At 38.0% G+C, this 57,671-nt stretch carries 46 protein-coding genes and 3 pseudogenes (2 of these 49 only partly in view); 12 read left to right on the top strand and 37 right to left on the bottom strand.

The genetic code is table 11. The annotated features are described in order from the left end of the window. Together ACZ5XR_RS02425 and ACZ5XR_RS02420 are read right to left on the bottom strand one after the other, a co-directional pair. Window positions 1–884: the 5' portion of an amino acid permease gene (locus tag ACZ5XR_RS02425; RefSeq protein ID WP_464502197.1), read on the bottom strand. Its footprint begins 532 nt before the window's first position; 884 of the gene's 1,416 nt are visible here — the first part of the coding sequence; it begins with the start codon at window positions 882–884; the stop codon falls past the left edge of the window. 278 nt (window positions 885–1,162) lie between these two features. After that, complete coding sequence (locus ACZ5XR_RS02420) at window positions 1,163–2,431, bottom strand: ATP-binding protein (protein WP_464500122.1); 1,269 nt, start codon at window positions 2,429–2,431, stop codon at window positions 1,163–1,165. Window positions 2,432–2,608: 177 nt separating this feature from the next. Here ACZ5XR_RS02420 and ACZ5XR_RS02415 point away from each other — a divergent pair, with 177 nt between their 5' ends. After that, window positions 2,609–4,006, top strand: coding sequence for an amino acid permease (locus tag ACZ5XR_RS02415; protein ID WP_464500121.1), 1,398 nt, complete (start codon window positions 2,609–2,611; stop codon window positions 4,004–4,006). A 15-nt stretch (window positions 4,007–4,021) separates the two neighbouring features. On the opposite strand, the gene ACZ5XR_RS02410 is transcribed toward ACZ5XR_RS02415, so the two are convergent. The 4 genes from ACZ5XR_RS02410 to ACZ5XR_RS02395 all read right to left on the bottom strand — a co-directional run bounded on the left by ACZ5XR_RS02410 (window position 4,022) and on the right by ACZ5XR_RS02395 (window position 7,108). Next, complete coding sequence (locus tag ACZ5XR_RS02410) at window positions 4,022–4,843, bottom strand: DODA-type extradiol aromatic ring-opening family dioxygenase (RefSeq protein ID WP_464500120.1); 822 nt, start codon at window positions 4,841–4,843, stop codon at window positions 4,022–4,024. 665 nt (window positions 4,844–5,508) lie between these two features. Beyond that, complete coding sequence (locus tag ACZ5XR_RS02405) at window positions 5,509–5,955, bottom strand: threonine/serine exporter family protein (RefSeq protein WP_464500119.1); 447 nt, start codon at window positions 5,953–5,955, stop codon at window positions 5,509–5,511. An 18-nt stretch (window positions 5,956–5,973) separates the two neighbouring features. After that, window positions 5,974–6,738: a threonine/serine exporter family protein gene (locus tag ACZ5XR_RS02400; RefSeq protein ID WP_464500118.1), complete on the bottom strand. Its 765-nt coding sequence runs from the start codon at window positions 6,736–6,738 to the stop codon at window positions 5,974–5,976. A gap of 139 nt (window positions 6,739–6,877) precedes the next feature. Next, the gene (locus ACZ5XR_RS02395) at window positions 6,878–7,108 is read right to left on the bottom strand and encodes a hypothetical protein (RefSeq protein ID WP_464500117.1); all 231 of its coding nucleotides are present in this window, start codon (window positions 7,106–7,108) and stop codon (window positions 6,878–6,880) included. A 610-nt stretch (window positions 7,109–7,718) separates the two neighbouring features. Between ACZ5XR_RS02395 and ACZ5XR_RS02390 the strand changes: the two are divergent. Further along, a pseudogene (locus ACZ5XR_RS02390) lies at window positions 7,719–8,143 on the top strand (MFS transporter); the annotation flags it as partial. Between the two features lie 153 nt (window positions 8,144–8,296). Here ACZ5XR_RS02390 and ACZ5XR_RS02385 read toward each other — a convergent pair. From ACZ5XR_RS02385 to ACZ5XR_RS02325, 13 genes are all read right to left on the bottom strand, one after another. Then, on the bottom strand, window positions 8,297–8,833 hold the full coding sequence (locus ACZ5XR_RS02385; RefSeq protein WP_464500116.1) for a DUF2179 domain-containing protein: 537 nt from the start codon (window positions 8,831–8,833) through the stop codon (window positions 8,297–8,299). A 325-nt stretch (window positions 8,834–9,158) separates the two neighbouring features. Beyond that, entirely contained in the window at window positions 9,159–9,725 is a 567-nt protein-coding gene (locus ACZ5XR_RS02380; RefSeq protein WP_464500115.1) for a YesL family protein, read from the bottom strand. A gap of 15 nt (window positions 9,726–9,740) precedes the next feature. Beyond that, entirely contained in the window at window positions 9,741–11,198 is a 1,458-nt protein-coding gene (locus tag ACZ5XR_RS02375) for a glycoside hydrolase family 32 protein (protein WP_464500114.1), read from the bottom strand. Then, on the bottom strand, window positions 11,195–12,160 hold the full coding sequence (locus tag ACZ5XR_RS02370) for a carbohydrate kinase family protein (protein WP_464500113.1): 966 nt from the start codon (window positions 12,158–12,160) through the stop codon (window positions 11,195–11,197). Before ACZ5XR_RS02370 ends, ACZ5XR_RS02375 begins: the two co-directional genes overlap by 4 nt. Before the next feature lie 75 nt (window positions 12,161–12,235). Next, window positions 12,236–13,831: an ABC transporter substrate-binding protein gene (locus ACZ5XR_RS02365; RefSeq protein ID WP_464500112.1), complete on the bottom strand. Its 1,596-nt coding sequence runs from the start codon at window positions 13,829–13,831 to the stop codon at window positions 12,236–12,238. A gap of 87 nt (window positions 13,832–13,918) precedes the next feature. After that, entirely contained in the window at window positions 13,919–14,818 is a 900-nt protein-coding gene (locus ACZ5XR_RS02360) for a carbohydrate ABC transporter permease (protein ID WP_464500111.1), read from the bottom strand. Between the two features lie 12 nt (window positions 14,819–14,830). Continuing rightward, on the bottom strand, window positions 14,831–15,802 hold the full coding sequence (locus ACZ5XR_RS02355) for an ABC transporter permease (RefSeq protein ID WP_464500110.1): 972 nt from the start codon (window positions 15,800–15,802) through the stop codon (window positions 14,831–14,833). Between the two features lie 147 nt (window positions 15,803–15,949). Beyond that, window positions 15,950–16,918: a LacI family DNA-binding transcriptional regulator gene (locus ACZ5XR_RS02350; RefSeq protein WP_464500109.1), complete on the bottom strand. Its 969-nt coding sequence runs from the start codon at window positions 16,916–16,918 to the stop codon at window positions 15,950–15,952. Window positions 16,919–17,262: 344 nt separating this feature from the next. Further along, complete coding sequence (locus ACZ5XR_RS02345; protein WP_464500108.1) at window positions 17,263–19,458, bottom strand: alpha-galactosidase; 2,196 nt, start codon at window positions 19,456–19,458, stop codon at window positions 17,263–17,265. A gap of 32 nt (window positions 19,459–19,490) precedes the next feature. Further along, window positions 19,491–20,309 (bottom strand): carbohydrate ABC transporter permease, encoded by an 819-nt coding sequence (locus tag ACZ5XR_RS02340; RefSeq protein WP_464500107.1) that lies wholly within the window; start codon window positions 20,307–20,309, stop codon window positions 19,491–19,493. Further along, complete coding sequence (locus ACZ5XR_RS02335) at window positions 20,309–21,175, bottom strand: carbohydrate ABC transporter permease (RefSeq protein WP_464502196.1); 867 nt, start codon at window positions 21,173–21,175, stop codon at window positions 20,309–20,311. The genes ACZ5XR_RS02340 and ACZ5XR_RS02335 overlap by 1 nt, the downstream gene beginning before the upstream one ends. A 135-nt stretch (window positions 21,176–21,310) precedes the next feature. Next, a complete protein-coding gene (locus ACZ5XR_RS02330; protein ID WP_464500106.1) occupies window positions 21,311–22,555 on the bottom strand; it encodes an ABC transporter substrate-binding protein in 1,245 nt (414 codons plus the stop codon). A 117-nt stretch (window positions 22,556–22,672) separates the two neighbouring features. Then, on the bottom strand, window positions 22,673–23,698 hold the full coding sequence (locus ACZ5XR_RS02325) for a LacI family DNA-binding transcriptional regulator (protein WP_464500105.1): 1,026 nt from the start codon (window positions 23,696–23,698) through the stop codon (window positions 22,673–22,675). Between the two features lie 777 nt (window positions 23,699–24,475). Here ACZ5XR_RS02325 and treP point away from each other — a divergent pair. The 3 genes from treP to treR all read left to right on the top strand — a co-directional run bounded on the left by treP (window position 24,476) and on the right by treR (window position 28,991). After that, the gene (gene treP / locus ACZ5XR_RS02320; protein WP_464500104.1) at window positions 24,476–26,419 is read left to right on the top strand and encodes a PTS system trehalose-specific EIIBC component; all 1,944 of its coding nucleotides are present in this window, start codon (window positions 24,476–24,478) and stop codon (window positions 26,417–26,419) included. A gap of 166 nt (window positions 26,420–26,585) precedes the next feature. Beyond that, entirely contained in the window at window positions 26,586–28,244 is a 1,659-nt protein-coding gene (treC, locus tag ACZ5XR_RS02315; RefSeq protein WP_464500103.1) for an alpha,alpha-phosphotrehalase, read from the top strand. Window positions 28,245–28,271: 27 nt separating this feature from the next. After that, complete coding sequence (gene treR / locus ACZ5XR_RS02310) at window positions 28,272–28,991, top strand: trehalose operon repressor (RefSeq protein WP_464500102.1); 720 nt, start codon at window positions 28,272–28,274, stop codon at window positions 28,989–28,991. Window positions 28,992–29,182: 191 nt separating this feature from the next. On the opposite strand, the gene ACZ5XR_RS02305 is transcribed toward treR, so the two are convergent. Continuing rightward, on the bottom strand, window positions 29,183–29,362 hold the full coding sequence (locus ACZ5XR_RS02305) for a hypothetical protein (RefSeq protein ID WP_464500101.1): 180 nt from the start codon (window positions 29,360–29,362) through the stop codon (window positions 29,183–29,185). A 324-nt stretch (window positions 29,363–29,686) separates the two neighbouring features. On the opposite strand from ACZ5XR_RS02305, the gene ACZ5XR_RS02300 reads away from it, so the two are divergent. The 3 genes from ACZ5XR_RS02300 (at window position 29,687) to ACZ5XR_RS02290 (ending at window position 32,030) form a co-directional block, all read left to right on the top strand. Beyond that, entirely contained in the window at window positions 29,687–30,607 is a 921-nt protein-coding gene (locus tag ACZ5XR_RS02300; RefSeq protein ID WP_464500100.1) for an HD-GYP domain-containing protein, read from the top strand. Window positions 30,608–30,620: 13 nt separating this feature from the next. Next, on the top strand, window positions 30,621–30,899 hold the full coding sequence (locus ACZ5XR_RS02295) for a hypothetical protein (RefSeq protein ID WP_464500099.1): 279 nt from the start codon (window positions 30,621–30,623) through the stop codon (window positions 30,897–30,899). A gap of 144 nt (window positions 30,900–31,043) precedes the next feature. After that, the gene (locus ACZ5XR_RS02290) at window positions 31,044–32,030 is read left to right on the top strand and encodes a GGDEF domain-containing protein (protein ID WP_464500098.1); all 987 of its coding nucleotides are present in this window, start codon (window positions 31,044–31,046) and stop codon (window positions 32,028–32,030) included. 835 nt (window positions 32,031–32,865) lie between these two features. Here the strand turns inward: ACZ5XR_RS02290 and ACZ5XR_RS02285 are convergent. Next, entirely contained in the window at window positions 32,866–33,966 is a 1,101-nt protein-coding gene (locus tag ACZ5XR_RS02285) for an MFS transporter (RefSeq protein WP_464502195.1), read from the bottom strand. Between ACZ5XR_RS02285 and ACZ5XR_RS02280 the strand changes: the two genes are divergently transcribed. Then, window positions 33,917–34,060, top strand: a complete 144-nt coding sequence (locus tag ACZ5XR_RS02280) for a hypothetical protein (RefSeq protein ID WP_464502463.1) — start codon at window positions 33,917–33,919, stop codon at window positions 34,058–34,060. The genes ACZ5XR_RS02285 and ACZ5XR_RS02280 overlap by 50 nt on opposite strands. Window positions 34,061–34,162: 102 nt before the next feature. Here the strand turns inward: ACZ5XR_RS02280 and ACZ5XR_RS02275 are convergent, their stop codons facing one another. From ACZ5XR_RS02275 to ACZ5XR_RS02250, 6 genes and pseudogenes are all read right to left on the bottom strand, one after another. Then, window positions 34,163–35,155, bottom strand: coding sequence for an ROK family transcriptional regulator (locus ACZ5XR_RS02275; RefSeq protein WP_464502194.1), 993 nt, complete (start codon window positions 35,153–35,155; stop codon window positions 34,163–34,165). Between the two features lie 354 nt (window positions 35,156–35,509). Then, window positions 35,510–35,879 (bottom strand): annotated as a pseudogene (locus ACZ5XR_RS02270) (radical SAM/CxCxxxxC motif protein YfkAB); the annotation flags it as partial. 81 nt (window positions 35,880–35,960) lie between these two features. Next, window positions 35,961–39,605, bottom strand: coding sequence for an efflux RND transporter permease subunit (locus tag ACZ5XR_RS02265; protein ID WP_464500097.1), 3,645 nt, complete (start codon window positions 39,603–39,605; stop codon window positions 35,961–35,963). A 173-nt stretch (window positions 39,606–39,778) separates the two neighbouring features. After that, window positions 39,779–41,119, bottom strand: a complete 1,341-nt coding sequence (locus tag ACZ5XR_RS02260; RefSeq protein WP_464500096.1) for a sensor histidine kinase — start codon at window positions 41,117–41,119, stop codon at window positions 39,779–39,781. After that, a complete protein-coding gene (locus ACZ5XR_RS02255; RefSeq protein WP_464500095.1) occupies window positions 41,116–41,793 on the bottom strand; it encodes a response regulator transcription factor in 678 nt (225 codons plus the stop codon). Before ACZ5XR_RS02255 ends, ACZ5XR_RS02260 begins: the two co-directional genes overlap by 4 nt. A 267-nt stretch (window positions 41,794–42,060) precedes the next feature. Next, window positions 42,061–42,267, bottom strand: a pseudogene (locus ACZ5XR_RS02250) (radical SAM/CxCxxxxC motif protein YfkAB); the annotation flags it as partial. Window positions 42,268–42,392: 125 nt separating this feature from the next. Here ACZ5XR_RS02250 and ACZ5XR_RS02245 point away from each other — a divergent pair. Next, window positions 42,393–42,899, top strand: a complete 507-nt coding sequence (locus ACZ5XR_RS02245; RefSeq protein WP_464500094.1) for a DinB family protein — start codon at window positions 42,393–42,395, stop codon at window positions 42,897–42,899. A 134-nt stretch (window positions 42,900–43,033) separates the two neighbouring features. Here the strand turns inward: ACZ5XR_RS02245 and ACZ5XR_RS02240 are convergent, their stop codons facing one another. The 5 genes from ACZ5XR_RS02240 to ACZ5XR_RS02220 form a co-directional block, all read right to left on the bottom strand. Then, window positions 43,034–43,228, bottom strand: coding sequence for a DUF6980 family protein (locus ACZ5XR_RS02240; RefSeq protein WP_464500093.1), 195 nt, complete (start codon window positions 43,226–43,228; stop codon window positions 43,034–43,036). Between the two features lie 222 nt (window positions 43,229–43,450). Continuing rightward, window positions 43,451–43,735 carry an ankyrin repeat domain-containing protein gene (locus ACZ5XR_RS02235; RefSeq protein ID WP_464500092.1) on the bottom strand — a complete coding sequence of 95 codons (285 nt, stop codon included), beginning with the start codon at window positions 43,733–43,735 and terminating at the stop codon, window positions 43,451–43,453. Window positions 43,736–44,084: 349 nt separating this feature from the next. Beyond that, window positions 44,085–47,186: an MMPL family transporter gene (locus ACZ5XR_RS02230; protein ID WP_464500091.1), complete on the bottom strand. Its 3,102-nt coding sequence runs from the start codon at window positions 47,184–47,186 to the stop codon at window positions 44,085–44,087. Window positions 47,187–47,357: 171 nt separating this feature from the next. Next, window positions 47,358–48,692, bottom strand: coding sequence for a HAMP domain-containing sensor histidine kinase (locus tag ACZ5XR_RS02225; RefSeq protein ID WP_464500090.1), 1,335 nt, complete (start codon window positions 48,690–48,692; stop codon window positions 47,358–47,360). Next, window positions 48,689–49,399 (bottom strand): response regulator transcription factor, encoded by a 711-nt coding sequence (locus tag ACZ5XR_RS02220; protein WP_464500089.1) that lies wholly within the window; start codon window positions 49,397–49,399, stop codon window positions 48,689–48,691. Before ACZ5XR_RS02220 ends, ACZ5XR_RS02225 begins: the two co-directional genes overlap by 4 nt. A gap of 890 nt (window positions 49,400–50,289) precedes the next feature. On the opposite strand from ACZ5XR_RS02220, the gene ACZ5XR_RS02215 reads away from it, so the two are divergent. Next, the gene (locus ACZ5XR_RS02215) at window positions 50,290–51,474 is read left to right on the top strand and encodes an MFS transporter (protein WP_464500088.1); all 1,185 of its coding nucleotides are present in this window, start codon (window positions 50,290–50,292) and stop codon (window positions 51,472–51,474) included. Beyond that, a complete protein-coding gene (locus ACZ5XR_RS02210; RefSeq protein ID WP_464500087.1) occupies window positions 51,471–52,019 on the top strand; it encodes a TetR/AcrR family transcriptional regulator in 549 nt (182 codons plus the stop codon). Before ACZ5XR_RS02215 ends, ACZ5XR_RS02210 begins: the two co-directional genes overlap by 4 nt. Before the next feature lie 561 nt (window positions 52,020–52,580). On the opposite strand, the gene ACZ5XR_RS02205 is transcribed toward ACZ5XR_RS02210, so the two are convergent. From ACZ5XR_RS02205 to ACZ5XR_RS02185, 5 genes are all read right to left on the bottom strand, one after another. Next, on the bottom strand, window positions 52,581–52,970 hold the full coding sequence (locus ACZ5XR_RS02205; RefSeq protein WP_464500086.1) for a YidH family protein: 390 nt from the start codon (window positions 52,968–52,970) through the stop codon (window positions 52,581–52,583). Window positions 52,971–53,069: 99 nt separating this feature from the next. Then, entirely contained in the window at window positions 53,070–54,254 is a 1,185-nt protein-coding gene (locus ACZ5XR_RS02200; RefSeq protein ID WP_464500085.1) for a serine hydrolase domain-containing protein, read from the bottom strand. A 26-nt stretch (window positions 54,255–54,280) separates the two neighbouring features. Then, window positions 54,281–55,510: an MFS transporter gene (locus ACZ5XR_RS02195; protein ID WP_464500084.1), complete on the bottom strand. Its 1,230-nt coding sequence runs from the start codon at window positions 55,508–55,510 to the stop codon at window positions 54,281–54,283. A 173-nt stretch (window positions 55,511–55,683) separates the two neighbouring features. After that, entirely contained in the window at window positions 55,684–57,261 is a 1,578-nt protein-coding gene (locus tag ACZ5XR_RS02190; RefSeq protein ID WP_464500083.1) for a class I adenylate-forming enzyme family protein, read from the bottom strand. 185 nt (window positions 57,262–57,446) lie between these two features. After that, a protein-coding gene (locus tag ACZ5XR_RS02185; protein WP_464500082.1) for an acyl-CoA dehydrogenase family protein crosses the window boundary here: on the bottom strand, window positions 57,447–57,671 show its end. Its footprint extends 954 nt past the window's final position; only the last 225 of its 1,179 coding nucleotides appear in the window; its start codon lies off the right edge, out of view; the stop codon is at window positions 57,447–57,449.

Here is a 57,671-nt window from a genome sequence, read left to right as displayed (position 1 = left end):
TTAAGAGCGAAAGCTACTGGGTTTTTCACGTCTAATTGTTGATATGGAACGATTCCAGTTAAGATTGAAGAAACGATGATATATAATACCGTACAAACAAGCAGTGAAGCGATAATTCCAATTGGCATATTGCGTTGTGGATTCCGCACTTCTTCCGCTGCCGTAGAGACGGCATCAAATCCAATATAGGCAAAGAATACAGTTGCCGCGCCTGTTGTGACACCGCTAAAACCAAATGGCATAAACGGAGTCCAGTTTGCAGGTTTTACATACCAAACGCCAACGCCGATAAACAATAATACTACTGCCAATTTGATAATAACCATAATCGTATTAAAACGAGCTGACTTTTTCACACCTTGAGTTAAAAGTAAGGTAATGATTAATACAATTGCAATGGCAGGTACATCGATATAAGTACCGTGAGCCGGATCATAGGCACTCGTTAAAGCCTGCGGTAAATGGATACCAAAACCTGATAGCAGCCCTTGGAAATATCCAGACCATCCGCTTGCAACAGCCGATGAAGCAAGTCCGTATTCAAGAATTAAATCCCAGCCTAATATCCAGGCGATTATCTCTCCGAAGGTTGCATAGCTATACGTATAGGCGCTTCCTGAAACCGGGACAGTTGAAGCAAACTCCGCATAACAAAGGGCTGCAAACACACAGGCTAAACCAGATAAAATAAATGATAGAATAATAGCCGGACCTGCATGCTCAGCAGCGACAACCCCTGTAAGAACAAAAATACCTGTTCCAATGATTGCTCCTATGCCAAGCATCGATAAATCAAATGCGCCCAAGTCTTTCTTTAAGGTAACATCTTTTTGACCAAGCTCTGTTATTAGTGCCTGGATTGATTTCTTTCTAAATAAATTCATCATTAATGCCTCCTTGCGATAAATATCAAAATGTTCTGACAAAATATCGCGGAATAAATGTATACTGAAATAATATACTCTATTTTTTAAAAAAGCAATATTTTTTGAAAAATAAAATTATTTCAAAATTATCCCAGTAACTAAGCAATTTCTTGACTACCGTTCATCAAAGCATGAGTCTTAAAGATATACCAATATAGCAAATTAATTTTCCAAAATAAAACAGCCAATTTCTTGGCTGCTTCTTAATATGTAAAATAGTGTTTTGATTAACCAGCTTACATATGAACCAATTCTTTTTTTCCACCTGGCAATATCATGGTTACTTCAGTACCAATTCCCGGCTGGCTTTTATACGCTACTTTGCCGTTCATGGTTTCAATAATTTTTAGGGAAACAGAGGTGCCGAGACCAGTTCCCTTATCTTTTGTGGTATAAAACAATGTACCAATTCGCGATAATTGCTCATGGGTCATGCCCTTGCCTGTATCGCTTATTAAAATGGTTGCCTGGCTAGCGTCATGCTGGTATTGAATCGTTACCCTGCCGCCTTCAGACGTTGCTTCAATTGCATTTTTGATTAAATTGACAAGTGCCTGCTTAAGCTGATTGCGGTCAGTGATCAAGGCGAAATCACTTTGGTTCAATTCGCTGTTAAGCTGAACTCCCTGTTTCGCTGCAAGCGGTTCAAGGAGCATAACCACTTCGGATAAAACATCAGCTAATTGAAAGGTCTCTAATTTCTCAAACTGAGGTTTTGCAAAGTTTAAATAATCATTAATAATGGATTCGGCACGCCCTAGTTCGCTTAAGACAAGGGAGAGGTATTGAAAATTCTTTCCCGCCTCCTCTTTTTGCATGAGCTGGAGAAATCCCTTCACAACGGTGAGCGGATTCCGAACCTCATGTGCGATTGAGGCTGCGAGTTCCCCGAGTGTATTGAGCTTTTCGGCACGCTGGATTTCTTTCCTCAATTTATTTCGTTCAAGTAGACCTTCATTTAGCTTAGAGGCAAGAAAAAGAGCAATCGTGTGTATTATACCTATCAAGAAAAGGTCAGGAACATGGAAATCTAATTGCAAAGGACTTCCATGAAAATATCGGAATATCGTAAGGGATATGAAACAAGGGATCAGTGCCCATATGCCAATTAAATTTGTTACCAGGACTCTTTTATTTGGATTAATGCTCCAAAACCTTTTCATAAAAAGAATTGGGAAAATGGCATTTAAAAAAATATTAAACAAACCAAAATATAGAGTGTTACCGCCCATTATAAATCGGCCACTTATAAGCGTAACTAAAACCATCCCCCCTGCGATTGGTCCACCGTAAAGAAAGGATAAAATTAACGGGACATAACGAAGGTCCCAATGAAAACCGTAATTTACATGAGAAAAAATCATACAGGCCACCGCTGCTGTACTATGTAATAATCCACAAATATAGGGAGAATGATACTTATGCTTATTATCGGATAGTACGCTATAGAGCAGGACGGGTGAGATCGTAATTAATAAATTCAAAAGAAGTTTTTCAGCCAGCATCGCTTTTCCCCCACTAAACCATATAGGATTAAAATACGACAAAAAACGATATTTTCCTGCAAATTTTCTAGATTTTTTTCCACAAAAATTATTTCACTATAAGAGGTTAAGCCTAAGTGTGACGATGACTTTTGGGGAACGATATCATGAATGAATACTTTGGAGGGAGGTTTGTAAATGGATAATGACCAGGTGGTTAAACAGACAATTGTCCATAAAAAAACAGATTATAATGAAAAGGGCAAAACTTCGGTACTTGCATGGTGGCAGCTGTCGCTTATCGGGATCGGCTCCGTGATTGGTGCTGGATTTTTTCTTGGTACAAGCCTGTCGGTTAAAACTGCAGGTCCCGCCATTTTATTTAATTACATCATAGCCGGTATTACAGCATTTTTCGTCTTTAGCGCCCTAGCCGAGATGACGGTAAGGGATCCCCAGCCCGGCTCCTTTCGAACTTATGCTAAAAACGCCTTCGGCAATTCAATGGGATTCATTTCAGGTTGGATGTATTGGCTGTCAGGTGTTTTTATCATGTCCAGTGAAGCGGTCGCCTTGGCAACCTTTACCCAATTTTGGTTTCCTCATATCGCTCTTTGGATTTTAACCATTCTATATGTGGTTGCAGCTTTCGGAATCAATCTTTTAGGGGTTAGTAACTTTGGTAAAATTGAATCCTTGTTTGCGATGGTCAAATTATCGACACTTGTCATTTTTATCTTTTTTGGTTTATTCCTATTATTTCATTTCATCTCCCCATCAGCTGCACCTTTAAGCAGATTTAGCAGCTTCCACACGATACTTCCCAATGGAATAATGGGAATGTGGTCAGCATTGATTTTTGTCTTTTTCTCCTTTGGCGGGATTGAGGTCATGGGAATCGCTTCATCGGAGTTAAAAAATCGTGCCGAAGTCCCAAAGGCAGGCATCAGCATGCTTATTTCCCTTGTGACCGTATACGTTTTAGCTATTTTCTTTGTTTTATATATGGTTCATTGGACAAAAATCGATGAATCAAAAAGTCCCTTTGTTACGGCACTTACGGTTTTCCATATACCGTATATTGATTCCATTTTAAATATCATTATCATTAGTGCCGCTTTTTCGACTATGGTTGGGGCACTCTTTTCTGTTACCAATATTCTTATTTCATTAGCGGAAGACGGAGCTGCTCCAAAAAAGCTGGCGATCAAAAACAGCCGGGGAACGGCGATGAAATCTCTATTTTTAACCGGCTTCGCCTTAGCAGCTTCCCTGGTGCTTTCGTTTGTTTTGCCGGGTAAAATATACGAATACATCACCACGGCAGCTGGGGTGATGTTGATTTTAAACTGGACGATTATCCTCTCTTCGCAAATCAAACTGCGAAAAGGCGATACTTCAAAAACCTTTAAGATGTTCGGATCCCCCTATACCTCCTACCTGGGAATTTCCTTAATCCTGGTGGCTGTCTCGGGAGGATTGCTGCATGCCACGCAGAGAATGGGTGTCTTGATTAGCCTTGGGCTGATTGCGGTTATTGTGTTATGTTATTGGATGATTTACAAGACAAGGATTCATTCTCATAAAAAAAGCTGAATCGTGATAAGCGACTCAGCTTTTGCTGTTATTGAAAATAGCGGTACAGATTAACCCAAAATAGGTTGGAGTTTCATAGGATAAAAATTCGACAAGGCGTTCTTCCGGTGGAATTGCTCCGGCAAGAATCAGTGTCTGCCAAATGCCATCCGGCTTTGCTGCCTCAATAAAACCTTCATCAAAATCAGCCATTTTTTCCAATTGATTAGCTAAGATGAGGTCTACAGCTTGTTCATCAAATTGTTTTGCGGCAGGATCGTAACCGTATGGACCCTTCTCATCATGGGCATGTGCCCAATCGCAGCTGGCAATTAAGCCAACACGCTTATTGGAATTTTGGACAGCTTTACGGATTGATTTGCCGAATTCAATATGTTGCTGAAAGCTAATGTCTCGTGACGGAGTAATTGCAACCACCGGTACTTCCGGCATAAATCTTAGCGGCACGATGGCACCCCAATCAAGCTGCAGACAGGAGAATGGACCTGCTGTGGTGCCGTAATTGATCGTCACCGCTGGGATTCTATCTTTTTTCGCTTCTTCGTTAATGATTTTTGCTAATTCCCGTTGAACAGGTCTTTCCATTGAAAAAATGGCCCCGTTTTCGTCCACCGCTCCAGCCAATCGCTCCGAATCGGCAATCGTAAATTGTCCATTTACCCTTGTCCCGTGTGGCGTGAGGACAATTAGGCATTCCGGTTTCGCCTTAGCCATGATCTGTCCCAGCTTTTCCATGTTTTTTCGGGTTTTCGCCATTCGCTCTGGAACAGCTCCTTTTAATTCTGGGATGATTTCTCCGCCATGCGGTGTAATACAGGAAAATACAAATGGATTCATGCTTTTTTCCACCTTTTTTGTTATTACTTACTTAAATTAGAGGCTCATGAGTGGTAATCCTGCTTTTTAGATGAAGTAATGTAGTGTGATTAAATTTATCTACAAAATTTAAACGGTTATCTACAAAATTTATATTTTATCTACAAATTTGATAACTATATCTACAAAATTTTAAATATATCTACAAAAATCAGCCATTTAACTACAAATCAAATTTTCAGTTGACAATTATCTGGAATTAGTCTAATATTAATTATTGTGCTTTAAATTTAAGTAACTTGGAATCAATGAGATAACGCAATGTAAGGATTTTTTCTGGCTTTCTACTTATGTTTAAAAGAAAAAAACTTATTCACACTGGATCGGCTTCGGAGCCGTAAGGATGTAAGAGAGGTAGGGCTTGCATCGTTTAGGTACTAAACCATCAGGTGGAAAAATAACCGCGGCAATTTTGTTTTCAATAACAATCATTTTATATAAATTTTTACCTTGCGATGGACGATGAATTTATGCTGCCATTCACAAGTTACGATAATAATCCAAAAGGATTAAAAGCAATAGAAGGCAGAGGATAACATTATCCTCTGCCTTCGCCAATTTTAGAGTCTTTTTTTCCCGCATATAAATTAAGAGGATGTTCCTGAAGCTTAAGGAACATCCTCTTTTTATATTGTCGGTTTCTTAAATCCAATTTTCCGAACAACTTGGTTGATTACTTCTGAAAAGACAAGACCGAAGGCAATGGAACCGGACAGCATCAATACTTTTGCAGCCGTTCCAATCGCCGAATTGTAATCATTTTCCACAAAATTCCTCATAGCATCATAAGCCATCCCGCCAGGTACTAACGGTATGATACCTGCAACACTAAAAATAATAACCGGAGTTTTGTAATACTTTGCCAGGATATGACTGATAATCCCAACGAAAAGTGTGGCCCCTAATGTTGCAGGGACAGGGTCATTGGCATAGGCTTCGGTGATGTAGTAGATCAGCCAGCCGCCCATTCCGATGAGGCCGCATTTGATTAAGGTATTTTTCGGCGCATTAAAAATAATCCCAAAAGCACTTGTTGCAATGAAGCTTGTGATCAATTGCACTAAAATAGTCACTCATTTCAAACCTTTCCTTTATAAAAATGATAAAACCACGGCAATCCCAGAGCCAATGGCAAAAGCGGTGAGAAAGGCCTCCGCTCCTTTTGATAACCCTGATACCAGGTGCCCAGCCATCAGGTCCCTTACAGCATTCGTGATTAAAAGTCCTGGAACTAAACTAATTACAGAGCCAATAACGACCTTATCCAACTGATGGCCAATTCCTACTTTTACAAAAAAGAGAGATAATAAACCGCAGACGAACGATGCCAAGAATTCCGAGAAAAACTTAATTGGAATAAAGCGGTGAAAGTAAATAAAACTAAGATAGCCAAGACCGCCTGAAATCATCGCCGGGAGAAAATCATTCCAGCCGCCATCTAACATAATCATGAAACATCCGCTTGCTAATGATGCAGCAGCCACCTGAATCATGAAGGGAAACGTCAAAACTAAGGAATCAATTTCAGTTAAAAGCAATTGCGATTCCTTAAGATTGAGCTCTCCATTGCTAATTTTTCTTGAAATACTATTGACCATAGCCACCTTTTTTAAATCGGTTGACCTTACTGAAATTCGCAGCAGCTTTGTCCTGGTTGGTCCGGTGCCCTCTGCTGAAAAAATAATTCCCGTTGGAGTTACATAGCAATTGGTATTTTCAATCCCAAAGGATGCGGCAATACGAACCATGGTATCTTCGACCCGATATGTCTCCCCGCCAGCTTGAAGCATGATTTTACCTGCCAGTAAACAGACTTCCATTATTTCAGATGTTGATGATGTTACTTGATTTTCCATTTAGGTCTCTCCACATTAAGTCTATGTTTTCACCTTAGTTTAAATCATAATCAAGACTCGAAGCAATTCTCCCATTTATTTCTTCAATATTAAAATTTAAATTTTTTTTCAAAAAAATCGACGGATTGGGTCCGCCGATTCATTCGCCAATATTATTTTCGTACCATTCTTGCAGCTCTCTTAAAGTTGTGAAACTGTAGATCTCTTCTCCGTTTTGACCATTGTCATCACCGGTGTTCCCCCTTAATGTGATTTCCCCCTCATTCCTGGAAATTAAGATAGCATAAGGATGATTTACATTTATGTACCTTGCATCCAGATCATTGTCTGTCCAGTTTTTGCTTCGCAAAAAAGCTTCATAATGCTCCATTTGCATGCCTCCTGTCTTTATTATTGTTCCTAATTATGCAAAAAAGAGACACCAAAAATTCAACCCTCAATTTGGTATACAATTTGTCTTACAAAAAATGCTACACAACACATTGTAATTGGATATATATGTTAAGCGAAGTCTTATCCTTAATTGAGTTACCGGTGATATATAAAATAAGCGGAGATTTTCCAGTTAAATTTAGAATGGAGCTCGTTTCGGGATAAATAAAGGGAGGTTTTCCGGTTATGCAAAGAAAAATCCCCCATTTCCATGTTTTTCTAGTCAATAGGCGGAATCTCTCCGTCTATTTAAGCCATTTTCAGTGCTATTTTCTAATTAAGAGAAATTTCTCCGCTTATTTATCAAACCATGCTGATTCCATCAATTGGGTCCCTGAGGGCCCGCACTTTTATGGTTGGTGGGGAGCAGAATATTGAAGAAGCCTAATTCCACTAACGAGTAGCGATTCTTAAAGAATTAGGAATCGGTTGTTTTAGCTTGCTATAACCGTAACATTCTGAAACCTTTAATCATTGGAGGTTTTTTTATTTCTATATTATAATATTTAGCAAACCGAAATATTTTTTCAGAAAGAAGTGTTTGATAGATGGATCAGGAGAAGATGAGACGGCACAATTTACGAATCATGTGGTTTGCTAATTTCTTTGTTGGCGGAAGCATGACCAGTGTGCTGCCCTTTATTTCATTGTACATTGAATCCTTTGGGAATTTTTCGGAACGGTATGTTCAACATTGGGCAGGACTAACCTTTGGGATCACCTTTGTTTCCGCCTTGCCTTCTCACCAATTTGGGGAAAAATCGGCGATCGTTATGGAAGGAAAAAGATACTCATTTATTCTGGACTAGGGATGGGGACCTCTATTTTACTGATGGGTTTTGTTCATTCCGTTTTGCAGTTATTTATCCTTAGATTTTTCATGGGCTTTTTCTCCGGTTTTATTTCAATGTCACAAGCCTATATCTCGACGCAGACACCCAAAAAAATTGCCGGCCGTGTACTGACTAGTATTATTTGCAGCCGTTCATCATCAGCCTAAAACTGTCAAGCATACAGTATAACCAACAAAACATTTGAAAAAAATTTGTATAAAAAAAGGATTGTGTTCTAGTTTTCAACCATACACACAATCCTTTTTGTTATTTTCATAAAAGTTACATTTGTTTCACAGTGTTGCCTTTTTCCAATGCTTTTTCATCGCTTTAAGTAGGTAACCGCCTTTAAATTTCCGCGGTTCATAAGAGATGATAAATGCTTTAGGGTCGTATTCTTCAATTAAATCCATTACTTCATTCTCGCGGTTTCGCTTAGTTAGTATTTCTAATTGAAATCTTTTACTATCACGTCCCATCCCTTCAAAGACGGTAACCCCAAATCCTTTATTTCTTAATAAAGCAATAAGTTCTTCATTAATTTCCATTAAATTCACAACTAAACAAGTGTAACCAATGGCTAGTTTATTTTCTATCCTTGATCCAATATATAATCCTACTCCAAAACCTACAGCATAAACGACCATTTCAGCAATGCTTTGGTGACCTGAAAAAACTAAGGAAAGACCGAAAACATAAATTAGTGCCTCCAGTATCCCAAATGTTGAAGCTGCAACACTCATATTCTTCACTAAAAAAATGGTCCGAAGTGTCAAGATAGGGACATACACCAATTGTAGTGCAAAAATTAAAATAATATTTAATAGCATAAGTAACTCCTCTCTGCTGAATATCTTTTTTGTAAATTATGTTTTAATGTCGGCCCATCCATTTTATCATGCAAAAATGTAAGAGACATTAACTAATAAAAAAATCCCACTTTTTAACCTTATAATGTTCTAAAATCCTATTGAGTAGAAAAAGAACAAGTTCCAAACTTCAATATTTTGCCTTTAAGGCTCTTCAAAATTGCAAAATATCCCTATGCCGTTCTTAATTGAATTGAAATTCCATAAGAAAAGCCCTGCTCCACATGAGCAGGGTTATTCTTATGGAAAATCTTATACACAATCAGACCTCATTTTTTTAAACTCCTTAAAATAACTGATGGCATATCCGATACGATATATAGGCGACTATGCTCCCCAGTATAAAGATAACTGCCGGAAACAAGTAGACTAGATACACAGATAAAAGAAAAATTGCTAGCAATAAAATAGTAGACAAAGGATAAGTAATCGCCAAAGTCAAGGCGTTTCGGATAATATTTTTCCAGTTTGTTTCAAAATGAACCAAAACCGGGAATAAAAAAACGGTAATGGAAAGGAAGATTAATGTTAAAATGCCGAGAATTAAGAATAATAACAACTTAGCCTTAATCAAATGAAAGTCCCAGTAGATGAAAATTCCCAGCGTAAACCAGAACACTGATAATGCAATGCTGTTCCAAAAGCATTCACGAAAAATAGAAAAATACATTCGGATGACACCTTCTTCATTTCTTCCCATGATCCATTTCCGAGCTACCCCATACATCGCAGTGGTTGAAGGGAAGATAGTAATAATGGGGAGGCACATAATGAGCCATATTAAGTTTAGTAAAAAGAAATCGAATGCTTTTTCAGTTATTCTTAGGAATTGATTATCTACTAAGAATTTCATTGATGACTACTCCTTTTATGTCCAACTAGATTCTAATTCATAAATCAAAAGTGAGTTTAGTTTAACATCCCCACCTTTAGCAACCAACATTAATTCCTGACTTGCATGATTAGAAAAAGTCAAATCAGTCATAGCCACTTCTCCGTTGTTAGCAAACACTTCAACGGAAGACCAGTCAACAAATAAGTGCAAGCTTATCCGATTTTCTCTCGGTTCCATTTCAACCCCGTGTTTACATGCAAAAAGTGGATAGAAGGATGCATCTCCAGAAAATCGTCGATCGAAAAATAGTTTTTGTTCTTTCACATCGTAACCAATCATAGTTTCTTCATTTTCTGATTTTAAAACGGAGATTCCAAATTCAGTTGCGCTTCCTAGCTCAAACTCCGCTATTATTTCGCATGTTTTCCCTATTATGTTGTGAGGTAACTTCATTCCAGATTGGTCAATAATTTGTTCAGTCCAACCTCTTTTTTCCTTGCGAAGGCTTTCAATCTCCGTTGCTGGAAGCTGAATTAATCGGATACCCTCCTTTGTAGAAGCAAGTCTCAACTCGCGAGGCAAGGTCATAGCACTTCGCCATTCCTTCGTTGGTGTCATATTCGCGTATTTCCAATTGCTCATCCAGCCCATATAGACTTTACGACCATCAGGACTGTCCGAGAATGTTACGCCTGCATAATTGTCTCTACCGTGATCAACCCACAATACAGTTTCATCTGGGTTATCATTTTTGAAAACCTTGCCATCAAATTCCCCGATAAAATATTGAGTTCGTGAACCTTCAATATGAGCATCGTCACTTCCAATGCTGACAATCATTACCCATTTTTGAAGTCCTGTTTCACCGACAGGCAATTCGAATAAATCCGGGCACTCCCATACTCCGTCATGTGAACCAGAATGATGACCAAATTCACTAGCAAACTCCCAATCAATCAGATTGCGAGATATGTATAGCCTTACGTGATTTCCTGCTGCCAAAATCATGACCCATTTTTCCATTTCCTCGTTCCAAAATACTTTGGGGTCACGGAAATCTGCATAGTTTTCATCGACTAAAACAGGATTGCCTTCATATTTAGTCCAAGTTCTTCCACAGTCATGACTATATGCAATACTTTGGCGTTGTTTGGGTCCATCAGCATGGGTAAAAATCGCAACTAGTCCTTTTTCACCGTTAAAGAATCCGGTGGAATTATTATGATCTACTACACAACTACCAGAAAAAATAGCACCCAGTTCATCTGGATATAATGCAATCGGAAGATGCTCCCAATGGATCATGTCCTTGCTAACTGCATGTCCCCAGTGCATAGGTCCCCAAACGGTACTGAACGGATGATATTGATAGAATAGATGATATTCCCCTTCAAAATAAACCATCCCGTTCGGGTCATTCATCCAGTTCTTTTCCGGAGAAAAATGAAATTGCGGTCGATAGGTTTCTTTATATGTCAATGTTGTTGTCATTCTTTTTCCCCTTTTAATAATTGATTGATCTCATCAATCGTCGGCATGCTTAAAATTGCCCCTTTTTGAGTCGTTACCAGTGCACCGACGGCGTTTCCAAAAGTAGCGATTTCCCGTAAATCCTTATCCGTTAGTTGTTCAAAAAGTAATTTCTTCTCTAGAATCTTGTTTAACGCTCCACCTAAAAAGCCATCTCCAGCTCCGGTTGTGTCAATTGTTTTTACACGGAAACCAGGAACGATTCCAGTCACGTTCCCTAGTCTATAAAAACTTCCTTTTTCACCTAGCGTAATGAATATCAAAGAGAGAGAGAATTGATCACATAATTCCCTGCTTCCCTCGAATAGATCACTTTTTCCAGTCAGAAAGAAAAGCTCCTCCTCTGAAATTTTAACTATGTCTGCTAGATTCAAACCTTTACATATCATTTGTTTAGCATGAGTTAAATTGTCCCATAATGGTTCTCTTAAGTTAGGATCAAAGGATACGAGGATACCATTTTCTTTTGCGAAAGTAGCGGCTGCAAAAGTTGCATTGGAAGCTGGCTCCTTGGATAAACTAACCGAACCAAAATGGAAAATTTTTGAGTTTTTGATGGCATCGAAATTCACATCTTCCACTTTTAGCATTGCATCTGCCCCAGGATTCCGATAAAAGCTAAAGCTTCGGTCGCCAGTGAAGTCTAAATGAACAAATGCTAACGTTGTATTTGCATCATTAGTCTTCACAAGTCCAGTGGCATCAATATTGACTCGTTCTAATGTATTTCTTAGGAATACTCCGAATTGATCATCCCCCACTTTCCCAATAAAAGAGGTTTTTTTGCCTAACTTCGAACAGGCTGCTAATACATTCGCAGGCGCACCGCCAGGATTTTGCTCTAATAAAGTATTCCCATTATCCGATTGACCTGAAGGGGTAAAATCTATGAGTATTTCCCCTAATGCTGTCACATCGTACATGCTTTCACCTTCTTTAGAAAAGATTAGGCAGAACCAAGAAATCCTTACGTCCTGCCTCCTATGAATTGAATTGGTTTATTTTTTGTTAAAATTATCTAAACCTTTTTGATAAAGCTTCATAAGTTCAGGAAGACCCATCTGGTCAAGCTGTTTAACATAGCTATCCCACTCTTTATCGATTCCACCATCTTGTAACCAATGCGCTTGCTTTTGGTTCACAAACTGAGTGATATCGGTTTGAAGTTGGTTAATACGCTGTGTATCTTCCGCGCTGAAGAATACTTGCGGATAGTTCTCTTTCTCTTCATATGGACGGTAGTACTGGTCTAAGATTTGAAGACGTGCTTTTGCACGCGGCTCCATGTCTACGACTTTGCCGAAATCTTGTTTCAATACAATGAATGGTCCGCCTGGTGCTACTTTCTGACGGTAATCACCCATGGCTACGCCTGCTGGTAATGGTTTGTTAACGAGCATTCCGCTCTTATCTACATTATAAACTTCTCCAATTGGACCCCAGTCTACCTGAGCCGATTCTTGTGGTGCATATAATTGGTCTACCAAACGAGCTGTAATTTCAGGATATTGATCAGCTTTTGTGATGACAAACGCATCGCGACCATATTCGGAATAGTTGGAACGACCTACAACAATTTTTCCATCCGGACCTTTTAATGGAGGAAGAATGGCGTAATCTTTTTCATGGTCTGTACCGACTAGTTCGGTTGCTTCCCACCATATGAATGAACCTAATGTTTCATCTTTAGTTTTACCTTTTGCGAATAATGCCGCTTGGTCTTGAGTAGTTGCTTCTGGGTCAATCAAGCCTTCTTTCACCCAATTATGGAAATACGATATCGCCTGTTTGTATTGTGGTGTGGTGGCAGTAAAAATAACTTTTCCGTTGCGTACAATACGGTGATCTGTATTATCCGGTACGCCGAAGGTACCAATCATGTCACCGAAGTTACCGCACCATCCATTAAACAAATATGACATCCCAATTTCATCTGCTTTTCCGTTTCCGTTCGGGTCTTTAGTTTTAAATGCTAAAAGTACATTGTGCAACTCATCCAAGGACGTTGGCATTTTTAGTCCTAATTTATCGAGCCAGGTTTTGTTTATGTACATGGTGTCTGGCAAGTCAACCAAGTTCATTTGTTCTGCACGCGGCAATGAATAGATATGACCATCTGGAGCAGTAATTACCTTTTTCAGATCTGGATTTTCTTCAAGACGTTTCTTTAAGTTCGGCATATATTTATCAATTAAATTATCAAGCGGAATTATAGTACCGTCTTTGGAATATTTCACGATATCCTCGTCGCTAAATCCAGAATTGTAAAAAGCATCTGGTAGGTCACCGCTAGATAATAATAGATTTTTCTTTTCTTGATAGCCGTCTGACGGGATGTTATTCCATTTGATTTGAACATTGGTTTGTTTCTGTAAATTCTTAAAAAGGGTCATGTCTGAAAAGTTAGGAGCTAAAGGTGATTTTGGTGATACAAAATTAAGTGTGACCGATTTATTTACGATTGGAAGTCCAGTGGGATTCATTTTGACATCCGCTTTTTTTGCAGTAGTAGCGTTATTGCTTGAACATGCGCCAAGGATGGTCATTAACCCGATAGATGCAACCAATGTTTTTGTAAGCTTTGTCTTTTTCAAAATTTTTCTCCCCTTTATTTTCAATTTATATTTTAAAACCAGGTTGATTTGGTTTTTCACCTGCTAAAGGAAATAGGACTCTTTCAACTACCCTTTCACTCCGCCAATTAACACACCTTTGACAAAATGCTTTTGAACAAAAGGATAAACAATGAGTAAGGGCAGTGCGCCGACAATAATGATTCCATATTTAATGATTTCGCCCACTTGCTGTTGTGCAGCAAGACTGTCGAGGTCGCTTAACATTTTGACGCTAAGCTGATTTTGAATCAGGATGTTACGCAAAATGAGCTGTAAGGGATATAGACTTTCATCGTTTAGATAAATCAACGCATCAAAATAGGAGTTCCACTGACCCACCGCATAAAAGAGGACCATTACAGCAATGATTGGTTTTGAAAGTGGAAGAACTATTTTTACAAAGAACTTCGTGTTGGAACACCCATCAATTTGGCCTGCCTCAAGCAGTTCGTTCGGAATATTGCTTTCAAAGAAACTTCGGGCTACAATCAGGTTCCACACCGCCACTGCCTTGGGCAAAATCATCGCCCAAATAGTATTTAAAATACCCAGCTGCTTGACAACGAGGTACGTTGGGATCAGTCCGCCGTTGAAAAACATGGTAAACAAAATCATAATCATAAAAAATGTTTTTCCGTATAAATCTTTCCGTGACAGTGCATAAGCTGCCATTAGCGTAAGAGTTACTTGAATCGCCGTTCCCAGCACTGTGTATTCGACAGTGTTTCGATATCCAATCCAAATTTTCGGATCGCTGAATATACGCTTATAGCCTTCGAATGTAATACCTTTTGGCATGAGCCAAACTTGTCCGTTATAAACCATATCGGGGTTTGATATGCTAGCGATAATAATGAAATATAAGGGATATAAAACCGCCAAACACACAAGAGTTAAAAAGGTAAAGTTTACAATATCGAAAATTTTATCTTCTCTTGATTTGATTTTTTTCTGTTGCTTTGCCATCGTTTCTCCTCCTTACCATAGCCCTGAACCGGAGATTCTTCTTGCTGCTTTATTTACAAACCATAACAATACGAGGTTAATTACTGAGTTAAACAGTCCAATAGCGGCACCAAAACTGTAATCAGCCTGTTGAAGCCCCATCTTATACACATAGGTAGGGATAATTTCCGCAGACGGTTGATTAAGTGGTGTTTGAAGTAGGTAAGCCTTTTCAAACCCAAGATTCATAATGTTTCCAACTGATAAAATGAGAAGAATAATGGCCGTCGGCATAATCGCCGGTATATCCACATGCCAGATTCTTTGCCATTTATTTGCTCCATCCATGGTAGCGGCTTCATGAATCTCCGGACTTACCCCAGCAAGAGCAGCTAAATAAACGATGCATGCCCATCCAGTCTCCTGCCACACCCCTGAACCTATGTATAAGGGTTGAAACCAACTTGGTTCTGCCATGAAACTGGTCGCTTTTCCTCCAAACAGCGTGATGACGCTATTGACTAGCCCTTTGTCAGAGAAGAAGACAAATACCATACCAGCAAGAACCACAGTTGAAACAAAGTGCGGTGCATAAATCACTGTTTGAACGAAGCGCTTGTATCTTTCCTGAACCATTTGATTTAATAACAGGGCGATTATAATCGGCATTGGAAACCCTATAATTAGTTGAAACACGCTTAAACTCAATGAATTTTTTATTAATGGCCAAAATTGATAGTTTTGGAAAAAACGTTCAAATTGTTGGAATCCTACCCAAGGGCTTCCTAATATACCGAGTGAAGCTGTAAAATCCTTAAACGCAATCAATACCCCGTACATCGGTACGTATTGGAAAACGATAAAATAAACGATTGTCGGAATCAGAAATAAGTACAACTCATAATTTTCAGTTATTTGTTTCCATCTGTTTTTCTTGTTTATTTTCTCAAAAGGAATAGTAGATTCTTTTAAAGAATTAGAAGATGCTTTTAAGGTTAATTTCATTATGTCTCACCTCAATTTTTTATATTTTTTTTTCGAGTAACTTATATTTTAAAAATTAATCCATCATCTTATATATCCCGATTAAACCTGGATCGATTAACTGCCAAACCTACCTCTTTGAAACGTTTCCAAAAGAATTTAAAAAAATTAAGTAGTTTCACCCTGTCTATATTTAACTGGGATTCTATAAATCTCTTGATCCAGCTCTTCCTCATCTACTTTTCTTAAAAGAAGTCGGACTGACATTCTTCCCATTTCCTCAACCGGCTGCCTGATGGTTGAAAGAATCGGATGAAATAAATCATTGTCTTGCATTCCATCATATCCAATTACTTTCACATCTTCCGGAACTCTTAGTCCCCTTTTTTTTGCCCTTTTAATATATTTTGCAGCTAAGAGATCGGTATTTGCGAACACACCATCTGCATCTCCGTATTGTTGGAAAAAGCCGTCAAAAAATGTATCATCATCATACATTTCATCATTTTCTTCATATGTGACAAATTCGATTCCATGGAGTCTTGCTTCATCCATGAAGCCATTCTTTCTTAAACGGACCTCACTGTAAGCAGAACTCGTAATCCCAAGATAAGCTGCTTTTTTAACACCTGATCTAGCTAGCTCACTTGCTGCTATGCGTCCACCTTCATAGTTATCTGAAGTAATAGTCGTAATTTTTTTTCCGAAGTGACGGTCAATGCTAATAATAGGGATATCATTACTAACACTGTCTTCAATATCGTTATAAGTGATACCAATGATACCAGCAACTTTGTTTTGGTTTAACTGATCAATATAGTACAGCTCTTTGTCAGGTCTTCCTCCGCTGTTACATAGCATTAGTTTATAGCCCACTCTGTCCAATTCATCTTCAATGTAATAGGCTAATTCCGAGAAAAAAGGATGCCAAATACTTGGTAGAAGTAACGCGACCATTGTGGACTTTTGCATTTTAAAATTCCTTGCCACTTCGTTAGGTATGTAGTTTAATTGTTTAATTGCCTCATTCACTTTCTTTATTGTTTCAGGAGTCACATTTGAATGTTTGTTAATGACTCTTGAGACAGTGCCAACTCCCACACCGGCTAAAGTTGCAACATCTTTAATGCTTGGCACTAGAAAAACCTCCATTTTCAGCATACTTTTGGAAACGTTTCAATGTTTCGGTTAAATTTATGCACTTTTATTGGAAACGTTTCAACTATTTGATAGATTTATCATATCATCTCTTTGGAAACGTTTCAACCATTATTTTTATAAATTTATAGCAAGGCTTCTTCCAATATCGGAATATAAACTAAATGGTTATCGGACCCGCGATAGAAAGTAGGATCCAATCTAAGCATCTTTTTCCCCCAGATTTTGTCCACTTCAACTTTTATTTCCGCTTCCAAAGTAGCGATATAAAAAGAAAAACGATGAAACATTTATTATGTCTTTCATCGTTTCTGTCTCATTTTTTAACAATTTACTTCTTTTAAATGCCAAACATAGCTCTGAAAATCCCCTTTAATAGATGCCGGGATGCTCAAACCTGCATAAGAAAGTTCATCTCCACCGAAAACCTGACCGGTGCCGACCACTTGATATTTCTTGGCAATATCAACGCCCTTTACCTTTAAGAAACTAAACGGTGCAGCCGGTTCAGCCAGTACCCGGAAATAGAAGACAATTGCTTCTGATTTATCCTCGTTCGTAAAGGCCCATGCTGTTTCATTGCCTTCAAAGGGACTCTTGATTCGATAAAAATCGCCAAATTGGATTAAGGAGCGTATTTCTTTATAGAGGGAAACCTGTTTCTTAACTTCAGCTTTTTCCATTTCAGGCAATTTGGTTAAATCCAATTCATACCCCAAATTGCCTGACATGGCAACATCCCCGCGCATGGTCAACGTTGTGATTCTGTCGACCTGGTGATTTGGAACAGCAGAAACGTGAGCACCCATGGAAACAATTGGATAAACAAGACTTGTTCCGTATTGAATTTTCAATCGGGAAACCGCATCTGTGTTGTCACTTGTCCAAGTTTGCGGCATGTAATAGAGAATCCCTGGATCAAATCTGCCCCCACCTCCGGAACAGCTTTCAAATAGGATGTTAGGGAATCCAGAAGTAATTTCCTCCAATACTTTATATAGCCCTAACATATAGCGATGGGCAGTCTCCCGTTGACGCTCCGGCGGTAACGCTGCAGAACCGATTTCAGTCATATGCCGGTTCATATCCCATTTCACATAGGAAATCGGTACACTCGAAAGGATATCTGAAACTCTTTTTGTAATTTCTGCACATACATCTTCTCTTGAAAAATCAAGGATTAATTGATTTCTGCTTTCCGAACGATTGCGATTTGGAACATGTAGACACCAATCAGGATGCTCCCGATATAAATCACTATCAACCGAGATCATTTCCGGTTCAAACCAAAGACCAAATTCCATACCCAAATCCTTCACACGATGTGCAAGCTGATCAAGTCCTTCTGGAAGTTTTTCCCGATCTACAAACCAGTCACCTAGTGAGGTCGTATCATTGTTCCGCTTGCCAAACCATCCATCATCAAGAACAAATAATTCTATCCCTAATTCGCTTCCTGCTTTAGCAATATCTTCGATTTTTTCAGCATTAAAATCAAAATAGGTTGCTTCCCAGTTGTTGACTAAAATAGGACGTTCCTTATCCCGGAATGTTCCTCTTACAAGCCGAGTCTTATATATCTGATGGAATGTCCGGGACATATCCCCCAGCCCTTCTGATGAATAAACCATGACTGCCTCGGGAGTTTGAAACGTTTCACCCGGTTGCAATTTCCAGCTGAAATCAAAAGGATTAATCCCTAGTGTTACGCGTGTGTTGTTAAATTGATCCACTTCTGCCTGGGCTAAGAAATTGCCACTATATACAAAGTTAAAAGCAAAGACTTCCCCGACATCTTCATTTGTTTCTTTTCTTAACAATGCAATAAAAGGATTATGCTGATGACTGCTGGCTCCTCTTGTGCTTTCTATGGACTGGATTCCATGACGGAGAGGCTGCCGTTCAATATGTCTTTCTTTTACATGTGCTCCGTGGAGATGCAGGAAGTCAAAATCCGCATCTCTGAAATCAACGGATAAACTTAAAGCACTTAATAACGTCAATCCTTCAGTTCCTTCATTTACAAATCGTGCCGATCTTGTAATAACATTAAAACGCTCAAAAACTGTATAACTTAGAATCACCTTTAAACCTGTTAAGGAATCCCTCATCGTGATTTCTAGTGTTTCAGCTTCATTTTCGTCCTCAACATAGATAGCAGGAAGCCCTTCCAACGGAATTTTACCTTTAAAAATTTCATGTGATTCATATCGCAAATCAGTAATGGTTGACCCATTCTCTAATTGAGCCTGGTATGCAGGTTTCCGAAAATCAGTATTCCCATATTGCGGATATTCCTGAGGTAGAGTATCAAGTGAGAACGTCCGGTCCTCTTTATAGGGATTTCCGGAAAAACCCCTATCCATCAGTTGAATATTATTTGATTGGTTATATTCGTTTATTTTTCTCCCCCAATAATGATGAAGCAGAAAACCGTCACGTACAATTTCCATTACATAGCTGGTATCTTTGGCTTTTAAATGGAAAATTCTCTTTGTTGCATTGAATTGAATTGCCATAGTTAAAGTTCACTCCTAGGTTTCGTCTGTATCTATTTAATTGCTCCCTTTACTACCCCACCAATAATCCATTTTTGTGCAATTATATAAACAATGACCATTGGAGATAAAGCTAATAAATAAGAAGCAAAAGCCAAGTTGTAATTAGAACTGAACTGCCCTTGGAAGACGTACTGTACAAGCGGAAGTGTCGCGTCAGTTGGTTTATCCAAGACAATGAGAGGAAGTAAAAAGTCATTCCATGCCCACAAGCAGGTTAAAATTCCAATGGTTGCATTAATTGGAGATAAAAGCGGGAAAATAACCTTCCAGAATACCCCCCAGGTATTGCAGCCATCAACAATCGCAGCTTCTTCAAGCTCCTTTGGAATGGAACGAATGTATCCTACATAGATGAAAATATTCAAAGCGGCCCCATAGACAATATATAAAAAGATTAACCCTGCTGAATTATCCATCCCAAATGCAGAGATTTGTTTAACAAGCGGCATCATAATAATCGGAAATGGGACAAACAAAGCACTAACAAAATAGTAATACAGACCTTTAAAAAACTTTCGGTGCATGTTTCTTGCGATTGCATATGCAACCATTGAATTCGTTAAAATGGTAAACACAACAGAAATGATCGTGATAATCGCACTGTTTTTAAAGGCCATAAAGAAGTTCGTAGCTTTAATGGCCTCCACAAAGTTTTCAAAATGAAATCCCAGCGGAAGTGAAAATGCGGAATCTGCCAGCTCTTTCGGTGTTTTTAGCGCAATTGATATGACTAAATATAAAGGTATGAAGATAAACAAAGACCCTATCGTAATCAAACTGGTAGCCGTCCAATTTGTCCTTTGTTTCATTACATATCCATCTCCCTTCGCTGCAGAATCTTAATTTGAAAGATCGAGATCACGATAATCACAATTAAATAGATAACAGAGTTAGCGGATTGATAGGCAAATTCCCCGCCTGAAAATCCGTCTTTATAGATCAAAACAGATATAGATTGCGTTGCCCGGCCTGGTCCGCCGCCGGTTAAAGCAATAACCTGATCAAAGACCATTAAAAAGTTTTTCATTGAAAGCACCATATTAATCGTAAAGAAAGGAGCGATCATCGGAAAGGTAATTTTCCAGAATTCTTGCCATTTATTCGCTCCATCAAGACCCGATGCTTCGTATATTTCACTAGGAACAGTCTGCAAGCCTGATAGATATAAAATCACATTGAAAGCACACGCCTGCCATACAGCCACGATGACAATCCCAATCCAAGCCAAATGTTCATTTCCCAAAATATTAGTAGAAAGGAAACCGATATGCAGCTTACTTCCCAGCTGAGGTACCACATAGGCAAAAATATAATTAAAGATATAGCCAATGATTAACACTCCAAGGACATTAGGAAGAAAGTAAACAGCACGGAAGAAGTTTTTTCCTTTAATCTTTGCATTTAATCCAACAGCGATTAAAAGACTTAAAATATTAACGAGAATGGTTGAAATTATGGCAAATTTAAAAGTGAAGATATATGAATTTAGGATGTTTTCGTCTTTAAAGAGATTAATGTAATTCTTCAGTCCTACAAATTGATAAGTAAAACTAATCCCGTCCCAGTTTGTCAAAGAATAATAAATCCCCTTTAGTGCAGGGAATGTATGAAAAATCGCGAATAGGATAAAAGCTGGTACGGTCATGATGTAAAAAGCCATTTGTTTAGGTTTCATTATTTTTCTTTTTTCTTTGACCTTTTTTGAGGGAATACTATTCATGTCAATAGAGGCAACATTTTCTTTTTTCACGTCTTTCACTCCCTTTTTTAAAGACAGAGAAATTGGGATACCCCAATTTCTCTTCGTTCTTTATTCACGGCTTGCCACTTTGCTATATTCACTATCCAATGTAGACAAGGTTTTTTTAGTATCCTTGTTCGCCGTGAATTCTTGCAAGATATTAGCAAGGTTTACAGCAGTCGGAATATTATGGTCAGGGAAATCAACTACATTGCCTTTTGCGAAACTATCCTTTAAACCTTGCAATTCTGGTGCATCCTGTGATATCCCTTTTTTGGCCGTAAAAGAGTTCTGTTCTTTCATGTATTGTTTTAGTGAAGCATTATTGAATAAAAATTGAATGAATTTCTCTGCTTCTTTCGGATGCGTCGTAACCGATGACTCAGCAAGTGCTAAATCAACACCGGAAACTACTTTCGATTCACCTGGCGTATTGGTTACAGGGTAAGGGAATACACCAAGATCGATATTGGGATTGGCTTTTTTAATCTCTGGAATTGCCCAAACGCCTTGAAGATACATGGCCGATTCACCTTTAGCAAACGCCGTATTACCGTCATTGTATCCCATGCCTTGAGAGTCTTTATTGGCATATTTTAAAAGAGTGGAATACTTGTTCAATGTTTCTTTTTGCCCAATGGCAAATGTCGTCTTTCCATTGTTCAAATCCTTAAAGAAATTTGGACCCTCTGTGTTCGCGGCGAGTGCGTCATAAGCCGGCAATGCAGTCCAAGCATCCTTAAACGTAAAGTAGAATGGATTTTTTCCTGCTGCTTTTATTTTTTCAGCCGCTGCAATAAACTCATCCCATGTTTGTGGTACAGCGATTCCCAGCTCTTTAAAAATCGCTTTGTTATAAATGACGGCGTCTGCATTTGTGGCATACGGAAATCCATATACTTTATCACTCTTTGCAACATCCTTTAGCATTTGAATATAGCTAGGCTGGATCTCTTTTAATAGGCTATCATTCGTAACATCCTTCAAGACTCCGGCTTTCGCCAATTCTCCAAACGTTGCTTCACCGCCATAACCGATTACGTCAGGTATGTCACGTTTTGCCACCCTTGACTTTATGTATGTTGTAGAGTCAGGAGAATTTGTTTGAACAACTTCGATATTTGGATTTTCCTTTTCAAATTCCTTGATTAATGAATTGAATGTGTTAACGGCTTCTGGTTTGTATGAGAAAAATTCGATTTTTACTTTACCATTTGATTCACCTGAAGAATTTTGACTGGCAGTACCACATCCTGCAAGTGTTGAAATAGCCAACATTCCTGTTGCTACTAAAGAAATTGCTGTTTTTTTCATGGTTTTCCCTCCAAATATCTTTTTATTTTGTAATAAAATAGCTTAGTAAATTGATTTGGCAAACGGTTACAGAAAACACTAGTAAAAACCGATCCGCCTCCTTTCGTTTTAACGTCTTTATACTTTTTTAAAATCAGCACTATCACGTATCATTAGTTCAGTTGGAATCGTGACTCTTAAAGGAACCTTCCTCCCTTTTAAGCGGTCAGCCAGGATTTTCACTGCTGTTTTCCCCATTTCATCAGTGAATACCTTTACGGTTGAAAGGCGCGGGTTCATAAATGCCGCTGCTTCAATATCATCAAAACTAAAAACCGATAAATCATTTGGCACATGTATTCCCGCTTCATGCAGGGCTCGAAGTACTCCTAAAGCCATTGGGTCACTCCCAACAACAACAGCACTCGGCAAATTTCCATTATCTATTAGTTGTTTCATTAATAAATAGCCACTCGTTGAACTCCAATCCCCCAACAAAACTTTATCGGGTTTATAGAGTCCTTTTTTTCTCATGATTTTTTCAAAGGAAGCTTTCCTGGTGTCCTCTTTCTCCATATTTTTTTTACTACTTACCCCAAAAACCGTTCCCTTTCCACCTATATAAGCAATATCCGTATGCCCAAGGCTAAACAAATAATTCAAAATCTCGTTTGTTGCTCCTTCAAAATCAGAAAGTACAACATCTACGTCTTTTTCATGCGGCAAATAATCTACGGTAACAATATTGTTATTTTCATAGTAGATCTCTTTTAAATCCGCTATGTCCACATCACCAACAACTATGAGTCCATCAATTCCATTGAAACTCTCAGATGAAATACTGCTTTTTCCAACAGTGAGAACGGAAGCAATATTTAAGGAATATTCTGCACATGTTTGTTCAATCCCCAGCCGGATGGATTGAAAATAAGGGTCTACAGTTTCATCATTTAAAATTAAAACCCCAATGTTAAACGATTCCTTGTTTTTTTCCGTTTTCTCTGTTTTTTTCCTCATTGGTTTATAATTTAATTCGTTTACAATCTCTAATACTCTTTTCTTGGTATCATCTGATACCGAAAGAGTTGGGTCATTATTAATAATCCTTGATACAGTTGCAGTTGATACATTTGCCTGGTTGGCAATATCTCTTATCGTCGCCATTTGCTCACCTTATCTTTATTTTAGTTACGTTAACTAAACTTTATGTTTTGATTTTAACAATTAAATCGTTTTCACGCAATATATTTATTAAAATAAAAAAATTTTTACTAATAGTTTACTTATTACGATATAAAAAAAACTCTAATATCAATTCAAGTTCTATAAAAGATTAAATGACTTATTATGTCTTGCATGGATACTTACCGAACCAAATGAAATTGAGTAATCACCCTCTTTATTTTAGTTAACAATATAGTAAAAAACTCAGTAAACAATAGGTAAACATTTAAAAATTGCTTCCAATTGAATATGGAGGAGAAATGATTGAATTTGTTGTTTATTGGATTCAACACGAAAAGTGCTTCCTTGGAAGATTGAATGAAGAGCTCCCATAACTCTCTGATGATCGGAGGCTTTTTTATAGCAAAGGTTAAGGACAGCATTATTGTGCCCTTTGAAGATAATAATCTTCATTTAATTTGGGATTGTGATGACGCAATAGAAAGGCTTTAAAAAAGAAAAAATAGCAGTCTCTTTTAGACCGCCATTAACATCTACTATAACTTTGTTATTTTCGCCTTTTTAATCGTAAAATCTTCATTTTGATAATAACTATTCTTTACAAATTTGATTAAGATTTCTAAAAAAGTCATTTTGGAAATTAAGGGAAAGATTTTAAATAGAATAGTTCTTGATTTATATGTATATACAAGTTATCATAAATTTACGACATGTATATACACGAAAAAATGAAAGCGTTTAAAAGGGGGAATAAATATGCCATTGGAAAGTAAAGAAATTTTACTCTCTCCACTAAGTGGAAGAATTGTAAGTTTGGAAAACGTACCAGATCCTACCTTTGCCCAAAAAATGATGGGTGAAGGAATAGCGATAGAGCCTGTAGAAGGCCAGGTGGTTTCACCTGTAGATGGAGAAATTGTGACGTTATTTCCAACAAAGCATGCTGTTGGTATTCGGTCCAATGAAGGTCTTGAAATTCTTATCCATGTAGGTATTGATACTGTAAGCATGAACGGAGAAGGCTTTGAACTTTTAGTCTCACTGGGTGACCGTGTAAAAGCAGGGGATGCTTTACTAAATATTGATTTATCTCTTATTGCTCAAAAAGCTAAAAGTACGATAACCCCAGTAATAATTACCAATTATGATGATTTGAAATTTATGTCAAGAACAGATGAAAAAGATGCTGTTAAAGGCAAAACAACATTAATGACAGCAGTTCTTAGAGGAGAAATTAATATGGATAAAGAGGTATCAAAGGACCCTCTTCGCCGTACAGCAGAGGAAATATTAGACGCAGTTGGCGGTAAAGAAAATATAGCAGCAGTTACTCATTGTGTGACACGTCTTCGTTTTGCTTTGGCCGACGAAGGTCAAGTAGATAAAAATAAACTCGAACAAATCGGAATGGTAAAAGGATCATTCTCCGCTAATGGTCAGTTCCAAGTAGTTATTGGACAAGGAACCGTTGATAAAGTATATGCGGAATTAATTGATGTTGCAGGAATGCAGCATGGAAGCAAACAAGATGTCAAGGATATTGCAGCCCAAAAATTAAATCCGCTTCAAAAATTTGTCAAGACACTTTCCGATATCTTTATTCCCATTTTACCGGCCATTGTCACTGCCGGTTTGCTGATGGGTCTCAATAATATACTGTCTGGTAAAGGCATATTCTATGCCAACAAATCGTTTATTGACGTCCACAGCAATTGGAGCGGCCTTGCCGATATGATCAATATTATCGCCAATACCGCTTTCGTATTTCTCCCTGGTCTGATTGGCTGGTCGGCAGTCAAACGCTTTGGCGGGAATCCGCTTCTTGGTATTGTGCTTGGTCTAATGATGATTCACCCGGATTTATTAAATGCATACAACTACGGGAATGCCCTAAAAACCCATACGATTCCGCAGTGGAACTTATTCGGCTGGCATGTTAATAAAATCGGCTATCAGGGGCAAGTACTCCCTGTTCTCGTTTCATCCTATATTTTAGCGAGTCTGGAAAAATACCTGAAAAAGCATATCCCGGATTCAGTTCAACTGTTGCTTGTTGCACCAATTACTCTTTTGGTAACAGGATTTATTACATTTGTTTTCGTCGGACCAATTACGTTTGGCATTGGTAATTTAATTACCGGCATTGTTGTTGCCATCTTTAAAAATGTTCCAGCTATCGGCGGTTTAATTTATGGCGGCTGTTATGCACTTCTTGTTATTACTGGAATGCACCAGGCATTCTTAGCGGTTGATTTCCAATTAATCGCTGGCACCGGCGGAACTTATTTATGGCCGATTCTTGTTATGTCCAATATCGCCCAAGGTTCAGCAGCACTTGCGATGATGTTCCTTGCGAAGGATAAAAACGTTAAAGGAATGGCAGGAACCTCTACAATTTCAGCCTACCTTGGTATCACGGAACCGGCAATGTTCGGGGTTAACCTCCGATTTAAGTATCCATTTGTGAGCGCGCTTATCGGTTCGGCGATTGCCGGAGTCATTTTAGCAGTCGGCCACGTAAAAGCGCCATCCATCGGAGTTGGCGGTATTCCAGGATTTTTATCCATCTTTCCGCAATACTGGGGCATCTTTTTTATCGGTATGAGCGTCGCACTTATCGTACCTTTTGTATTAACCTTTGTTTTGGGAAAAGTGAAAAAGCAAGCCTTTTCAGACAATTATAAAAAAGAAGCTGCTTAATACACTGTGGGGACCCGGGCACATTAGCCAGGGACTCTCCCCTTAAATATTTATTGAGTTGTTCAACATGTTAGAAACAAAGAAATCAGGGATTTGTACCCCTATGATATTTTTTAAAATTCGACACACGATGTCGAGTTGATTAATTTACGGTGGTGTATACAACATGAATGAACCTTGGTGGAAAAAAGCAGTCGTGTATCAAATCTATCCGAAGAGTTTTTACGACTCAAATGGTGATGGTACCGGCGACTTGCAAGGCATTATCGAAAAATTGGATTATCTTCATGAACTTGGCATCGATGTCATTTGGCTGACGCCGATTTATTCTTCCCCCCAGCGTGACAATGGTTATGATATCAGCGATTATTATACTATTGATGAGTCTTACGGTACGATGGAAGACTTTGAGAAACTGCTGGATAAAGCCCATAAGCTCGGCATTAAAATCATTATCGATATCGTTGTCAATCATACTTCAACAGAGCACCGCTGGTTCAAGGAAAGTGCTTCATCCAAAGACAGTCCTTATCGCGATTTTTATATTTGGAAAGACGCTGCTCCAGACGGCAATCCAACCAACTGGCAGTCCAAATTTGGAGGCAGCGCCTGGGAATGGGATAAAAAGACAGAGCAATTTTATCTGCATCTTTTTGACGTGACCCAGGCCGATTTGAATTGGGAAAATGAAAAGGTCCGCGACAAAGTTTACGAAATGATGACCTTTTGGTTTGAAAAAGGGATTGACGGTTTCCGTCTTGATGTCATTAACCTGATTTCAAAGAACCAGGACTTCCCAAATGATGACAAGGGCGACGGTCGCAAATTTTACACAGACGGTCCACACATTCACGAATTTTTGCATGAAATGAATCAAATAGTATTTTCCAAATATAATGCAATGACAGTTGGTGAAATGTCTTCGACGACGATTGAGGATTGCATTCAATATACCAAACCTGAGCGCCAGGAATTAAGTATGGTCTTTAATTTTCACCATTTAAAAGTGGATTATCCGAATGGCGAAAAATGGACAGTCGCCGACTTTGATTTTCTTTCCTTAAAAAAAATTCTTGCTGAGTGGCAAACAAGAATGTACGAAGGGCACGGCTGGAACGCACTTTTCTGGTGTAACCATGATCAGCCCCGGATTGTTTCCAGGTTTGGCAATGACGGCAAGTACCGTGTTGAGTCGGCAAAAATGCTGGCAACAGCCATCCACATGATGCAGGGCACTCCGTACATTTATCAAGGCGAAGAAATCGGCATGACAAACCCGAAATTTGAACGTATTGAGGATTACCGCGATGTTGAATCTCTTAATATGTACAAAATTTTAAAAGAAGAAGGAAAAGGCCATGAAGAAATTATCGCGATCCTCAAGCAAAAATCACGGGACAATTCCCGCACCCCTGTCCAATGGAACAGCGAAGTCCACAGCGGTTTTACAACCGGAACGCCGTGGATAAACGTTGGTGCAAACTACCCGGATATAAATGTGGAAAAGGCTCTAAGCGATAGTAACTCGATTTTTTACTATTATCAAAAACTGATTCAATTACGGAAAAAATATGAGATTATCACAACTGGTGATTTTCAAATTCTCCTGGCGGAACATCCTGAAATTTTTGCCTACCTGCGTAATGGAGACAATGAAAAATTGTTGGTCGTCAATAATTTTTACGAAAAAACAGCTCAACTGGAATTACCTGAGTTTGCAAATGTTCAAGCGGAAGTATTGCTTTCTAATTATCCGGATACACAAGAGAGTTTAGCAAGCTTCACACTCCGTCCTTATGAATCGATCGTTATTCTTTTAAAATAGTGCTACAATGGCATTGGTGATATCAAAATGAAAGAAAATAAATTCATGGTTATTTATAATAACCTCGTTCAAAAAATAAAAGACAAAGAGCTGAAAGCCAACAGCCTTCTCCCTTCCGAGCATGAGCTCGCCGAACAGTTTGTAACGTCAAGAGAGACGATTCGCAAGGCGCTTAACCTGTTATCTCACAATGGTTATATACAAAAAGTGCGAGGCAAAGGTTCTATTGTCCTTGATGTCAGCCGCTTTGATTTTCCCGTTTCGGGGCTTGTCAGCTTTCGAGAACTCGCGGAAAGTTCTGGCAAAGACTGGCGGACAAATGTGCACGAGCTTGTTCTCATCAAGCCCAATGAATTTTTAAAGCAGCAATTAAGGTTAACGGGAAAGGATGAAATTTGGAAGGTTGTCCGTTCCAGAGAAATCGATCATGAAAAAATTATTTTAGATAAAGATTTTATAAAAAAACAATTTGTACAAACGATTTCTAAAGATATTTGCGAGGATTCGCTGTACCATTATTTTGAACATGACCTCGGACTTGTCATCAGCTTCGCTAAAAAGGAAATAACCGTAGAAGAAGCTACCGAAGAGGACCATGAATATTTGGACATGAACGAATATTCCCATGTCGTCGTCGTGAAAAACCATGTTTATTTAGATGATGCCAGCCTCCTTCAATACACCGAATCACGGCATAGGCTCGATAAATTCAGATTTGTCGACTTCGCCAGAAGGGAACGGCGTTAATGGTTCCACAGGGACGGTTCGATCAATGAAAAAGTCTAGATTAACATGCGGTTAATTAATAATATCAATTTAGAACATATTTAAAACACAGAAAAGCCCTTCTAATGATAAATTAAGGTACGACCAAGCACCGAAAAATTACTTTAGGAGGGCTTTTTAATGCTTCGACATGAGCCAAAGCAATCAAGTTTTCATTCAGATTTATTAGATAAAATTCCGGAATTTTCAATTGACGATAAATCAGTTAAATGATTAAGCTCAATTTCATTTAGCTTTTTATGTTGCTGACCTGTACGATTTCGACCAATCGTAAGGATTTCCTTAACCTTTTCATCCAATAAACATCCCCGCAATGCACTTTGACCAACCATACCAGTAGCCCCAAAGGGTTATGGTTCTCCAACATCCGGCGATTTTCTGATAGGAAGAACATTTAATAATCCCTTACTAGTTTAAATACAATCATTCACAATTTTTCTTTTTCTAAGGCACTGTTAAAGAGTCATGTTGATTTTTCTTAACTTTTTAACATGTTTCAACAAACAACACTCTTTCGTTCGCTGAAATTGTCGATAAAATAGGTATATTTCTACTTTTTTATTTCCTGTCGCGTCTTTCATAATAGTAAATATGACGCATGTTACATTAGGTATGCGTTTTTGTGACGTACTATTTGCGAAGGGAGGTAATCATTTGTGAAAAGTCTTATCAACGGACTAATTTATGGATCAAAAGAAGAGTTTATTGAAAAAGTTTCTATAAACGGTCTAACGGTTCGATTAATGGCATCTTATGATGGCACAGAAGTCATACACCACACATTAAAAAACGGCTCCAAATGGGCTGTAGAGCCGACTGATGGATGGAATGCTTTGGAGTTTATCCAAGTTTTAAAAGGAAAGATGTCTTTCCAAATCCATTCGGGGACTTATTCGATCAAAGCAGGTGAACATATTATTGCAATGCCTATAAAGGAGACTTGTTTTTTCACTGCTTTAACCGATACAGAGTTTTTATATGTTTCTTCACAACCTGTTTTTCATCACTACAGCAATCTGATTAAAGAATTTAAACATTTGGCTGTCTCTGTTGAAGAGAAAGATGGTTATACCGCAGAGCACTGTACTCGCATTATGGAGCTTTCTTATCTGGTTGGGGAAAAATTAAGTCTAAGCTCTTTGGAACTTCATCGATTGAATGTAGGTGCCTATTTGCATGATTTAGGTAAGGTAAATATCCCTTACTACATATTAAATAAGCCGAGTAAATTAACAGATTCCGAATGGGCGATTATGCGTACCCATCCCTCTCAAGGCAGAAAAATGCTAGAAGATTCTGGGTTTCCTAGTTTGAAAGAAGCATCTCTCATTGTCGAACAGCACCATGAACGTTTTAATGGGAGTGGATATCCATATGGTTTGAAAAAAGACGAAATTTTGTTGTCCTCTTCTATTGTCGCAGTGGTGGATTCTTATGATGCCATGACAACAGACCGTATCTATCGAAAAGGAAAATCCAAGGAAGAAGCTCTTACCGAAATACAAAATGAAAAAGAAAGACTGTATCATCCTGATGTAGTCGATGCTTTCTTATCGGTTGATATGAGTCATTTATAATGGAGGAAAAATTATGATAAAAAAATTTTTAACTTTGGGAATTCTTTTAGCATCTTTATGTTTTGCAACCTCTGCCTTTGCAGATTATGCTCCTAGCGGAGACACGACTGTACAAGCAACAACTTCAGATACACCCGTAGTGCCTTCAATCGATACAGGTGATGCCACATTCCAGACGCAAAAAGAACAGAATAATACAGTAAAAGATACGTCAGGAATAAATAGTGACCATAGCGTGAATGGGAATGGTGAAGCTGCACTAGCTGCTAACCCTCCGGTACCATGCTTTTAATAAACACTTACTAAATGAAAAATTATCGTTTTTCATAAATTTATTTAGATAATTTTTACAAAGTTAATTTTTATCTTTCGAAAACATTATTAAATCGTTTGTAAAATTGTGTATATGCCATGTTAATGAAAGGGAAATTAGATTATGCATTATAATTTGCTGACTCGTTTTATCAACCAGTCTCACGATTGGTCAAGGATAAAAAGAGGACGGGAAGCTTCTCAGTACGCCGCTGAATTATTTAAGGAGTTATTTCTAGTGGATTCTGGTTTCTTTGTGTACAAAAAGCGTCTTCCCTCAGAAGCATCTGAGGATCTCATGATTTTTAGCCCGTGGGGATATTTCGAAGAAGGAGCATTTGAATTTTTAAAACCTTTCCTTGGTACCAATAATCCAACACTGGAGAGTTTATCGCAAGTAACTAGTGGACAATGGTTAGCTGTTAAAGATGTTTCATTCGAAATAAATTCAAACATACAACAGTTCGGGATCTGGAATATGTTCTCTGGAGAAGAAATAATTGGTGGAGTTGTACTAGCTCGCTCTCAGCCTAAAGACTTCGGAGATGAAGACGTACTATCTATCTGTGCTAACCAAGTTGCTTTAATTTTAGATATGGTCTTGGCTTGGCGTATGGCTGATGAATTAAGTCGATATGACTCGCTCACTGGAGTTTTGAATCGCAGGGGAATCCTCCACGAATTTGAAAGTTCTAAATCAAACGCAGAGAGTAACGGAAACATGTTAATGATAGGTGTAGTTGATATTGATAGGTTCAAGCAAATCAATGACTGTAATGGACACCCAGCAGGGGATAAAATCTTAATAGAATTAGCTAAAACGTTGCGAATGAATATTCGTTCTAATGATTTAGTAGGACGTTTGGGCGGAGATGAATTTGTCCTTATTATGCAAACCGAAAGTCAAAATTGCCAATCAGTACGACAACGAATTGAAGAACTATTTCCACAATCAGGCGGCTATACCATAACCGTTGGATTTGCTATTTGGAATTTAGACGGACAAGATTGGGATTCATGCTATAAAATTGCAGATCAACGATTACTAAATAGAAAATTTGAAAAAAATTTACATGCAAATGAAAATAAAATTTTTGAAACTTTATCCTGACGGTTCACAACAGACCGTCTTTTTTAATTTTCTAATATGGAAAAAGTATACTGCAGCTAATGAGTCAATGAATAAATGGGGATTAGCATATAAACTGCACCTAGAAAAGCTTTACGGAGAAAACAAGGCGAATAAAAAAAGAGCTAAAATTGGTAACGGGTTCCGTTTCCCTCATCTGGTCCGTGAGGGTCCACTCTTATCGGTTGGGGGCAAGTTAAGCACCTGGTTTAAAAATTAACGGAGAAATTTCTTTTAATTTGGAAATAGCACTGAAATTAGCTAAAATAGACGGAGAGATTCCGCCTATTGACTCGAAAAACATGAAAATGGAGGATTTCCCTTTGCATAACCGGAAATCCTCCCCTTATTTGCCCCGAAACGAGCTCCATTTTGCAAATAACCGAAAAATCTCCTCTTATTTTAAATATCACTTGTTACTCAATTAAGGATAAAACTACTTATGTTTCTAAGAATTTTTTGTTATTTCAAAGCTTTCTTCTTCGTCAAAATTATTGTTCAATTCTATCGTATAGTTTTCCATAATAACCCCTCACAAACTGCTATTTTTATGTATTATATTACCACGCATTCTTAAACTATCCTGCCAGTTAGCACAAAAAGAAAGGGATCGTCGTAGCCATCCCATCTTTAACAAAGGATATGTAAAATCCTAATGTTGATATATGACTATCGTACCCTTTCGTGTAAGCTCATTTCTTCACTAATGGTCCAAATCAATCACAATTCGTTTCGTTTCCATCACTCCTATTTTCGCTCCCGGCGAAGGCATTAATTTGCGCCGGGATATTGAGAAAGCCCGACTCATGTTGTCGGACTATGCTTTAAGGGAATTGGATGCCTCCGATTCCGGTTTCCATTTATTTTGTTTTCCAATGGGCTTCACCGCTGGAGAAAGCAAGCCAGCGATTGTTACAGCGATAAGCACAACAATCAGAGCACGAAGCAGTCCGACCGATTCACCAATAATCCCCAAAAAAGGCGGTCCTACAAGGAATGCGAGATACCCCGCCGTCGATACTGCACTAACCCTTGCCGCTACTCCGCGTGGGTCGTCTCCCGCAGCGGACAGCCCCACTGGAAAGCCGAATGCCGCGCCAAGTCCCCAAAACAAAATTCCGACAGTTGCAAACGCGTAGCTCTGCCCCAGTATAACTATAAGCAGTCCTGCAATCGCAAAAAGCGCGGATGCACGCAAAACAACAACTCTGCCGAACCGATTGAGCAACATGCCGCCTGCTGCACGGGCAACAGTCATTGCGCCCACAAAAAGTCCAAAAGCGAATGAACCCATTGCTGGAGTAACTTTGTAGCCGTCCACCATAACAAGCGGTAGCCAGTCATTTGCAGATCCTTCCACAAAAGCCATTCCAAGCACAATGATACCGATCAGAACTGTGCGCTTTTCTTTCCATACGGACATGCGTTCCCTGGCGCTCATTGGCGGCTCCATCGAATCACCGCCAGTTTCCTTCCCAGTGCCTGCGGGTACGAGCCGATATAAAAATATAACCGACAACATGACAAGCGCCACGGTAATCTCCATGTGGACAGGGACGGAGATACCTGCATTAACCGCAGCCGATCCGGACATTGCGCCAAACACCGTACCCACGCTGAAAGCAGCATGAAAACCCGTTAAGAGCGATTTTTGAGCAACTCTCTCAACAGCGGTTCCCTCCACGTTCATCGCCACATCGCATATTCCGTTTCCGAAGCCAAAGACGGCTAATCCCAGAAACACTGTGGTGCTATTAGTCAGCCATGAGCCACCCAAACCTACAACTACAAGTCCAATCGAACTGACCACCAGACCAGCTACCATGACAAAGCGACCACCCTTATGCGCAATAAGATGGCCGGCACTCGTGACACCGATTATGGAGCCTGCTGCCAATCCAAAAATAATCCAGCCCATCTCTGCCGTTGTAGCCCTCAGAGCATCCCGAATAGTTGGCGTACGAGATACCCATGATGCGGTAGAAAACCCAGGCAGGGCAAAAATGAAGTAAATGGCGATACGCCATAATTGAATTTGACGACTGTTTAATGAATGGTTCATACTTGTCCTCCTAAACTAATGAATGGTTCATACTTATCCTTCTAACCGTTGCTCAATTGATCATGAGATCGAGGCACAGACTTTGTAATCCAAATAAATAGTCTTGCTTCCAATCACTCATTGAAAGTTGAGGGAGATGTTCTGAAGGGATATATTTTGAGCTCCGTTTTACAATTTGGTCTATGATAGATTGGTTGACTTCATCATCACAAAAAATAATGGTATGAGGGTTAATGATCACTACAAATGAAGCTATTAACCTGCTAAACGCATCAATCTCATATTCCTCACAAATTAATGCTTTTTTAGTCCCGTTTTCATTTCCCAAAGCCTGCCCAAAATTTCTGTCATCATACTGTGGAATGAATGAAATCTCTCCTGAAAAATTTGTGCTACCTCGCACCACAACACCATTTACCAAAATTCCTGCTCCTGGACCATTTTGACCTGAATATAAATAAATAAGAGATTTCTTTTCTTTATTTCCCTTACGATCGTGATATCCAAGCACTGCCGCATTCATATCGTTCTCTAATACAACAGGTAGAGAGAAATGATTTTCCAAGAATCCCTTCAAGTCAAAGTTTTGCAGATGCTCATAACTTGGTATATAAATAATTCGTCCATTATCAACGGAACCAGGAACTCCAATAGCTATTGAACTGATTCTCGGATATTTCTCCATTATCCCTTCAATACACCCGGTTAATAATTTTAAATCAACATCTATTAATAAACTTGAGGTTTTCCCCGCATCCTTCACTTCTCCTAAACAGTTAAAAACAATATAATTTGTCTCTGTTCTCTCCAAAAAGATTGCCAACCCTAACGTAAACTCCGGATTATATGTATATCTTTTTGCCCTTCTTCCGCCGCTTGAATCATCAAGACCGACTGAAATAAGTTCGCCGTCCTTTTCCATCTGGGTTAAGAATTTACTTATTGTCGGGAAACTGATTCCTAATTTTTCGCTAAGTTCAACTTTTGTTGCACTTCCAAGTTCTAAGAGAGATTCACGAATACCACGAAGGATTACCCTGCTCATCGATTTTGGAGTTGCATTCACAAGGAAACACCACCTTTTAAAATAGACTTATTAAACCTCTTTAATAAGTGTTGTTGATAACATATCATATAAAATTATTGAAAACAACGGAGTTTGTAAATTGAATACTTTTAATTTTCAAAAGCCCCATACAAACAAGGTTCCGTTTTGATGGATATACTTGATGATTGAAATATTGAACCAATAATTCTTGGTAATCAGTGACTAGTTGTTACACAAACCTGCATCCGTCACTTTAAGTGAAACCTTTCACAATTTTAATATTTAAATGGCAATAGAAAGACTGATAAAAAGAAAAAATAGCAGTCTCTTTAAGACTGCCATCAGCATCTACTATATCTTTGATATTTTCGCTTTTTTAATCGTAAAATCTTCATTTTGATAATAACTATTCTTTACTAGTATATTAGGTCCCAAGCGGTGGCGTATCTCCAAAATCCGTAACGATAATATCGCCTGTAAAGATATTAACATTCAGCCTGGAACGTCCGTCAGGATCATTTCGTATTGTTGCATTTTTGCTTTTATTTAATCGCTCCAAAAGCTCTAAGTCCTCAGGATTGCTGCTGCACGCATAGAATGGCAGCGTCCCAAACAGCATCCACACATTTTAATCCCAAATATCCAGCAAGTGATGAATATCTCCTCTTATTTCATCCAGTGATAGTGTTTCAAGATTACTAGCAAAATCACTTGGGTACAACGATTGTAATGAATCTCATGTCCAACAACAACCCTTATTTGTTGTTTGGAGGGGGTAAAGATCCCCTCCAAGAATTCATGATTAAATGACGGCCTTTTGTTTCATTTCCCGACGATGTGTACGCAAGTGAAGCAATTCATAAACCAGAGGAACGATACACAAGGTTAAGATGGTCGAAGTGATGAGCCCGCCAATAACTACGACTGCTAGCCCCTGCGAGATTAAAACCCCTTCCGAGGCTCCTGCTGCTAACGGAATCAATGCACAAATCGTAGCAATAGCAGTCATCAAGATCGGCCGAAGTCTCGTAGTTCCTGCTTCAAGCAGCGCCTGTCGAATACTCATCCCAAGAGCTCTTTGTTGTTCAACTCGCTGAATAAGGACGATCGCGTTTGTAACAACAATACCCATCAACATCAAAATCCCAATCAAAGATGAGACGCTAAGCGGTTGATGAGCGATAAATGTCCCAAAGAACGCACCTATTAAAGCGACTGGCATCGAGAAAAGAATAGCAAATGGTGCCGACCATCCTCCAAACAGAACCAGCATTACAATGTAGACTGCGCCAATTGCAACAAGGATCGCCTCAATGAGTTGGGTAAAACTCTGATTTTGCTGCATAACGGATGACGATTGGCCAACTTGAACACCAGAAGGAAGTTTTAATGCATCAATCGCTTTCAAGGCACTCTTTAATGTTTTACCGGTATTCTGAGTTGTATAATCACCTGAGATTTCAGCATACGAATCTCCATTTTGGTGGAATACGGATGACGGCGTTTGTACACTGCTAACACTTGCAACATCACCAACTTTAATGGTTTGACCTGTTGATGTATTGATTGGAAGCCCCTGAATGGCAGACAAATTATTCAGTGCAGTGGAACTATTCAACATAACATTCATATTATATGTTTGTCCATTTATATTCACAGTGCCAATGTTTTGCTGAGAAAGATAGTTTCGGACAGCACCTGCTATTTGCTGGGCAGTTAAACCATATATCGCTGCTGACTCCATATTTGGTACCACGCTGATTTCAGGTTGAGTGTCCGCCAAATTGCTGTTTACATTGGCCAAGCCCGAGAAATTTTGCAGGCGATTCGTAATTTGGGTTGCTGCTTGCGAAATAGAAGCCTCATTTGAACCATTCACAACGATATCAAACGATGTACCGCCACCTCCAGTCATTTGGCCCTTAACCTGAATGGTTGTTCCAGCTGTTACCAGGTTTGCTGTTTGCTTTCTGACTTTTGCCAAAAATTGGTTGACATTAGTAGTTGCATTTAAAGCGATATTTAACGAAGCGGTATTGGTTGCTTGGACACCTCCACCTCTCATCCCCATTCCGCCGCCACCTATAGAGGTGTTGATGCGCGAAATCTCTGATGACTCCTGTTTCAGTACCTGTTCCACTTGTTTAGCCTTCGCATCGGTTACATCCAACGTTGTCCCTGCTGGCATCGCAATCGAGATCGTTGCAGACTGCTGCATGGAATTCGGAATAAAGGTACTTCCCACGAAAGGCAAGACCATTAGGGAAGCCACAAAGGCGATGACAGTACCGAAAATGACCCAGCCTTTATGGTTTAAACACCAACTTAGACTAGACTGATAACGTTTTTGCCAAGGGCGCAGTACCAGCGTTGCTGCTACATACGGATTTTGACTGTTCGCATTTTCACCCTTCTCCATTTCCGGATGAATGGTTCCATTTGGATGGTTATTTGCATCCAACCAATCATATGAATAATTCTTAACAGGCTTACGAACCACAAACAGCCACGCAAGAATCGGAACAATCGTCAAAGCAACGATGAGTGAAGACGATAATGAACACACAACCGTAAGTGCAAACGGGAAAAATATTTTCCCAACCATCCCACCTACCATGGCAAGCGGAAGGAAGACTGCGATGGTTGCCAAAGTAGATGATAAAATAGCATTTCCGACTTCTTTTGTTGCGTATAATACTAGTTTTTTTCCAAATCCTAATCCATTTTTCCACGTTCGATAGATATTTTCAATGACTACTATACTGTCATCAACGACACGCCCTGTCGCCACCGCAAGTCCTCCGAGTGTCATGATATTAAGTGTGACACCATAGCGTGCTAGCAAAATAATCGCTGTAAGAATGGAAATTGGAATGGAAATTACGGCAACAACTGTTGTTAACCAGTTTCTAAGAAACAATAGAATGACAAGCACCGCGAATATCGCGCCTAAAACGGCCTCCCTCATCATTCCATTTACAGAATCTGTAATCATCTTCGACGTATCAAACAATGGTATGATTTTAACACCATTCGGTATCTGCTTATTCAATGTTTTGAATTGATCATTGATGGCTTTCACTACAGTTACTGTGTTGGCATCTTCTGTTTTGGAAACAGTCACCAAAATACTCTGTTGCCCATTTGTCCTATTAATAGAACTTCCTTCAGGAGGCTGCATGGACACAGTCGCAAGTTCAGAGAGTGGAATTACGTCTTGCGTCGTCGATTGCGAACTTGTAGTATCAATGCTTACCGAAGGCTGCTTTGGCTGAGCTTGCTGTTTCGTAGCAGGCTTGTACATAGAATGGGCAGTACCGCCTGTTGCACTGGAAGCCGCTCCCATTTTTGATTGGATTTGCGTCAAATGCTGCTGAAGCTGTGTTTGTGCATTCTCCAAAGCAGAAATCTGCCCCTTAAGTTTGGCAATCGTTTGCGGGTCTTGGCTTTCCTTCGGCACTGCCATTTGTTGATTTAGAGACAACTCAGCACCAAAGATTTGCCCCTGAATTTGTTGAAGGGACATGAGCATCTGATTTTCTGCCTGTAAAAGTCCTACGCCCTGACCTAGCTGGCCTACACTTTGACCAAGCTGACCGACCCCTTGCGCAACCTGACCAACACTTTGGGCAACCTGGCCAATCGACTGTCCCATCTTACTTAAACTGTTTCCAAGCGTTTTTTGCATATTTGCTGCTTGGTTAGCTGGAATACCAATTTGCAAGTTTTGAATATCTGCCAGTGATTTGAATGTCGAGTTTAATTTCACTGGCTGAACTTTTCCGTCTGCTATGGCAGTTCCAAGCGGTACAGACGAATTGTCATTCTGCAAATCCTGAAGCACCTGTTGAAGTGTTAAGTTATATTTACTAAGTTTTGCGGGATCAAATTGAATCATCACATTGTCTGCATCCGCACCTGCTGCACTGACAGTTGCGACTCCTGCTACACCTTGCAAAGAAGGCACCACAGTATTATTGACAACATTTTTAAGTTCTTCGCTCGATAATTTGTTGGATGCAACCGTAAATGTCAATACAGGAGTATTGCTGAATGAAAATGATCTAACATTTGGTTTGGTTGCTGTGGATGGCAGCTGAACTTGGTTGACAATCTGCTCGACATTTTGTATGTCGGATTTTAGATCTGCATTCATATTTAACTGAAGCTCAATTTGTGAGACATTCGCTACCGAGGTTGATGTAATCGTTTGTACATCTTGTGCACCATTGAGAGCCGTTTCAATTGGCTTTGTCACATCTGTCGCTACTTGGCTGGGAGATGTGCCTGGGTAGGTCGTCATGACAGAAATAATTGGAACAGACATATTCGGCATAAGGTCTTCCTGTAATCCGAATGCTGATAATATGCCCCCAATTGCAATCAATAGCACGAGAATAACAATTGCAACTGGATTTCTAAGAGAAAACTTAGTCAGAAAATGCATTTTTTTGTAATCCTTCCTTTCAAGTTTTATTTAAACAAAATAATCTCATTTGTTTTTTAAGCTTACATGTAACAGAATATAATAGTTTTGTGTCCTCTATGTGACCTATTCATATATGTAAAAATTTCATATAAAAAAACAGTCCGCACCAGGACTGCCTTCTTAACGATCATTCATTTATTTAAACAAATTCTAAAAGTAGTTTCTTTCCCTTCTGCACTATCGACGGAGATACTCCCATTGTGCAAATCAATGATCCTCTTTACAACTGCCAATCCAAGCCCATAGCTTTCGCTCGCCCGGGTATGCGCCTTTTCACCTCGATAAAACCGTTCAAAAATATGAGGAATATCTTTTTTAGGAATTCCATAACCGGTATTGCTAATCAAAATTTCGACCTGATTACCGCGGTCGTTTCCTCGTACTGAAATTTTGCCATAATCAAAATTATATTTAATCGCATTTGAATATAAATTGGTCCACACTTGATTCATTAACGATTCATCAGCATAAACTTCGAGCTTTGGAATATCAAAATCAATTTCAAGATTCCTTTCCATCCATAGGGATTGCATGCCAACAAGCTGATTTCGCAATTGTCGATCCAACGGGTAGTGTTTTGGCTTAAAAGGTGACTTGTTCGCCTCAAGAATAGAAAGATTTAAGAGTTGTTTCGTTAAACCCGAAAGACGCTCACTTTCAAGCAAAATTTGCTCCAAATAAAGCTTTCCTTCCTCTGGTTTCACAGCTTCATCCTTTAACGCGATTGTCATGCCCTTAATAGCAGCAAGCGGTGACTGAAGCTCATGGGAGACGTTTGCAACGAAATCCTTGCGCATTTGCTCCGTACTATTTAACTCCTTTACCATATAATTAAAGCTTTTGGCTAATTGACCAATTTCATCTTTGCTTTTTACATCTAAATGAATGTGAAAATTACCTCTGGCAAGTTCATTTGTTGCATTGGTGATGTGAACAAGGGGTCTCACTAAAAAACGGGTTGTAATTAGAATTAGAGAGATTCCGATGACTAGTACAATCAATAATGAAGTTAATAGTATATTTCTAATCTGACTATATGGCTCTTTTAAACTTGGTCTAATAAATAAAGCAAATTTAGCATTTTTCCTGTCCGATGGCAGTCCAATCAGCATTTTGTGGGGGCCATCTTCCAATTGCCGATATACATGACCTGCTGCAACATCCATGATCGTATTTTTACTCAATCCACTTAATTTCGGAGCGTTTGGAGTTTTTAATACTAGGCCATTTTTATTATAAAGATAGACATCATAAGGCAAGTTAGTACTTTTTAAATATTCATTAAATCCTTTATATCCAAAGGCTTGGTATAAATGAGTCATTCCTTTTCCCTGTTCAATTACCTCAGATTCCCGGAATTTAATAATTTGATTTTGAAAAATAAGAGAAGTAATAAAAAAAGAAATGATCAATGACACGATAATAACAAAAAAGTAATTCAAACAATTTTTTATGTATATAGATTGGATCATGACAATACCTCTAATTTATAACCAAGTCCCCTTATCGTACAAATTTGGAGGATGTCCTCATAATTTTTAAATTGCTTGCGTAGTTTTTTGATATGGGTATCAACAGTTCTTTCATCCCCTTCATAATCAAGCCCCCAGATACTTTCAATTAATTGATCCCTGGTGAAAATTTTCCCAGGTTGACTGGCTAACATATATAGCAGTTCAAACTGCTTTATTGGCAACAGGAACTCCTCATCTTTAATCTGAACTTTATAGCTATCACGATTGATCGTCATTTTGTTAAAAGTAATACTGCGCTCCGAAGCAACACGATATCTTTTCAGCAATGATTTTACCCTCATAACAAGCTCAGCCGGGTGAAAAGGCTTCGTTACATAATCATCAGTTCCCAGTTTAAAACCTTTAATGGTATCATCCAACTCAGCTCTGGCAGTTAACATTAAAACCGGAATATCATAATAGTCTTTTATTTTCTTACAAAGTTCCCATCCATCTACATTTGGCATCATGATATCGATGACTGAACAATCAATTTTCTCTTGCTCCAATATGTCAAGTGCCTCTTTCCCGTCACAAGCAACTTTTATTTGAAACCCCTCATTCTCCAAATAAAGTTGGTTCACCCTCCGAATATTAACATCATCATCTGCAATTAAGATCGTTGTAATCATTATCTACGTACTCCTTTTTAAGATATTTCTATTTTAACCAAGAGTGACTGGGATTTTAATTGTATTTTAACTATCAGGGCAAAGTTATGGAAGAATATATTTAAATACAAGACCTCCCTTTTTTTAGGCAAGGCTGTGTTAAAGGACATTGTTGCTTTCTTAACCCTGTTGATTGGAGCGGAAGGTAAAATCCTAAAACATTACTATAAGTGAAATTCTTAGCAAACCTAATTAAAGTATTAAAAAAAGGCGGCAATTAATCCGCCTTTAGATATTCTTTTTTCTTTTAAAAATTTTCGCCTTCTGAACAGTAAAAGCCTTATTTTGATAATAACTATTCTTCACAAGTATGTTCGGTCCTAAGTAAGCCACTTCTGGACAATGGCAGCTTAGCTCTTTAGCAGCCTTTGAGTTTTTTCAGTTATCATACGCCTCAAGCAGACTAGTGGTTTGAATATTAACTAACGCCCCCGTTAGAGAAAGAAGGACAGTTAAGGGGATTCATCCGAAAAAAGAACGTGTATAATAGTTGAAGGAACCATTTGTATGTATGGAACACCTTGCTATTGGAAATAACACCAGGAGTTAGGAGGGATATAATGAACGATATGCTTGAACTATTTCGTTACCATGTTTGGGCTAATAAAAGAGTTTTTAATCATTTAAAGAAACTTCCTGATGATCTGTACCGTAGACCACTAAAAAGTGTATTTCCTACCATCAGTGACGCATTAGCACATATCTATTCTGTCGATAACACTTGGCTAAGCATAATGTCCCATGAAAGTCCTGAGGACATCTATACTGCAATGACGAGCTCGCGTGAAGAGGTAAACGATGCCACGCTCGACGCATTAGAGGCTTACTTTGCTAAAATAGAGGCTCGATATGAAGAGTTTATCTTGAACCATCAAACTGATTTAGAGGCAATATCTGAGTACCCGCTTAAATTCGGTGTGTTGCGGGCTAATTACAACGATCTCGTTAGGCACGTAGTTAATCACGGCACATATCACCGTGGTAACATTACTGCAATGCTTAGGCAAATGGGTTATGAAGGTGTTTCCACAGACTATGGATTTTACCTTTTTGAACTGAAGCGGTGAACACTCCTTCGGGAGTGTTTTTTTATTAAACAATTCTACTTTTTAAATAACGGAAAATTGAAAATGGACTGCTAAACAGTCCATTTATTGTTCAACTAACGCCCCCGTTAGTGAAACAAGGATGAGTTATTTTTTCAGATTTTTGAACCGCACCAAGGACAATAAGAAATGCCGATACTTGACGTGCCACCATCATGAATTATCAAACCGTATTCATAATTCTTTTCATCAAAAATGATTATCTTGTCGGGACATTTATAGGGATTCTTATGTATATCACACTCGAAATTGGCATGATAAGCCATATCCTCACAACAATGTTTTTTCATAATTTCATTTCTCCTTATTTAGTTCAAGCACCCCGTTAGTGCAACAAGATTATTTTTCTAAAATTCCAATCAATTTTGCATTTCCTACCTGCTTTGCAAAGTCTAAGGGCGACCTCCCTGCATTATTTTTTGTGGTTGAATCTGGATTGTACTGCAAAGTTCAACCATATCGTAATATCTGCCTTTACAGTTAAAAACTGCTGTCCATAGTGCATTATTACCTTATTTGTCTCTAATGTTTATATCTCCGCTACATCTAAGAATTTCTCGTGCTATATCCAAATTAGGTCTCTCACAAATTGAATGTAACGCTGTTCGACCATCTTCTACTGTCATATTAACATCAATACCGTTTTTTATTAGGAACATCGATATATCAAGATTTTCTCCAGCAATAGAATAGTGTAATAAACCTGACCCGTTCTCATCTTTTTTGTTAATTTCATCTAAAATGAATTTCTTCTTAAATGATTCAAAAATCCCCAAATCTCGCCAAAGTAAAAACATCCGCTTTTTCAGTAGGCATATTTTTCCTCCGTTTTTTTACACTGTAAATTATATTTCTCCTCGTCACTATCGGTTTCCTTCTTTAAGTAACCTGCTTACATTTGTTTAATAAAAACAGTTTGAAAAATGATGTATAAATATTAATGTCTATACATCATTTTCGTAGGTTAATGATTCATAAAGCTTAATGACCATATTGCCAAAAAACACATCAACTAATTATCAGAAAAAGGAATTTTTCATTTTAATCTTTCTCGTCATGTAAAGAAGCTTTAACTGCTTAAAGCTTCCTTACATCTAGGTAAGTGATCTTTCAAGCATTTCGATAGATTTAAGAGGACAATACATTTTATTCTGTAAATTTATTTGTTCTATAAGTTACACTCGTCAATGATGGTAAAAACATTGGCAGTAAAATAAATGCTAATAAAAACAACGCAATAATTACCGTTGTAGCCAATTGGGTTAAAGTTAACACCCCTGAAGGGTACATCGCTGCAAAGGTTCCGGTTAGGATTATTACAGCTGATATAATCACTCCGCCAATCTGTTTCATGGCTTCTAATATGGCTTCTCGAGGACTTAAATGATGAAATTCACGGTATCTCATCATTAAAAAGATACTATAATCTACTCCTAATGCTACAATCATGATAAATGCAAAGAATGGAATGGTCCAAGTCAAATCATCATACTTTGTAAAGTTTCTAAAAATGTTTTCTGTCATAGACAGAGCCGTAAAATATGCACCAACAAGTGATGTTATAATGTATAATGGCATCCAAAAGGATCGGGTAATCACAAACAGGACAATTAATATTCCGATGAGCATAATACTTGCCGTCTTTGTAAAATCACTTGTGCTGATGGTATTTAAATCATTATTTTGGGATGAAATCCCACCAATTCCATAAGAAGAATGTTCATATCCATAGTCTTTAGCTACCTGCTGATATTTTTGATCTATTTCTTTAACGATATTCATTGCATCGTTAGAGTATGGATCAACTGAAAGGACAATTGTCCATTTTGTTATTTTTCGATTACCAGACATAAAGGTATCCAGTGATTTTTGAAAATCTTTTCCCGTTAGCACATCTTCAGGAATAAAGAAGGTTTTAGCTGTACTCGTATTTGATACTTCTTCTAAGTATTTCTTTACACTTGTAAAGCCGGTATTCACCTGACCGAGGCCTATTACACTATCATTCAATCCTTTTTGTAATGTCCCCATATTCCCTTTAAGCTTAGTTAAACCGGCATTTAATTGTATTTGGCCTTCATTGATTTTCGATAAACCTGCAGATAATTTCGGCATATTTTGAATCACTTGTTCGTGCCCCGCAGTCCCCTTATTAAGTGCCACCTCAAGCGCTTTTGTACTTTCGCCCAATTTTACCGATCCCGCCAGCACTTTTTCCTGTCCAATATTAATTTGTTTGATGCCTGAGTTGATTTGGTCTAACTTCTGATTAGCAGAAGTAAACTTTTCATTGACTATCGTTAATTCTTCATAGAGATGCTGCAGTTGTTTATTAAGTTTCTTAGAAACTTGCTGTAACGCTTGATAATTCGCATCGCCTTCTAATTCCGAATAACTCTGCCCAAGATTTACTATATAGGCATTCATCGATTGAGATGCACCAATTAATCCATTAACAGAATCCGCTATTTTTTGATACTGGGTATAAAGGGCATTATATCCGGATTGAATTTTGTTAACATTACTTGATAAGGCTCCGGTAGATTGAGTGAGCAAACTTAGGTTGCGATTCAATTCGGTCATGCCTTTGTTCAGCTTATCTGTGCCGGCTGTTCCTTTAACTAACCCATCACTTATTTTTGTGAGCGCTTTGGTTGTTTGATCAATACCAGATTTCACTTCTTTTGTTCCAGAGATTAATTGATTTACTTTATTAAAATTATCAGTTGGAACCGCGTTTAATTTGTTGGCAGCGCCTAACAAGCCGCCTTTAATTTTTGTCACTCCATCCGTTGCTCTTCCTACACCATCACTTACCTTTGACGTTTGATTATCTGTATATAATTCAGGTATTTTCTCACCCTTAGGACGAGTGGCGCTGTATACCTTTTCAACGCCTTTAATCGATTGAAGCGATTCACTCACAGCATCAATGAATGCCAAAGAATCGTCAGAATCTAAAGGATGGTCACTTTTTAAAACTAAATTGGTTGGTAATGCCTGTCCTTGCGGGAAGTGGTCGTAAACAATATTTATCCCATTTACGGAAGAATAGGATTGACTAATTTCCTGCAAAGAATTATATGATAATTGTCCATGATAGAAAAATAATTCCGGCACACATATAATGGTAGTAAGAATGAGACCAAGAATAGGTCTGTATATGGAAAATTTAGTAATCATAGCTGTAAGCTTATTTTCTTTATGGCCTGTTGCATTCTTTGATGGCCAAAATAACTTATTACCTAACAAAGCCATAAAAAATGGAAGAATCGTAAATAAGGCAACTAGAAGTATTCCTACTCCAATTCCAACTGCTGAGGCGGATTTAAACAGTTGGAACTGAGCCAATCCTAATACGCTAAATCCAATGAATACTGTAAGGCCGCTATAAAAAACCGTTTTTCCTGCGGTTCTATACGTTTGAGTAATTGCAGATAAAACCGATTCTTGTTTTATTAGCTCTTCCCTGAACCTTGAGAATAGTAAAATATTGTAATCTGTTCCTATACCAAATAGAACCAATATCAAAAATATTTGGGTGAAATTTGAATAGGGAAAATTAAAATGTTCGACCAACTGTGTAACTGCACCTAAAGAAGCAAGATACGCTAGAGCAACAGTCAATAATGATACTATTGGAGAAATAGGAGAGCGAAAAACAATAATAAGGACAATAATGATAAAAGCAATGGCAGCTCCTTCTGTTTTATGGACTCCCGCTTGTGTGGTTTCAGTAAAGTCCTCTGAAATAAGATCAGATCCAGTTAAATAAGTATGAACTTTACTATTTTTTAACTCAGCATTTAAATCATTTCTTATTTCTGATTTTGTTCTGCCTTTATTATCTACCGTTACCAAAGTAAGGACAGTTGTCTCATCTTTTGAGATTAACTGTTCTTTCATTTCCTCATTATTTAGGTATGAGGTAATCTTCGTTATTCCCAATTCATTTTTCTTTGAATCAAGATGATTAATTTCATTCTCTACTTCATTAAACTGGGCATTCGTCAATTTATTTTTTTCATGAAATACAACAATAACTGACATTTGATTATTACTATTTTTGTTGTTATCTAATTCCTTTAATAATTCATCTGCCTTCTTAGAGGAATAACCTTCCGGTACACTAACTTGCCCCTTATCTCTTACAAGTTGCCCTAAATTGGGCATTGAAACAAGCAACAACCCGATGGTCAAGATCCATATCAAAACAATTGGCCATTTCCATTTAATTACATATTCCATTGTTTGCCTCACTTTCATCCTACTTTAAACATTATCCTAGCAGTCAAATATGAAATGAAAATAAAACAAAAATAAAGAATTATAAAGAATAAGGGATATTAATAACAAATAAGTAACAAATTGTTTTGAAAGCCGTTTTAAACAATATAAAAGGGCCTTTTTAGGCCCCTTTTACATTATTTTATTGATAGGTACAGAAAACTTGATTCCTAACCCGCCTTTTATTGAACGAAAAGCAATGATTTCTCCGCCATGTCTCTCTATAATGGATTTACAACTGGCTAATCCCAGTCCTGTGCCGCCCTTGATGCTTTGGCGAGATTTATCGACGGTGAAAAATCTTTGAAACAGACTTCCAATATCATCTTCAGGAACACCGATTCCATTGTCTTCTAAAACGAAATAAACAAAATCTTTTTTTAAATAACCTTTCAGATAGATCTTAAGGTTTTCTGTTGGACCGTATCTGACCGAGTTGCTGAATAGATTGGCAAATACCCTGCGCATTATAGACTCATTTATCATAAAACTGTCCTTTTGATGAAAAGAATGTTCCCAAATAAGTTCATAATCTAGTCCCGATAATTCTGCTTCATATTCTAAAGCAATATTTTCAAAAAATTGCTTAATGTTGACCAGCTGAAAATTTACAGAAGGCAATAAAATTTCATTTTTTGTAAATGCTGAAAATTCATTGATTAAAGTCGTGATATCTTGAGACTTTTTTTTAATAAGGTGTAAGTATTCTTTCTGATTTTTTTCAGATAGAGGCTTGTTTGCCAACAATAACTCAATGAATCCATTTATCGATGTTAAAGGTGTTTTTAAATCATGAGTGATTGCCGCCACCATATCAACCTGTTCTTTGTTTGATTGCTGAATCCTTTTTTGCATTTCATTCACATGCTGATAGAGCTCACCAATCTCATCTTTTCTTTTTAATTGGATAAAAGAAAACGGGCTGTAGTTTTTTATCATTCTTAACCTTTTGTTTAAATTTTGAATTGGTTTTGTAATATTAAAATGAAAAAAGATCGTTAAGGTGATAAAAACTAAAATCAACGAAATCATTAGGAGAGCGAGTGTTTTGGTTAGGAACATATTCAACACCAGAACATTTACATTATAAGGGCGTTCAATTTTTAAAAACATAACCGTTTCCCCACTTCTATCCCTAATTGGATAAAATGTTCCCCCATATTTTTCGCCTTGATGCGCGGCATCAACATCAATTACTGAAGTAAAATTTTTATCATATAAAGTAATCGATAATTTCTCTTGATTGGCTTTTTTCTTCATATATTTTTTTATCGAAGAAATATTTGGATACAATTGGCCGATTCTATCAGGTATTATTTCATCTCTTTTTATATCATACTGCCTTGTTTCAAAGACCTTAGTTACAATGCTGTTAATAACCTCAACCTTTATATAATAAAAAATAATACAGGCTAACAGCAAAACAATAACTGAAAATAATAATGGCAGTTTTACTTTAAGTTTCATTCAATCGATCCTTCTAAAACAAATTTATACCCAATCCCCCAAATGGTTTTGATGTAATCAAAATTTTTACCTAATTTCTTTCGTAAATTTTTAATATGAACAGTAACCGTATTTATATCTCCAAATTCATCTCCCCAAATCTTTTCATATATCTGCTCCCTGCTTAACACTTGGTTAGTATGTTGATAGAGATAAGATAATATTTGAAATTCTTTTGTGGAAAGTTCAATCTTTTGATTATTTAAATATGCTTCAAAGGACTTTTGGTTTAAAAATAAGGGGCTTTTTGGCTGAGGATGAAATTGCCCATCTTCAAATTGATGAGTCCATTCTTTTTGCAGACGATCCACTTTTCGAAAATGAGCTCTTACTCTTGAAGTAAGCTCATGGATACTGAATGGTTTTGTCATATAGTCATCGGCTCCAATTTCTAAACCAATAACTTTATCCATATCCCGATCCTTAGCACTTAAAATAAGGATGGGTAAATTATATTTTTGGCGAATCATCCTGCAGACTTCTAGCCCATCCATACCAGGCATCATAATGTCCAGAATAATAAAATCAATTTTCTCATTACAAACTTTTTCCAAAGCTTCAATTCCAGAATAAGCAGACACAATTTTAAATTGTTCGTATTTTAATCCATCGGAAATAAGCCTTACGATATCCCGGTCATCATCTACTACTAAAATTGTTTTTTCCATATTCTCCACCTGATTTTTGTATTTTCTTAGAACTAATATCTTTAAGAAGTTAATGATATATTTTCCCCTTGTACTCTTTTTTTCATGTTGATTTAATCTAATTCATATCATAATTAATCGTAACAAGAGGATATAAAATAATCATAAAAAAAGTATAAAGAATTATAATGTGTTTGTTCAAAATGTAATGATCTTTAAATTTTAAAGGAGGGCAAAAGACCTTTAGAACGCCCTCAAGGCAACTTTGACCGGCAGCATTAAAGAATGTAAGAAAGGGTTCTCTTTATTCATTATGGAGTTCCTTTTATGTGCACTCCCTCCTGACCTGGGATAACGATCGGCGTACGCATCCGGAAGTTGAAAAATGGTGGCGTCCAAAATCCGAATTCAATGGAAATAAGAGTCGAGATCCCAAGGAATGGACAAAGATAATTTTTATGTTGCTTCGGAGTTAGAAGTTTTGTTACGGGTTTTCTCATAATAAAAAAGAATTATTCAACAAAAAGGCGTATTTCTGAAGTATTAACAATACTACAAAAATAGGCGTACATTATGTTCAATATGTACGCCTTCTTCGCTAATTCTTCTCGGAAAAGAGCCCACTTGTTTAATGCCAAATAAGAAAACGCATTCTAAAAATGATTCCTCATATTCGCGAAAATAACACTATAGTTTACCGATTTAAATTAATCGGTCTTTTTTGTACATCGTTCATATTTCCGAAAGGGATTAAGTCTTCCATATGCCTTTCGACCAGTATTTTACCTGCATTAACATCTTTAATGATGATCTTCTAAAATCTTGACATCTTATAAGAGGAGTTATAAAATTCAGAGGAAACGATATAAACATTATTAGTTTCCATAGTTTATACATCAGGAGGAATTCCATTGATCAATAATAATTACAAGGCTACATCTGCTATGTTTCCAGTTATCATGTTAAGCATGGCACTTGCGCTGCGGCAAATGTCTATGACGATTGTGATGCCTTTTATCTCCACTTACTGTAAAGATTTGATCGGCTACACGCCTTTACTCGCCGGGTTAGCCATAGGAATTTTAGGGCTAACACAGGCATTTTTTCAAATTCCATTCGGGATTCTCAGCGACCGATATGGAAATAAAAAGATGATGCTGATTGGCCTGGCGATGGTAGTCGCCGGACTTGTCCTTGCTTATTTTTCCAATAATATGGGACTTTTGATTTTGGCTCGTGCGCTTCAAGGAAGCGGTGCCGTGATTGGAGTTGGCTATTCATGGGGAATAAGCCTGGTTCAAGAAAATGAAAGAACGAAAGCTATGAGTATCCTGGGCGCGTTCATTTCCGCTGCGGCAGCCTTGGCCTTTGCCATTGGACCGCTCCTTCGCGGCATCATGTCCGTGCGCTGGATGTTTATGGTCTGCGCGATCCTGATCTTCCTGAATCTACTGTTCATCCTTTTTATTTTGAAAGATAGCAAACACTTTGACCAAACGCCCGTTCCACCGCTTGATGAAACGATTCGCGCCTTGGTCAAGAACAGATCATTTGTCAAAATGAATTTGGCTGCTTTCGTCAATAATTTTATGATGGTGTCCGTATTCTACGCCGTCCCACTTTACTTAGGTAAGGTAACCGGGGAGCAAGGAATGTGGAAGGTCTTTGTGCCCGCCATCATCGTTGCTGTTTTGTGCATGAAATTTGCGGTATCATGGTCGGATAAACGCTTCAATCATCCAATTTTGCTTGCGTCTTTTCTTGTTTCTTCAATAAGTATTCTTTTTTACTTTAATTCGTCTTCCTTTATCTTTCTTCTGACCGGAACCACTTTATTTCTGTGCGGCTATATTACACTCTCGACCTTGATCGCAGCCAACGTGAACAACATGGTCGAAGACAGCCGACGTGGCACGGCCAACGGGATTTTCAATTCCTTTCAATACGTAGGGAATTTTATCGGGGCCCTTGTCACTGGTGCGATTTGGGGCATTTCCGAATCTTGGAGCTTGCTGCTCATAAGCGGTATTGGACTCATCGGTATGGTGCTGATGATTCCGCAATCTAAACCACAAATAACGGGGGAGCAAGCATGAAAGAGAAAATATTGGATGTCGCCGCAGAATTAATTCAGAAATATGGTCTGAGGAAGTTCACAATGGATGAAATCGCGTCCGAACTCCACATCAGCAAAAAAACATTGTATCAACACTTTAAAAGCAAAAACGACGTGGTACGCGCATATTTTGAAACCACCTTGGCAAGCCATCGGGACAGCGTTATTCAAGCACTAAACAGTGAAGCGGAAATTTTTGAAAAAATCAATTCGATCATTTACTCAATTCACCGTTACCGGCTTCCCATTGCGCTCCTGAACGAAGCCAAACAATTTTACCCGGATGAATGGGCCAAAATCGTAGAACTGAAGAATTTTAAAATTGATGCGCTCAAACAGTTGCTTGAGCATCTCAGGGCTGAAGGCAATCTGAAATCCAATGTTCATTTCGGTGTCTTATCCAAAATGCTTGGAGAAATTGGTAACATGTTCATTGATTACGACTTTTTGCTTGAAAACAAGCTGAAAACGTCCGAAGCTATCGAAAAAGCGCTAGCGATTGTCCTCCACGGGATTATGAAATAGGGATTTCCAAAATAACTTATTATAGGTAATTTTGTGTCCCTCGACATAATCTTAATCTTGTTGTCATTATAAAGTTGGTTACCCTGCGGTGCTGAAAATAATAAAGTCGACATGACCTTGGTGGAAATACTCAATTTGCACCCCATTACATTCGACCGCGTCGTACGCAATCAAACAGCTGCCGGTCGCACCAACAGCTGTTATTATAGTGCCTCGTGATGTAGAATTTCTAGAACATCACTTATGCGTGATGTTGGGGAGCGTCAGGAAAATGAGGATTTACAACGTTAAGGAATTTTCAATATTAAAAAGCCTAATTTCAATTTAATGTACAATAAAAATTGAGAAATTAGGCTTTTTCGTTACTTTAGAAAAGCGCCTAAATGGAATAACGTTCCTTCTTGAATAACGGTTTTATAGTCACATAGTTGATACAAAAACAGTATATTACATCCAAACCTACATGGAAGTAAATAGATTTTGTTTACAAGTTGCTTATTTTTTTATTAGCCTAATTTTAGATGATTAAATACAGATTTAATAACCCACTTAATTAATAACTTACAAAAATAACAAGAAAGTAAGATACATAAAAATAATAAAAATTAAGATGGAAAACAGGGAAGAAATAAAGAAAATACAACGATTAGAAGGATTAAAAACACCATAATTGATTTCTTTCCTTTTCCTTGAATATTGAAGAGTAGCCAAAACTCCTATTATAAAACCGACGATACAAGCAAAGATGCCTAGGAATTTCGCTACGATATGAATAAAATGATTCGAGTTAATTTTAATCGTAAAATGCAACGAAGTAGTCAAAAACCCAACTCCGACAATAGATACACTAGTCCGGATCCATGCTAAATATGTTCTTTCATTTGCTAAATGCTGCTGTGCAAAATTTATACTATCGTTTTCTCCTTCTTTCCATTTATTTAAAGCTTCCATAAATGGTTACCCTTCTCCCTATTCTTTTCTTAAAAATTCCTTATTCTGTGAACATAATTAGCCAGATCCATTAATACTGCAAATTCTCCCGGAATGAAGCTATTGCTTTTCCAAATATTCTATTATTGCCTGAACCCCACCTATTCCCTCTGGATTAGAAGAATAATTAGATGATAATTTTACTATGACTGTATCAGTTTTTGATGCAATGTGTACTAGCTGGTCAAACTTTCCACGAGCTGAATATCCCCCGTATGGATCATGACTAACCCACCATTTATTATGGTAGGAGAACCCTGGAAGGTGATGATGACCACTTTCCGTAAGGTATTTTGGGTTTCCGCCTTTTTGAATTTCCTCAATTATATGCTCTGGAATGATTTGTTTGTCATTATAGTAACCATTGTTGCGCATCATTTCTCCAAATCGTGCCAAATCACGCAATGTAGCCCGCATACCACCGCTGGCTAGATCCGTGCCGATTTGATCCAAGTGCATCAAGGCGTTTTCTTCTGCCCCCAATCTTGTCCAGATGAATTCTTGAATTAATTCCGCTAAGTTTTTTCCTGTCAGGCGTTTGACAATCCAGCCCAATGTTTCTGTTTGTCCATTGTCATACTTAAATACAGAGCCAGGCAGTTTATCTTTTTTGCTTGATATCATAAAATCGTATAGGTTTTTCGGCCCATTATAGTTATTAGGTTTTGGTATTAAACCGGATGCAATGAAAATCGGTGTTCCCCGGCCTATTCCCATTGGCGTGTCAGCTTCCATATATTTCACAGGAACTTGCATATCAAGTAACTGTTGAACCGTTCCCTCACCAAGCCCTGTTCTTTGTAATTCAGGAATGTAGAAGGAAGCTTCTTTATTTAAATTCAACAGTCCGTCATTAGCAAGCAAACTAACAATCAAGCCGACAAAAGATTTTGTGGCTGAGTTCAATGCATGCGGTTGATAAGACTTATATCCGTTAAAATAGTTCTCATACAAAACTAAACCTTTATGCATCACTAAAAAAGCATTTGTGTTTGTTCTCTCAAGATAAGCTAAAACACTTTCACCATTATTACCATTTATATTTGCTAAATCTAGACGATTGTTAGCAAATGACAATGGAACTGGTTTTTGGTTTCCTCTCCAGATAATACGACAGGGACTTAGTTCACCAATATGACAATATTGTTGTAAATTTTTTTTAGAAGTAAACCAATTATCCTTTGTCACGATATCAACTGAATTTGGCGGAAAAGCCTTCATTTCATCCTTTGCAATGGACTTCATAACAATCCCTCCTGCTTAAACTTTGATTAAAAAGATTGCTTTATAAGTACAGTTTCATTTGTTTCTTTGACATTGTTCTTAATCATAAGTGATACGATGGCCCCTGCAAAAGCAGCAGCGATTAAAAACCAGGAAGCTGCATTGTATGATCCTTTAAAAATAGTAAGCACAAATCCAATCATAACTGGAGATATCCCCCCAGCAATTTGCCCGCTAAAACTGACAAGCCCTGTTACAGATCCAGTTAATTCCTTTGGGGAGTATTTAATGAGCATCGTATAAAGAGATGTTCCAATAAAAGCGATTGAAATCGAATTAAAGGTCATATAAACAATTCCAAGAGCCACAGAGGTTGCATTAAACATTAAATACAGAAAGATGCTCGAACATATGGATCCTGCCATTGCCAGATGTTTTTCTCTTCCTGTCATATATTTATCTAAAATCCAGCCGCTTACATTAAACATGAGAAAGGAAGCAATATATGGTATGGACATCAAGAAACTTACTGACAACAAATCTAATCCTTTACTTACCCAATAAGAAGGCATCCAAGAAATCATGCCCCAATTCACAATATTAGAAAAAAATTTAGTAAAGAATATCTTCCAAAAATTATTCAATTTAAATAACTTTTTATAAGAAACTATCTTTTGATTCTGTTTCTCCGTTTGTAATTCATCTGGAGATTTTAAAAAAACCCAAAACGCCCAGGCGACTACAACACCAATAATCCCAATACTGACAAACATAGACCTCCAACCAAGAGATACCACTAAAAACCCTACTGTTACGGAACCTATCGCTCCACCGAATGTTTGAGCAGATAGAAAGAATGAACTTGCCCTGCCCCTTTCGTTTCCAGGAAAGTTTTCGGCAATTGTTCGCACACTGGCAGGAAAAATACTACCTTCTCCTATACCCAAAAGGAAACGAAACAATAGCAGCGATGCAAATGACCAGGCAAAACTCGTAAAAGCAGTAATAAGTGAAAATGCTAAGATGGAAAGGAATAACACTTTTCGTGAGCCGTATTTATCTGTAAGCCACCCTCCTAATGGGTTCATCAGAGCGAAGCTGAAAAAGAAAATACTTAATACCAAGCCTGATTCAAAAGAGTTAAGGTGCAGTCCCTTCTGAATCGGAATGATGGCTACATTAATCGATGCCTTATCAATGTAACTTATTGTCATTCCGATAAATAGTAGAATGATAATAATGGTTTTACGATTTTTATTGGTTGCGAACGCTTGCATTCTATTTGCTCCTTTTTGAAGAATCTATGTGATTCGCACTCCTTTGCAGTATGAATCATCACAGTTAATCGAAATAATCACAGGAGACAGAAACTGAAAAGCTTTTATTTAATTTAAAAAACCGAAAAATTACAACAATATTTAAACAAATGACATACTCAGGAGATTCTCTTCTAATTTACTAGACGTGCTGCTCCTTCCCAGAAAAGCTTTCTTAACTCTTTCTTATCAATCTTCCCTACCATTGTTAGCGGTAGAGATGTCTCAAAATGGACCTCTTTTGGAACCATATATACAGATGTACGTTCCTTACAAAACTCAATTAAGTCTTCCTTGGAGCAGCTTTCTCCCTCTCGAAGCACTGCAAATATGCAGACTGCTTCTCCCCAAACAGAATGTGGGATGCCAATGCATGCACTCATCGCTACTGCAGGGTGCTGGTTGATGATCCTTTCTACTTCAGCAGGATATACATTGAACCCGCCCGAAATGATCATATCCTTTTTACGATCAATAATGTGAAGAAAACCATGCTCGTCCAGTTGTCCGATATCTCCTGTATAAAACCAACCATCACGATACGACTCTTCTGTAAGTTCGGATCTTTTATAATAACCGACAGAGACAGAAGGGGATTTGACAGCAATTTCCCCTGGGTGTAAAGGTTTCACATCATTTCCTTTATTGTCAACCAGGCGAATTTGGGTCAACATACATGGTTTACCGCAGCTTTTTAACACTTCAGGATTGTTCTGGTACGCCCAGAGATGATCACTTTTTGTGAGCCTCGTGATCAAAATGCTGCATTCTGTCATCCCATATTGCTGTCTAAAAATAGGACCAAAGGTTGCAAACGCTTCCTTGAGTCGTTCTGAAGAGATTGGGGATGAACCATAATTTATGTTACGCAACGAACTCACATCGTATTTTCTTTTCTTAGCCTCATCAATCAGTCGGTAAATAATGGTCGGAACTATAAAAGTGCTTGTAATCCGTTCTGATTGTACTGTTTCCAAAAACAATTCCTGGTGAAACGCTTTCATGATATAGACATGGCAGCCGGATACTAATGACCTTTGCAACAATACACCTGCAGCATGAATAAGCGGAGTACAAAAGAGTACCTTATCCTGGTCATCATAAGGATATTCCATACATGAAGCCATGAGTGAAGCCCCAAAGCTTTTTTGAGAATGCATCACTCCTTTTGGAGTACCTGTTGTACCACCGGTGTAAGATATAGTGGCCAGATTATCTATTGAGGCAACAGGGAATACTCTACTGCCTTTTTTATCATCAAAATCTATAGAATAGAATTCTTCCGGGTATTCAATACCAAAGCCTGATAGGCCAATAACCTTTACACTGTTATTATCCGCCTCTTTTTGATAGTCAAGCACAGGCTCTACATGTTTCTGGGTTGCCATAATTACTACTCGCGGCACAGCATCCCTCAAGATAAACTCGATTTCTCTAACACCAAGCTTATCATTTAATGGGATGACGGTTGCTCCGCATCGGCTTACAGCAAGATTATAGACGACATTTTCAATGCTATTTGGAATTAAGACTACAACATGGGTCCCCATTTGTACGCCAAGTCGAATCAACTGGCTCGCTGCCACTTCCACTTTATCCCTTAGCTCCTTGTAAGAGATGGTTTTATTGGTTTCTAAGCAAGTAAGCGCAGGTTGAGAGTCAAATTGGTATATTCTATTAAAAAGAAAAGCCTGATAGGTTAAAGTATCCATAAAATCCCCTTCTCAATTAAAATTCGAAAATTAGTATTTCTTATTTTTGTTTAGGATATTGAAAAATGAGGGTAACTTTTTGGTGTATCGCAAATACGCTCAATCCCTAGTCACCTTGCCACATCGTTTAAAAAGGTCCTGAAATGAATGGGATAAATCCAGCACTCAGATTACTCCACAGAAACTCATCTTTTTTCTAGTAATTCTTTTGCAATAGTGTTTTTCTGAATTTCAGATGTACCAGTTAGAATCCTAAACATTCGGACATCTCTGTACATTTTCTCTATAGGATGACCTTTCATTAACCCTTGTCCTCCAAAGATTTGAACAGCCTTGTCCGCAACACGATTAGCAACTTCAGAGCAGTACAGTTTAACCATCGATGAAGCTCCTCTCACCTCTTCACTATG

The sequence above is a fragment of the Neobacillus sp. Fa239 genome (assembly GCF_055395235.1).
The sequence above is the reverse complement of the archived record's forward strand: the minus strand, read 5'-3'. Positions and strand labels throughout refer to the sequence as shown.

Bases quoted from the DNA above. Each gene is read 5' to 3' on its own strand.
- ACZ5XR_RS02420 (WP_464500122.1), bottom strand. From the start codon at position 2,431: ATGCTGGCTGAAAAACTTCTTTTGAATTTATTAATTACGATCTCACCC.
- ACZ5XR_RS02415 (WP_464500121.1), top strand. From the start codon at position 2,609: ATGGATAATGACCAGGTGGTTAAACAGACAATTGTCCATAAAAAAACA.
- ACZ5XR_RS02410 (WP_464500120.1), bottom strand. From the start codon at position 4,843: ATGAATCCATTTGTATTTTCCTGTATTACACCGCATGGCGGAGAAATC.
- ACZ5XR_RS02400 (WP_464500118.1), bottom strand. From the start codon at position 6,738: ATGGAAAATCAAGTAACATCATCAACATCTGAAATAATGGAAGTCTGT.
- ACZ5XR_RS02395 (WP_464500117.1), bottom strand. From the start codon at position 7,108: ATGGAGCATTATGAAGCTTTTTTGCGAAGCAAAAACTGGACAGACAAT.
- ACZ5XR_RS02385 (WP_464500116.1), bottom strand. From the start codon at position 8,833: ATGCTATTAAATATTATTTTAATTTTTGCACTACAATTGGTGTATGTC.
- ACZ5XR_RS02380 (WP_464500115.1), bottom strand. From the start codon at position 9,725: ATGAAATTCTTAGTAGATAATCAATTCCTAAGAATAACTGAAAAAGCA.
- ACZ5XR_RS02375 (WP_464500114.1), bottom strand. From the start codon at position 11,198: ATGACAACAACATTGACATATAAAGAAACCTATCGACCGCAATTTCAT.
- ACZ5XR_RS02370 (WP_464500113.1), bottom strand. From the start codon at position 12,160: ATGTACGATGTGACAGCATTAGGGGAAATACTCATAGATTTTACCCCT.
- ACZ5XR_RS02360 (WP_464500111.1), bottom strand. From the start codon at position 14,818: ATGGCAAAGCAACAGAAAAAAATCAAATCAAGAGAAGATAAAATTTTC.
- ACZ5XR_RS02355 (WP_464500110.1), bottom strand. From the start codon at position 15,802: ATGAAATTAACCTTAAAAGCATCTTCTAATTCTTTAAAAGAATCTACT.
- ACZ5XR_RS02345 (WP_464500108.1), bottom strand. From the start codon at position 19,458: ATGGCAATTCAATTCAATGCAACAAAGAGAATTTTCCATTTAAAAGCC.
- ACZ5XR_RS02340 (WP_464500107.1), bottom strand. From the start codon at position 20,309: ATGAAACAAAGGACAAATTGGACGGCTACCAGTTTGATTACGATAGGG.
- ACZ5XR_RS02335 (WP_464502196.1), bottom strand. From the start codon at position 21,175: ATGAAACCTAAACAAATGGCTTTTTACATCATGACCGTACCAGCTTTT.
- ACZ5XR_RS02330 (WP_464500106.1), bottom strand. From the start codon at position 22,555: ATGAAAAAAACAGCAATTTCTTTAGTAGCAACAGGAATGTTGGCTATT.
- ACZ5XR_RS02325 (WP_464500105.1), bottom strand. From the start codon at position 23,698: ATGGCGACGATAAGAGATATTGCCAACCAGGCAAATGTATCAACTGCA.
- treP (WP_464500104.1), top strand. From the start codon at position 24,476: ATGCCATTGGAAAGTAAAGAAATTTTACTCTCTCCACTAAGTGGAAGA.
- treC (WP_464500103.1), top strand. From the start codon at position 26,586: ATGAATGAACCTTGGTGGAAAAAAGCAGTCGTGTATCAAATCTATCCG.
- treR (WP_464500102.1), top strand. From the start codon at position 28,272: ATGAAAGAAAATAAATTCATGGTTATTTATAATAACCTCGTTCAAAAA.
- ACZ5XR_RS02305 (WP_464500101.1), bottom strand. From the start codon at position 29,362: ATGGTTGGTCAAAGTGCATTGCGGGGATGTTTATTGGATGAAAAGGTT.
- ACZ5XR_RS02295 (WP_464500099.1), top strand. From the start codon at position 30,621: ATGATAAAAAAATTTTTAACTTTGGGAATTCTTTTAGCATCTTTATGT.
- ACZ5XR_RS02290 (WP_464500098.1), top strand. From the start codon at position 31,044: ATGCATTATAATTTGCTGACTCGTTTTATCAACCAGTCTCACGATTGG.
- ACZ5XR_RS02285 (WP_464502195.1), bottom strand. From the start codon at position 33,966: ATGGGCTGGATTATTTTTGGATTGGCAGCAGGCTCCATAATCGGTGTC.
- ACZ5XR_RS02275 (WP_464502194.1), bottom strand. From the start codon at position 35,155: ATGAGCAGGGTAATCCTTCGTGGTATTCGTGAATCTCTCTTAGAACTT.
- ACZ5XR_RS02265 (WP_464500097.1), bottom strand. From the start codon at position 39,605: ATGCATTTTCTGACTAAGTTTTCTCTTAGAAATCCAGTTGCAATTGTT.
- ACZ5XR_RS02260 (WP_464500096.1), bottom strand. From the start codon at position 41,119: ATGATCCAATCTATATACATAAAAAATTGTTTGAATTACTTTTTTGTT.
- ACZ5XR_RS02255 (WP_464500095.1), bottom strand. From the start codon at position 41,793: ATGATTACAACGATCTTAATTGCAGATGATGATGTTAATATTCGGAGG.
- ACZ5XR_RS02245 (WP_464500094.1), top strand. From the start codon at position 42,393: ATGAACGATATGCTTGAACTATTTCGTTACCATGTTTGGGCTAATAAA.
- ACZ5XR_RS02240 (WP_464500093.1), bottom strand. From the start codon at position 43,228: ATGAAAAAACATTGTTGTGAGGATATGGCTTATCATGCCAATTTCGAG.
- ACZ5XR_RS02235 (WP_464500092.1), bottom strand. From the start codon at position 43,735: ATGTTTTTACTTTGGCGAGATTTGGGGATTTTTGAATCATTTAAGAAG.
- ACZ5XR_RS02230 (WP_464500091.1), bottom strand. From the start codon at position 47,186: ATGGAATATGTAATTAAATGGAAATGGCCAATTGTTTTGATATGGATC.
- ACZ5XR_RS02225 (WP_464500090.1), bottom strand. From the start codon at position 48,692: ATGAAACTTAAAGTAAAACTGCCATTATTATTTTCAGTTATTGTTTTG.
- ACZ5XR_RS02220 (WP_464500089.1), bottom strand. From the start codon at position 49,399: ATGGAAAAAACAATTTTAGTAGTAGATGATGACCGGGATATCGTAAGG.
- ACZ5XR_RS02210 (WP_464500087.1), top strand. From the start codon at position 51,471: ATGAAAGAGAAAATATTGGATGTCGCCGCAGAATTAATTCAGAAATAT.
- ACZ5XR_RS02205 (WP_464500086.1), bottom strand. From the start codon at position 52,970: ATGGAAGCTTTAAATAAATGGAAAGAAGGAGAAAACGATAGTATAAAT.
- ACZ5XR_RS02200 (WP_464500085.1), bottom strand. From the start codon at position 54,254: ATGAAGTCCATTGCAAAGGATGAAATGAAGGCTTTTCCGCCAAATTCA.
- ACZ5XR_RS02195 (WP_464500084.1), bottom strand. From the start codon at position 55,510: ATGCAAGCGTTCGCAACCAATAAAAATCGTAAAACCATTATTATCATT.
- ACZ5XR_RS02190 (WP_464500083.1), bottom strand. From the start codon at position 57,261: ATGGATACTTTAACCTATCAGGCTTTTCTTTTTAATAGAATATACCAA.